This window comes from Pseudomonas sp. ES4, assembly GCF_050586665.1.
GTDB lineage: Bacteria > Pseudomonadota > Gammaproteobacteria > Pseudomonadales > Pseudomonadaceae > Aquipseudomonas > Aquipseudomonas frederiksbergensis.
In genome coordinates, this window is sequence record NZ_JBOBDO010000001.1 from 230687 (window position 1) to 287221 (window position 56535).

General features: G+C 59.8%; 53 protein-coding genes and 3 pseudogenes (2 of these 56 only partly in view). 20 read left to right on the forward strand and 36 right to left on the reverse strand.

The genetic code is table 11. From position 1 onward, the window contains the following. A protein-coding gene (locus ACQ4OB_RS00980; protein ID WP_074879783.1) for a DUF4398 domain-containing protein crosses the window boundary here: on the forward strand, positions 1-61 show its 3' portion. The gene continues 353 nt to the left of window position 1, outside the view; the window shows 61 of its 414 coding nt (coding positions 354-414); its start codon lies off the left edge, out of view; it ends in the stop codon at positions 59-61. 48 nt (positions 62-109) lie between these two features. Then, positions 110-898 carry an OmpA family protein gene (locus ACQ4OB_RS00985; protein WP_074879786.1) on the forward strand — a complete coding sequence of 263 codons (789 nt, stop codon included), beginning with the start codon at positions 110-112 and terminating at the stop codon, positions 896-898. Positions 899-974: 76 nt separating this feature from the next. On the opposite strand, the gene ACQ4OB_RS00990 is transcribed toward ACQ4OB_RS00985, so the two are convergent. From ACQ4OB_RS00990 to ACQ4OB_RS01065, 16 genes and pseudogenes are all read right to left on the reverse strand, one after another. Continuing rightward, the gene (locus tag ACQ4OB_RS00990) at positions 975-1304 is read right to left on the reverse strand and encodes a hypothetical protein (RefSeq protein WP_074879789.1); all 330 of its coding nucleotides are present in this window, start codon (positions 1302-1304) and stop codon (positions 975-977) included. Beyond that, entirely contained in the window at positions 1301-2215 is a 915-nt protein-coding gene (locus tag ACQ4OB_RS00995) for an alpha/beta hydrolase (protein ID WP_430954974.1), read from the reverse strand. The genes ACQ4OB_RS00990 and ACQ4OB_RS00995 overlap by 4 nt, the downstream gene beginning before the upstream one ends. A 146-nt stretch (positions 2216-2361) precedes the next feature. Next, entirely contained in the window at positions 2362-3639 is a 1278-nt protein-coding gene (locus ACQ4OB_RS01000) for a flavohemoglobin expression-modulating QEGLA motif protein (protein WP_129441557.1), read from the reverse strand. A gap of 37 nt (positions 3640-3676) precedes the next feature. Continuing rightward, the gene (locus ACQ4OB_RS01005) at positions 3677-4231 is read right to left on the reverse strand and encodes a hypothetical protein (RefSeq protein ID WP_430954975.1); all 555 of its coding nucleotides are present in this window, start codon (positions 4229-4231) and stop codon (positions 3677-3679) included. A 163-nt stretch (positions 4232-4394) separates the two neighbouring features. After that, positions 4395-5111 (reverse strand): TetR/AcrR family transcriptional regulator, encoded by a 717-nt coding sequence (locus ACQ4OB_RS01010; RefSeq protein ID WP_074879802.1) that lies wholly within the window; start codon positions 5109-5111, stop codon positions 4395-4397. A 102-nt stretch (positions 5112-5213) separates the two neighbouring features. Next, positions 5214-6716 (reverse strand): lysine--tRNA ligase, encoded by a 1503-nt coding sequence (gene lysS / locus ACQ4OB_RS01015; RefSeq protein WP_430954976.1) that lies wholly within the window; start codon positions 6714-6716, stop codon positions 5214-5216. A 71-nt stretch (positions 6717-6787) separates the two neighbouring features. Continuing rightward, a protein-coding gene (prfB, locus tag ACQ4OB_RS01020) for a peptide chain release factor 2 (RefSeq protein WP_102615600.1) occupies positions 6788-7883 on the reverse strand; the annotation gives its coding sequence in 2 pieces (ribosomal slippage) (positions 6788-7810 and positions 7812-7883; 1095 coding nt in all). 308 nt (positions 7884-8191) lie between these two features. Beyond that, entirely contained in the window at positions 8192-9193 is a 1002-nt protein-coding gene (locus tag ACQ4OB_RS01025) for a response regulator (RefSeq protein ID WP_074879808.1), read from the reverse strand. Positions 9194-9241: 48 nt separating this feature from the next. Continuing rightward, on the reverse strand, positions 9242-10252 hold the full coding sequence (locus ACQ4OB_RS01030; RefSeq protein WP_074879811.1) for a chemotaxis response regulator protein-glutamate methylesterase: 1011 nt from the start codon (positions 10250-10252) through the stop codon (positions 9242-9244). Further along, positions 10249-12537, reverse strand: a complete 2289-nt coding sequence (locus ACQ4OB_RS01035) for a hybrid sensor histidine kinase/response regulator (RefSeq protein ID WP_430954977.1) — start codon at positions 12535-12537, stop codon at positions 10249-10251. The genes ACQ4OB_RS01030 and ACQ4OB_RS01035 overlap by 4 nt, the downstream gene beginning before the upstream one ends. Then, entirely contained in the window at positions 12534-13217 is a 684-nt protein-coding gene (locus tag ACQ4OB_RS01040; protein WP_102615602.1) for a chemotaxis protein CheW, read from the reverse strand. The genes ACQ4OB_RS01035 and ACQ4OB_RS01040 overlap by 4 nt, the downstream gene beginning before the upstream one ends. Next, positions 13214-14488, reverse strand: a complete 1275-nt coding sequence (locus ACQ4OB_RS01045) for a CheR family methyltransferase (RefSeq protein WP_430954978.1) — start codon at positions 14486-14488, stop codon at positions 13214-13216. The genes ACQ4OB_RS01040 and ACQ4OB_RS01045 overlap by 4 nt, the downstream gene beginning before the upstream one ends. Then, positions 14485-15021: a chemotaxis protein CheW gene (locus ACQ4OB_RS01050; RefSeq protein ID WP_074879823.1), complete on the reverse strand. Its 537-nt coding sequence runs from the start codon at positions 15019-15021 to the stop codon at positions 14485-14487. Before ACQ4OB_RS01050 ends, ACQ4OB_RS01045 begins: the two co-directional genes overlap by 4 nt. Next, positions 15021-16094: pseudogene (locus ACQ4OB_RS01055) on the reverse strand (methyl-accepting chemotaxis protein); the annotation flags it as partial. The gene ACQ4OB_RS01050 and the pseudogene ACQ4OB_RS01055, both read right to left, overlap by 1 nt. Before the next feature lie 69 nt (positions 16095-16163). After that, positions 16164-16583: pseudogene (locus ACQ4OB_RS01060) on the reverse strand (MCP four helix bundle domain-containing protein); the annotation flags it as partial. A gap of 306 nt (positions 16584-16889) precedes the next feature. Beyond that, a complete protein-coding gene (locus ACQ4OB_RS01065; RefSeq protein ID WP_074879828.1) occupies positions 16890-17612 on the reverse strand; it encodes a tellurite resistance TerB family protein in 723 nt (240 codons plus the stop codon). Positions 17613-17799: 187 nt separating this feature from the next. Here ACQ4OB_RS01065 and ACQ4OB_RS01070 point away from each other — a divergent pair, with 187 nt between their 5' ends. From ACQ4OB_RS01070 to ACQ4OB_RS01110, 9 genes and pseudogenes are all read left to right on the forward strand, one after another. Beyond that, a complete protein-coding gene (locus tag ACQ4OB_RS01070) occupies positions 17800-18714 on the forward strand; it encodes a LysR family transcriptional regulator (RefSeq protein WP_074879830.1) in 915 nt (304 codons plus the stop codon). Between the two features lie 100 nt (positions 18715-18814). Then, positions 18815-20302 (forward strand): gamma-aminobutyraldehyde dehydrogenase, encoded by a 1488-nt coding sequence (locus ACQ4OB_RS01075; protein WP_074879833.1) that lies wholly within the window; start codon positions 18815-18817, stop codon positions 20300-20302. Between the two features lie 82 nt (positions 20303-20384). Next, positions 20385-21536, forward strand: coding sequence for a putative ABC transporter substrate-binding protein YdcS (ydcS, locus tag ACQ4OB_RS01080; RefSeq protein ID WP_074879836.1), 1152 nt, complete (start codon positions 20385-20387; stop codon positions 21534-21536). Positions 21537-21696: 160 nt separating this feature from the next. Continuing rightward, the gene (locus tag ACQ4OB_RS01085) at positions 21697-22734 is read left to right on the forward strand and encodes an ABC transporter ATP-binding protein (RefSeq protein ID WP_430954979.1); all 1038 of its coding nucleotides are present in this window, start codon (positions 21697-21699) and stop codon (positions 22732-22734) included. A 1-nt stretch (position 22735) separates the two neighbouring features. Further along, positions 22736-23683, forward strand: a complete 948-nt coding sequence (locus ACQ4OB_RS01090) for an ABC transporter permease (protein WP_076029887.1) — start codon at positions 22736-22738, stop codon at positions 23681-23683. Continuing rightward, complete coding sequence (locus tag ACQ4OB_RS01095; protein ID WP_074879845.1) at positions 23673-24515, forward strand: ABC transporter permease; 843 nt, start codon at positions 23673-23675, stop codon at positions 24513-24515. The genes ACQ4OB_RS01090 and ACQ4OB_RS01095 overlap by 11 nt, the downstream gene beginning before the upstream one ends. Positions 24516-24678: 163 nt before the next feature. Next, positions 24679-26103 carry a gamma-aminobutyraldehyde dehydrogenase gene (locus tag ACQ4OB_RS01100; RefSeq protein WP_430954980.1) on the forward strand — a complete coding sequence of 475 codons (1425 nt, stop codon included), beginning with the start codon at positions 24679-24681 and terminating at the stop codon, positions 26101-26103. A gap of 175 nt (positions 26104-26278) precedes the next feature. Then, positions 26279-27763: an APC family permease gene (locus ACQ4OB_RS01105; RefSeq protein WP_430954981.1), complete on the forward strand. Its 1485-nt coding sequence runs from the start codon at positions 26279-26281 to the stop codon at positions 27761-27763. Positions 27764-27797: 34 nt separating this feature from the next. Beyond that, positions 27798-28181, forward strand: a pseudogene (locus ACQ4OB_RS01110) (phage antirepressor protein); the annotation flags it as partial. A gap of 377 nt (positions 28182-28558) precedes the next feature. Here the strand turns inward: ACQ4OB_RS01110 and ACQ4OB_RS01115 are convergent. Next, positions 28559-28744 (reverse strand): hypothetical protein, encoded by a 186-nt coding sequence (locus ACQ4OB_RS01115; protein ID WP_430954982.1) that lies wholly within the window; start codon positions 28742-28744, stop codon positions 28559-28561. Between the two features lie 390 nt (positions 28745-29134). Here ACQ4OB_RS01115 and ACQ4OB_RS01120 point away from each other — a divergent pair, with 390 nt between their 5' ends. Continuing rightward, positions 29135-30760 carry a glucan biosynthesis protein D gene (locus ACQ4OB_RS01120; RefSeq protein WP_430954983.1) on the forward strand — a complete coding sequence of 542 codons (1626 nt, stop codon included), beginning with the start codon at positions 29135-29137 and terminating at the stop codon, positions 30758-30760. A 208-nt stretch (positions 30761-30968) separates the two neighbouring features. Here ACQ4OB_RS01120 and ACQ4OB_RS01125 read toward each other — a convergent pair whose 3' ends face one another. The 3 genes from ACQ4OB_RS01125 to ACQ4OB_RS01135 all read right to left on the reverse strand — a co-directional run bounded on the left by ACQ4OB_RS01125 (position 30969) and on the right by ACQ4OB_RS01135 (position 34599). Beyond that, positions 30969-32075: an NADH:flavin oxidoreductase/NADH oxidase gene (locus tag ACQ4OB_RS01125; protein ID WP_074879864.1), complete on the reverse strand. Its 1107-nt coding sequence runs from the start codon at positions 32073-32075 to the stop codon at positions 30969-30971. A gap of 205 nt (positions 32076-32280) precedes the next feature. Beyond that, a complete protein-coding gene (gene recJ, locus ACQ4OB_RS01130; RefSeq protein WP_102615609.1) occupies positions 32281-33990 on the reverse strand; it encodes a single-stranded-DNA-specific exonuclease RecJ in 1710 nt (569 codons plus the stop codon). 66 nt (positions 33991-34056) lie between these two features. Beyond that, complete coding sequence (locus ACQ4OB_RS01135) at positions 34057-34599, reverse strand: YaeQ family protein (RefSeq protein ID WP_007897614.1); 543 nt, start codon at positions 34597-34599, stop codon at positions 34057-34059. 147 nt (positions 34600-34746) lie between these two features. On the opposite strand from ACQ4OB_RS01135, the gene ACQ4OB_RS01140 reads away from it, so the two are divergent. Then, positions 34747-35946 (forward strand): CaiB/BaiF CoA transferase family protein, encoded by a 1200-nt coding sequence (locus tag ACQ4OB_RS01140; RefSeq protein ID WP_074879869.1) that lies wholly within the window; start codon positions 34747-34749, stop codon positions 35944-35946. Beyond that, entirely contained in the window at positions 35900-36868 is a 969-nt protein-coding gene (locus tag ACQ4OB_RS01145) for a TIGR02285 family protein (protein ID WP_074879872.1), read from the forward strand. Before ACQ4OB_RS01140 ends, ACQ4OB_RS01145 begins: the two co-directional genes overlap by 47 nt. Positions 36869-37038: 170 nt before the next feature. Here ACQ4OB_RS01145 and ACQ4OB_RS01150 read toward each other — a convergent pair whose 3' ends face one another. The 11 genes from ACQ4OB_RS01150 to ffh all read right to left on the reverse strand — a co-directional run bounded on the left by ACQ4OB_RS01150 (position 37039) and on the right by ffh (position 47488). Continuing rightward, positions 37039-37326 (reverse strand): DUF3509 domain-containing protein, encoded by a 288-nt coding sequence (locus ACQ4OB_RS01150; protein WP_033056390.1) that lies wholly within the window; start codon positions 37324-37326, stop codon positions 37039-37041. A 162-nt stretch (positions 37327-37488) separates the two neighbouring features. Then, complete coding sequence (locus ACQ4OB_RS01155; RefSeq protein ID WP_074879875.1) at positions 37489-38847, reverse strand: transporter substrate-binding domain-containing protein; 1359 nt, start codon at positions 38845-38847, stop codon at positions 37489-37491. A gap of 121 nt (positions 38848-38968) precedes the next feature. Further along, the gene (gene thrC, locus ACQ4OB_RS01160; RefSeq protein WP_074879878.1) at positions 38969-40378 is read right to left on the reverse strand and encodes a threonine synthase; all 1410 of its coding nucleotides are present in this window, start codon (positions 40376-40378) and stop codon (positions 38969-38971) included. A gap of 66 nt (positions 40379-40444) precedes the next feature. Beyond that, positions 40445-41749, reverse strand: a complete 1305-nt coding sequence (locus tag ACQ4OB_RS01165) for a homoserine dehydrogenase (protein WP_074880855.1) — start codon at positions 41747-41749, stop codon at positions 40445-40447. A gap of 134 nt (positions 41750-41883) precedes the next feature. Further along, complete coding sequence (dsbC, locus tag ACQ4OB_RS01170) at positions 41884-42615, reverse strand: bifunctional protein-disulfide isomerase/oxidoreductase DsbC (protein ID WP_074879881.1); 732 nt, start codon at positions 42613-42615, stop codon at positions 41884-41886. A gap of 306 nt (positions 42616-42921) precedes the next feature. After that, positions 42922-43818 carry a site-specific tyrosine recombinase XerD gene (gene xerD, locus ACQ4OB_RS01175; protein WP_074879884.1) on the reverse strand — a complete coding sequence of 299 codons (897 nt, stop codon included), beginning with the start codon at positions 43816-43818 and terminating at the stop codon, positions 42922-42924. Positions 43819-43917: 99 nt separating this feature from the next. Further along, positions 43918-44268, reverse strand: coding sequence for a 50S ribosomal protein L19 (rplS, locus tag ACQ4OB_RS01180; protein WP_003175895.1), 351 nt, complete (start codon positions 44266-44268; stop codon positions 43918-43920). Between the two features lie 45 nt (positions 44269-44313). Next, entirely contained in the window at positions 44314-45087 is a 774-nt protein-coding gene (gene trmD / locus ACQ4OB_RS01185; protein ID WP_173860472.1) for a tRNA (guanosine(37)-N1)-methyltransferase TrmD, read from the reverse strand. Then, positions 45069-45605 (reverse strand): ribosome maturation factor RimM, encoded by a 537-nt coding sequence (gene rimM / locus ACQ4OB_RS01190; protein ID WP_008014731.1) that lies wholly within the window; start codon positions 45603-45605, stop codon positions 45069-45071. Before rimM ends, trmD begins: the two co-directional genes overlap by 19 nt. A gap of 5 nt (positions 45606-45610) precedes the next feature. Next, entirely contained in the window at positions 45611-45862 is a 252-nt protein-coding gene (gene rpsP, locus ACQ4OB_RS01195; RefSeq protein WP_007944872.1) for a 30S ribosomal protein S16, read from the reverse strand. A 249-nt stretch (positions 45863-46111) separates the two neighbouring features. Beyond that, positions 46112-47488 carry a signal recognition particle protein gene (ffh, locus tag ACQ4OB_RS01200; protein WP_074879887.1) on the reverse strand — a complete coding sequence of 459 codons (1377 nt, stop codon included), beginning with the start codon at positions 47486-47488 and terminating at the stop codon, positions 46112-46114. 210 nt (positions 47489-47698) lie between these two features. On the opposite strand from ffh, the gene ACQ4OB_RS01205 reads away from it, so the two are divergent. The 3 genes from ACQ4OB_RS01205 to ACQ4OB_RS01215 all read left to right on the forward strand — a co-directional run bounded on the left by ACQ4OB_RS01205 (position 47699) and on the right by ACQ4OB_RS01215 (position 51403). After that, a complete protein-coding gene (locus ACQ4OB_RS01205; RefSeq protein ID WP_074879890.1) occupies positions 47699-48511 on the forward strand; it encodes a cytochrome C assembly family protein in 813 nt (270 codons plus the stop codon). Positions 48512-48523: 12 nt separating this feature from the next. After that, positions 48524-49759 (forward strand): transporter associated domain-containing protein, encoded by a 1236-nt coding sequence (locus ACQ4OB_RS01210; protein WP_074879893.1) that lies wholly within the window; start codon positions 48524-48526, stop codon positions 49757-49759. Between the two features lie 327 nt (positions 49760-50086). After that, positions 50087-51403: an MFS transporter gene (locus tag ACQ4OB_RS01215; protein ID WP_074879896.1), complete on the forward strand. Its 1317-nt coding sequence runs from the start codon at positions 50087-50089 to the stop codon at positions 51401-51403. Between the two features lie 108 nt (positions 51404-51511). Here the strand turns inward: ACQ4OB_RS01215 and purT are convergent, their stop codons facing one another. From purT to ACQ4OB_RS01240, 5 genes are all read right to left on the reverse strand, one after another. Then, entirely contained in the window at positions 51512-52693 is a 1182-nt protein-coding gene (purT, locus tag ACQ4OB_RS01220; protein ID WP_074879900.1) for a formate-dependent phosphoribosylglycinamide formyltransferase, read from the reverse strand. A gap of 100 nt (positions 52694-52793) precedes the next feature. Continuing rightward, entirely contained in the window at positions 52794-53261 is a 468-nt protein-coding gene (locus ACQ4OB_RS01225; RefSeq protein WP_076029875.1) for a VUT family protein, read from the reverse strand. A 210-nt stretch (positions 53262-53471) separates the two neighbouring features. Next, positions 53472-53687: a DUF1289 domain-containing protein gene (locus ACQ4OB_RS01230; protein WP_074879906.1), complete on the reverse strand. Its 216-nt coding sequence runs from the start codon at positions 53685-53687 to the stop codon at positions 53472-53474. Further along, entirely contained in the window at positions 53684-54208 is a 525-nt protein-coding gene (locus ACQ4OB_RS01235) for a gamma carbonic anhydrase family protein (RefSeq protein ID WP_007936184.1), read from the reverse strand. Before ACQ4OB_RS01235 ends, ACQ4OB_RS01230 begins: the two co-directional genes overlap by 4 nt. 67 nt (positions 54209-54275) lie before the next feature. Next, the gene (locus ACQ4OB_RS01240) at positions 54276-54875 is read right to left on the reverse strand and encodes a CoA pyrophosphatase (protein ID WP_074879909.1); all 600 of its coding nucleotides are present in this window, start codon (positions 54873-54875) and stop codon (positions 54276-54278) included. Between the two features lie 146 nt (positions 54876-55021). Here ACQ4OB_RS01240 and ACQ4OB_RS01245 point away from each other — a divergent pair, with 146 nt between their 5' ends. From ACQ4OB_RS01245 to ACQ4OB_RS01255, 3 genes are all read left to right on the forward strand, one after another. Next, on the forward strand, positions 55022-55573 hold the full coding sequence (locus ACQ4OB_RS01245; protein ID WP_074879912.1) for an NUDIX hydrolase: 552 nt from the start codon (positions 55022-55024) through the stop codon (positions 55571-55573). A gap of 64 nt (positions 55574-55637) precedes the next feature. Further along, a complete protein-coding gene (locus ACQ4OB_RS01250) occupies positions 55638-56141 on the forward strand; it encodes a L,D-transpeptidase family protein (protein ID WP_074879915.1) in 504 nt (167 codons plus the stop codon). Between the two features lie 341 nt (positions 56142-56482). After that, positions 56483-56535, forward strand: the 5' portion of a protein-coding gene (locus ACQ4OB_RS01255) for a GntR family transcriptional regulator (protein WP_074879918.1). It continues 679 nt past the right edge of the window; 53 of the gene's 732 nt are visible here — the first part of the coding sequence; the start codon lies at positions 56483-56485; the stop codon falls past the right edge of the window.

Here is a 56535-nt window from a genome sequence, read left to right on the forward strand (position 1 = left end):
GAAGGACTCTCAGAAAGGTGTTCAAGAACTGCGTCAGGAAAGCCAGCGCACCGTTCAATAAACGGCCGGCACGACGCACTTCTTACTCGATTAAAAGGACGAAACCACCATGCGTACACAATTGATGATCCCTGCCCTGCTGGCTGCAAGTGTTGCACTGGCCGCCTGCTCCACGCCGCCGAACGCGAACCTGGAACAGGCCCGCAGCAACTACACCGGCCTGCAGACCAACCCGCAAGCCAGCAAAGTGGCGGCACTGGAAACCAAAGAAGCCAGCGATTACCTGGACAAGGCCGACAAGGCTTACCAGGACAAACAAGACCAGGCCAAGGTCGATCAACTGGCTTACCTGACCAATCAACGTGTGGAAGTGGCGAAGCAGACCATCGCCCTGCGCACCGCCGAAGCCAATCTGAAAAATGCTTCCGCGCAACGTGCCCAGGCTCGTCTGGATGCCCGCGATGCGCAAATCAAGCAATTGCAGGACAGCCTGAACGCCAAGCAGACCGATCGCGGCACCTTGGTAACGTTCGGTGATGTGTTGTTTGCCACTGACAGGGCTGACCTGAAGTCCAGCGGTCTGGTGAATATCAACAAACTGGCGCAGTTCCTCTCGGAAAACCCTGATCGCAAAGTGATCGTTGAGGGCTACACCGACAGCACGGGCGCCGCCAACCACAACCAGTCGCTGTCCGAGCGTCGTGCCGGTTCCGTGCGCATGGCGCTGGTGAAAATGGGCGTTGATCCGGCGCGTATCGTGGCGCAGGGTTACGGTAAGGAATACCCGGTGGCCGAGAACAGCAGCGTCTCGGGCCGTGCGATGAATCGTCGGGTGGAAGTGACCATTTCCAACGACAACCAGCCAGTGATCCCGCGTTCGGCTGTCAGCTCGAACTAAGCTTCGCCTGCTAAAACACAAAAGCCCCGCCTGATCTGATCAGGCGGGGCTTTTGTTTTTAAGATCAAAAGGAGCGTTACGGTTGCAGCTTCTGCGGGGTTTCCTCACCCATGCAGCGCACCGCTTTTTTCTTGTTGTTGATCAACACACCGCTCAGGCCTTTCTGTTCGGTGTCGAACATCACCAGCACGCCGTCGATGCACTGCGCGACTTGCGCGGCCGGTTCCAGGGAGACTTTGTAGTCTTCGCCCGGCACCGTCTTGAGCATGGTGAAATCGCTGAGCAGCAGTGCATCTTCGGGTTTGGCGAAGTGCAGGTAACCGTAGAACCACAGGGCTCCGACGGTGCCGAGGATGCTGCAGATACCGGTGATGATCAGCGGGATGGCGTTACGTTCTTCACTCATTGCGGACTCTCTGGTGGTTCATCTTCAGAATTGTTCGGCGCCGGGTAATTCGGCACTTCGCCCAGGCGGCGCAGACCGTTGAAATGCTGCGGGTCGTCGAGATAACGCAGCATGACTTTGCGCCAGACCGGGTCGGCGAACGTCTGCACATGACCGCCACGGGTCAGTTGCAGCACTCGCGGCGGCGGCGCAGCTTGATACAGACGGATGCCGTTGGAAAGGGGCACGATCGGATCGTCGATGCTGTGGTAGATCAGTTTCGGCACGCCATTGAGCTGCGCCATGGAGTTGATCGCGCTGTCGCCGTCCGGCACCAGCCAGGACAGCGGGACCTGGAACGTCCAGAAAACCCATGAATTGCTCAACGCAAAGCGACCGACACTGCGATAACTGGCGGGCACGCCGTCAAGCACGAAGGCCTTGAGTTGCTTCTGTCGCTCGGGGTGTTGAACGAGATAGTGAACGGCCATCGAACCACCCAGGCTCTGGCCCAGAAGGATCAGCGGCTTGCCTTTGACCTCCGGCGCCTGGTCGAGCCATTTGAACGCGGCGTCGATGTCCTGATAGATCGCCGGCAAACTCGGTTCGCCTTCAGACAGCCCGTAACCGCGATAGTCCACCAGCAGCACTTGATAACCTTCCGCCGGCAACCACCAACTGCCCCCAAGGTGCATGGGCAGGTTGCCGCCGTTACCGTGCAAATGCAGCACCGTGCCTTTGACCTCGACACCTTGTTTGGCCGGCAACCACCAGCCGTGCAGCTTGAGGCCATCGGCGGTGGTCAGGGTGACGTCGCGGTATTCGAGTTTGGCTTTTTCCGGGGTAAACAGCTGGCCGGGCTCAGGGTAGAACAACAGCGAACTGCAGCCGCTCAAGGTCAGGAGAAGGCAGAAGAAACCGAGGATTCTCATCCGATGAAACCTCGCAAAAATTGGAGACTGAACACAGTACCTGTGGGAGCCGAGCTTGCTCGCGATGGCGGCGTGTCAGACAACAGAAGTGTTGAATGTTAGACCGCTATCGCGAGCAAGCTCGGCTCCCACAGGGATCTCATTGTTCACAAAATGTTGGAGTAATCCGCTTCGATTCGGTCCAGGCTCAGGTGATTGAGGAAGTTGGAGAAGCACATCCACGCCGACAGCGCGTTCAGGTCACGGAACTGATCCGGCAAATACTTCGGTGGCACCACCAGCCCTTCGTCCACCAACTGGCGCAAGGTCCGCATGTCTTCCAGCGTGGTCTTGCCGCAAAACAGCAGCGGTATCTGCTCAAGCTTGCCTTTACGCACGGCCAACTGAATGTAGTTGTAAACCATGATGAAGCCCTTGAGGTAGGACAAGTCTTTGGTAAATGGCAGACCTGTCGGCACCGAGCCACGGAACACCCGACTGGCATTGCCGTAGCTTTCAGCCATCTCAAAGCCTTGCTCACGGAAGAACTCGAAGATCTGCAGGAAGTCCGCGCCCTCTTCCACCATGTGAATGGCGCGGGTGCGGTTGGTCAGTTTGCGCAGGCGACTCGGGTACGAGGCGAAGGTGATGATTTCCATCAGGATCGCCAGGCCTTCCTGAGTCACCGTCGACGACGGCGGGCCTTTGGAGAGGAAGGTGCAGATCGGCTGGTTCAGACCATTGAGCGTGGTTCCCACATGCACCAGCCCTTCGTGGACTTCCAGGGCGCGCACGTCACGGTCGTTGAACATCGCGTCGGCGCGGATCTTGATGTAGTCGGCGCCAGCCGCCGCATCGGCGACGATCCCGTCAGACTCGAATACGCGAATGGTTTCCTCGGCCTCGCCGAACACCTTGTTCAAGCGGGTTTGCAGCAGGTGGACAGCTTCCTTGGCGGTGAGGATTTTCGGTTCGTCCTTCAGGTCGCCACGGCCATCGATATTGTTCAGGTAATCCGAGAGCATCAGGCCCAGGTCGGAAAGGGTCGGATCGCCGGCGTGGAACGCGTCGGAAGCGGCACCGTAAAGCTCCTGTGAAATCAGCCCGAAATCCTCGGTGCCGCGCGCTTCGAGCATGCGCACCACCATGCGGTATTCCTTGCACATGCGGCGCATGATCTGGCCGACCGGGTTGAACTGACCAAGCTGTCGGGTGATGTCGCGTTCGATGTTCTGGAATTCCAGCTTCACCTTGCTGGAGTCGAACGCCAGCGGCCGGTTCAGGTAGTAATCGCGGTCCACCGCCGGCATTTCCTTGCCCTTGGCCTTGAGGAAACCCTTGCGGATGTTGTCGTCCCACTTCACCGCATCCAGGACGCGAATCGGCGTCTGCGCCAGCACAATGCGATCGGACAAAATGCGTATCGACTGCTGGTAATCGTCCACCCGAAACTCCTGTAGAAAAACCGTTTACGTGCTGGGTTTATTTGGCTTTGGCCAGGCGCTGATAGCGCACGGCCTCGACGAACACATCGGAATTGGCCGGGTCGTCGAGGTAGGCGAAGACCTGGTCCAGCGTGTTGTTGATCAATACGCCGTCGCCGTCGTCGGTCTGGAAGCCTTCGCCGCTGAGGATTTTTTGCCCCAGGGCCTGGTTGATCTGCTCGAGGTCGAGGTTGTAGACCACCAGCTCATGCTTATCGGTGAGTTCAAAACCGGCGATAGTGAAATGCCCACCGAACTGCGCCGGTACTTTGGCCGACAAGTACCAGCGACTGCCATGGCGGGTCACCGTGAAGGGATAGGCTTCGCGCTCCTTGGGTTTGGTCTTGAAGTAGCTGACGGCCTGATAGTGATTGTCGCCCAGGCGTGTCAGTTCCAGATTCATCGGCTCGCCCCAGGCGTTGGTGCTGGTCCATTTGCCGAGCAACCCTTCAGGCGCGGGCTCGCTCGAGGGCAGCGGCTCCTTGAAGGTCACCAGACAGCCGCTGAGCAGCAGGAACGACAAGGCGATCACAACGACACGCCAGGCTTTCATTCAACACTCCCTTTGAATACACGCGGACCTCAAGTGAACACCACCTCCCCCTGTGGGAGCGAGCCTGCTCGCGATAGCGGTAGGTCAGCCAACATCGATGTTGAATGTTAAACCGCTATCGCGAGCAGGCTCGCTCCCACAGGAGGTGTGGCGCCCACTGGGGTTACACCGACGCCAATACCAAATGCATGTAGCGGGTCAGGATGCCGAGCATTTCGGCTTCGGCGACAGGCTCGGCGTCGTTGAGCAGGCCCTGATATTCCATCCGTCCGATAATCGCCGTCAACACTTTGGCATCCTGTTGTGGTTCGCGGGAACCCAACACCTCGAAAAAATGGCAGGTGCCTTGCAGAAGAATTTGCTGATGCGAGCGCACCAACTCCGCCAGACGCGGGTTCAACAGGGCTTCCTGACGGAACGCCTGTTCGGCCATCAAGTGTTCGCGACGGGTGTGCAATTGGCGCTGCACATAATCGGCGGTCAGTCGCGCGATATCGTCGGCCAGCTGTGAACGCGACTCGGGGCTACCATCGCCATAAGCAACCATCTCGCGCAGCAGGCCTTCGTTGCTGGTCCACAACTTGGCCATGAACGCCGCGCTGCGTTCCACGTATTGGGCAAAGGTATCGGTGAGCAGGTCATCGATGTCCTTGAAATAGTAAGTGGTGGCCGACAGCGGCACACCGGCCTCGGCGGCCACCGCGCGGTGACGCACGGCCCGTACGCCATCGCGCACGACAATGCGCATCGCCGCATCGAGAATGTCCTGTCGACGCTGTTCACTGCCCTGTCGGCTGGCCTTGCGACCCTGGTACTGAACACTTTCAGCGACCGCAGTGGCGACGTCCGCTGCACCCTCTTGAGCAATTGCACGGTTCACGACAGGTATTCCTCTCTTACTTGAAAAGTAACCAATTGATACGTTTGTACCAGACAGGCAATAAAAAGCCGCCTGTTTTAGGCGGCTTTTTTATCGAAACACTTACGCTTGTGGCCGCATGTGCGGGAACAGGATCACGTCGCGGATCGACGGGGAGTTGGTCAGCAGCATCACCAGACGGTCGATGCCGATACCTTCACCGGCCGTTGGCGGCATGCCGTACTCCAGCGCGCGAACGAAGTCGGCGTCGTAGTGCATGGCCTCGTCGTCGCCAGCGTCCTTGTCAGCCACCTGCGCCATGAAGCGCTCGGCCTGGTCTTCCGCGTCGTTCAACTCGGAGTAGGCGTTGGCGATTTCACGGCCACCGATGAACAGTTCGAAACGGTCGGTGACGTTCGGGTTGTCGTCGTTACGACGGGCCAGCGGCGACACTTCGAACGGGTACTGAGTGATGAAGTGCGGCTGCTCCAGCTTGTGCTCGACCAGCTCTTCGAAAATCATCACCTGCAATTTGCCCAGACCTTCGAAGCCCAGCACCTTGGCGCCGGCCTTCTTGGCGATGGCGCGGGCCTTCTCGATATCCGTCAGGTCGTCAGCGGTCAGCTCAGGGTTGTACTTGAGGATCGAGTCGAACACCGACAGACGCACGAACGGTTCGCCGAAGTGGAACACTTTGTCGCCGTAAGGCACGTCGGTGCTGCCCAGAACCAGCTGCGCCAGCTCGCGGAACAGTTCCTCGGTCAGGTCCATGTTGTCTTCGTAGTCGGCGTAAGCCTGGTAGAACTCCAACATGGTGAATTCAGGGTTGTGACGAGTCGAAACGCCTTCGTTGCGGAAGTTGCGGTTGATCTCGAAGACCTTTTCAAAACCACCGACCACCAGACGCTTGAGGTACAGCTCAGGCGCGATACGCAGGAACATTTCCAGGTCCAGCGCGTTGTGGTGAGTCTCGAACGGCTTGGCTGCCGCGCCACCCGGAATGGTTTGCAGCATCGGCGTTTCCACTTCCAGGAAGTCGCGCTGCATCAGGAAACTGCGGATGTGCGCAATCACCTGCGAACGTACGCGGAAGGTCTGACGCACTTCTTCGTTGACGATCAGGTCAACGTAACGCTGGCGATAGCGCTGCTCGGTGTCGGTCAGACCGTGGTGCTTGTCCGGCAGCGGGCGCAGGGATTTGGTCAGCAGGCGTACTTCAGTCATTTCGACGTACAGGTCGCCCTTGCCGGAACGGGCCAGGGTGCCTTCAGCTGCGATGATGTCGCCCATGTCCCAGGTTTTCACCGAGGCCAGGGTTTCTTCGGACAGGGTTTTACGGTTGACGTAGACCTGAATGCGACCGGTCATGTCCTGGATCACCATGAACGAGCCACGGTTGAGCATGATGCGACCGGCAACCTTGACCGGGATCGCAGCCTCTGCCAGCTCTTCCTTGGTCTTGTCCGCGTACTGTTTCTGCAAGTCTTCGCAGTAGTTGTCGCGGCGGAAGTCGTTCGGGAAGGCATTGCCCTTGGCGCGCTCGGCAGCCAGCTTTTCCTTGCGCAGGGCGATCAGGGAGTTTTCTTCCTGTTGCAGGGCTTGCGGGTCGAGTTCTAGGTCGCTCATGTCTTTAAAAATTCCATCACAGGTTCGTTGCCCCCGCGGGTGGCAGGGGACTTAAGGTCTTGACTGGCGGTTTACAGGCCTTGCTTCAGGCTGGCCACCAGGTATTCGTCGATATCGCCGTCGAGCACCTTGTCGCAGTCGCTGCGTTCGATGTTAGTGCGCAAATCCTTGATTCGCGACGCATCGAGTACATACGAGCGGATCTGGTGACCCCAGCCGATGTCCGACTTGGTGTCTTCCAGGGCCTGGGAGGCGGCATTGCGTTTCTGTACTTCCTGCTCGTACAAGCGCGCCCGCAACATTTTCATCGCGGTGTCTTTGTTGGCGTGCTGGGAGCGTTCGTTCTGGCAGCTGACCACGGTGTTGGACGGTACGTGCGTAATACGCACGGCCGAGTCGGTGGTGTTTACGTGCTGACCACCGGCACCGGAGGAGCGATAGGTATCGATGCGCAGGTCCGACGGGTTGATGTCGATTTCGATGTTGTCATCGATTTCCGGCGACACGAACACGGCCGAGAACGAGGTGTGGCGACGGTTGCCGGAATCGTATGGGCTCTTGCGCACCAGGCGGTGCACGCCGATTTCGGTACGCAACCAGCCAAAGGCGTATTCGCCCTTGATGTGCACGGTAGCGCCTTTGATACCGGCGACTTCACCGGCCGACAGTTCCATGATGGTCGCGTCGAAACCGCGTTTGTCGGCCCAGCGCAGGTACATGCGCAGCAGGATGTTGGCCCAGTCCTGAGCCTCGGTACCGCCAGAGCCGGCCTGGATGTCCAGGTAAGCGTTGTTGGCGTCCATCTCACCGCTGAACATGCGACGGAATTCGAGTTTTTCCAGGGATTCGCGCAGGCGCTCGACTTCGGCAGCGACGTCATCGACGGCGGCCTGGTCTTCTTCTTCGGCGGACATCAGCAGCAGGTCTTTGGCATCGGCCAGGCCTGTGTGCATTTCGTCGAGGGTTTCGACGATCTGAGCCAGCAGGGACCGCTCGCGGCCCAGCTCCTGAGCGTACGTCGGGTTGTTCCAGACAGACGGATCTTCAAGCTCGCGATTGACTTCAGTCAGACGCTCATGCTTTTGATCGTAGTCAAAGATACCCCCGAATAGTTTCGGAGCGCTCGGACAGGTCCTTGATACTGTTAAGGATCGGGTTGATTTCCATGGCGGGCAGCACTCGTTGGCGAACTTTTGAAAGCCGGCGAGTATAACGTAATCAGGCTGTCACGGCAGCCCGCCTGGCGGCTTTAGGGGCGAATGGTTTTGGCTAAACGGCGAACACTTGTAGCAGCGGTCGAGCCCCGCGAGGCCGCGTTCGAGGACGAAGTCCTCGCCAGTCCTGCGCACGCGGTTTATCTGGAAGATCGCGTTGCCTGGTTTTACGACGGCTGCGTCCGAACGCGGCCCGCACCGAACGCAGCCTCGCGGGGCTCGACAGCAGCTACGGTGCTACGGCGTGAGGTGGTTTGTGGGTTATTCGATCCCAACCTGATTGCGCCCATTGTTCTTCGCCAGATACAGCCCCTTGTCCGCCGCCGAGATCAGTTGACGGCAATCGCCGCCCGGTTGCGGGGTCATGGTCGACAGGCCGATGCTGATGGTCAGGCTCGATCCTTCGATCGGGGAAATATGCGGAATCTTTAGCGACGCTACGGTCTGGCGCAGTTTTTCCGCCACCATCCGGGCACCGCCCTGCGACGTATTGGGCAGCACCAGGGCGAATTCTTCACCGCCGTAACGGGCCGGCAGGTCCGAAGGTCGGGCGCTGGCATCACGGATCGCCGTTGCCACTTTGCGCAAGGCTTCATCGCCTTCAAGGTGACCGAAACTGTCGTTGTAGGACTTGAAGTAATCCACATCGATCATCAGCAGCGACAGTTGACTCTGGTCACGCAGCGAACGGCGCCACTCAAGCTCCAGGTATTCGTCGAAATGCCGGCGGTTCGACAGCCCGGTCAGGCCATCCGAGTTCATCAAGCGTTGCAGCACCAGGTTGGTGTCCAGCAACTGCTGCTGGCTGACCCGCAGCGCGCGATACGCGGCGTCACGCTGCAGCAACGTCATGTAGGAGCGCGAGTGATAGCGGATGCGCGCCACCAGTTCGATGTTGTCCGGCAACTTGACCAGGTAATCATTGGCCCCGGCCGCAAACGCCGCGCTCTTGATCAGCGGGTCTTCCTTGGTCGACAGGACAATGATCGGGATGTCCTTGGTCGCCGGATGGTTGCGGTATTCGCGCACCAGGCTCAAGCCGTCAAGACCGGGCATCACCAGATCCTGGAGAATCACCGTCGGTTTTATTCGGATCGCCTGGGCGATGGCCTGGTGCGGGTCGGAGCAGAAGTGGAAGTCGATGTTTTCTTCGTTCGACAACCCGCGGCGCACCGCCTCGCCGATCATTGCCTGATCGTCTACCAACAACACCATGGCGGCGTTTTCGTCGGTTTTGAAGCCGTCGAGCTGTAAGTCATTCATAGGCAGTCACCTGAGTACTACTTGGTCCAGGATTGCTGTGAAAGTTCTTCATTTGGGGAATATCTCCAGCAATCGTGGCGCTATCTTGTCCAGTGGACGGATTTCCATCGCGGCATCGATGGCCGCTGCCGCCTTCGGCATTCCGTACACCGCACTGCTGTTCTGATCCTGAGCGATGGTCAGGTAGCCCTGTTGGCGCATGAGTTTAAGCCCCTGTGCGCCATCGCGTCCCATGCCGGTGAGCAAAACACCCACGGCATCGCCGTTCCAGTAACTGGCCACACTCTCGAAAAACACATCGATCGAGGGCCGGTAGATCTCGTTGACCGGTTCGGCGGTGTAGGCCAGCGTGCCGTTTTTCAACAAGCGAATATGGTGGTTGGTGCCCGCCAGCAACACCGAACCGGCTTGCGGAGGCTCACCTTCCTGGGCCAGACGCACATCCAGGCCGCTGGCGCTGCTGAGCCATTCGGCCATGCCGGCGGCGAACACCTGGTCGACATGCTGCACCAGCACGATGGCCGCCGAAAAATTTTGCGGCAGCCCCTTGAGCAATACTTCCAGCGCCGCCGGCCCACCTGCCGATGAGCCAATGGCGACCAGGCGCTGGCGCGAACCTGAACTGCGGTGCGGGCTCGGGGCGGCTCGCTCGCGATTGCCCCGGTCACCGATCAGCCAACCGATGTTCATGATCTTGCGCAGTAAAGGGGCCGCTGCCTCCTGGGCATTGCCGGCACCGATGGCCGGCGTATCGACCACATCCAGCGCTCCGTGGCCCATGGCTTCGAACACCCGATGCACGTTCTGCTCGCGGTCGACCGTAACGATGACAATCGCGCACGGCGTCTCGGCCATGATCCGCCGAGTCGCCTCCACGCCGTCCATCACGGGCATGATCAGGTCCATCAGAATCAGATCCGGCGTATTTTCAGCGCACCGCTGCACCGCCTCGGCCCCATTGCTGGCGACCCAGACCACTTCGTGCGCCGGATCGAAAGCCAAGGCGCGGCGCAGGGCCTCCACGGCCATGGGCATGTCGTTGACGATCGCTATTTTCATGCACGCGCTCCTCCAATGAGCTCAACCACCGCGTCAAGCAGGGCGTCGTCATGAAAACTGGCCTTGGCTAGATAATAGTCGGCTCCAGCGTCCAGTCCACGGCGACGGTCCTCTTCACGATCCTTGTAAGACACCACCATCACCGGCAGGGATTGCAGGCGATTGTCCCGACGCAGCAAAGACACCAGCTCGATGCCATCCATGCGCGGCATATCGATATCGGTGATCAGCAGATCGAAATCCTCCGATCGCAATGCGTTCCAGCCATCCATTCCGTCCACCGCCACCGCCACGTCGTAGCCGCGATTGAGTAGCAACTTGCGTTGCAGCTCACGCACCGTCAGCGAATCGTCGACCACCAGAATCCGTTTTCGAGCCGCTTCAACCGCCTGGTTGCCCTGTCGGGCGATGCGCTCAAGACGCCCGGTATTGAGCAGTTTGTCCACCGAACGCAGCATGTCTTCGACATCGACGATCAGCACCACGGAACCATCGTCGAGCAAGGCCCCGGCGGAAATGTCCTGCACCTTGCCCAGACGCTCGTCCAGCGGCAACACGACCAACGTTCGTTCGCCGATAAACCGCTCGACCGCCACGCCGTAAATCGCCTCGCGTTCGCGAATCACCACCACTTTTAGGGTTTGCTGACTGTTCTGGCCCGCTGGGCGCTGCAACAGCTGACTGGCGGCGACCAGCCCGACATGCCGGCCTTCGTGCCAGAAATGCTGACGACCTTCGACCTGGACAATGTCCGCCGGCTCCAGATCGCACATCCGTTCGATATGGGCCAGCGGGAAGGCATACGCCTCGTCACCGACTTCCACCACCAGGCTGCGCACCACCGACAGGGTCAGCGGCACTTCGAGGTGAAAACGACTGCCCTCGCCCGCCACCTGCTCCAGCACGACCGCGCCGCGCACCTGGCGGACCATGTGCTGGACCGCATCCAGCCCGACGCCGCGCCCGGAGACTTCGGTGACTGTGTTGCGCAGGCTGAAACCCGGCAAGAACAGGAAGGTCAGCAGCTCTTCCTCACTCAATTGCGCGGCGGTTTCGGCCGGGGACAATTGGCGTTCGATGATGCTGCGGCGGACCTTTTCCAGGTCGACGCCATTGCCGTCATCGCTCAACTCCAGCACCAGCAAACCGGCCTGATGGGAAGCGCGCAAACGGATCAGGCCTTCAGCGGGTTTGCCCGCCAATAGCCGTTGTTCCGGGGATTCGATGCCGTGATCCACGGCATTGCGCAGCAGGTGAGTCAGCGGCGCTTCCAGCTTTTCCAAGACGTCACGGTCGACCTGGGTTTTCTCGCCCTCGATCTCCAGCCGCACATGCTTGCCGAGGCTGCGACCGAGGTCGCGGACCATGCGCTCCTGCCCGGTCAACACATCGGCAAACGGCCGCATGCGGCAAGCCAACGCGGTGTCGTACAACACTTGCGCCCGTTGACTGGCCTGCCAGGCGAACTCATCCAGTTCGGCGTTCTTTTCCGCCAGCAATTGCTGAGACTCAGCCAATAGCCGACGAGCGACTTCGAGGGCTTCCTGTGCTTCCAGGCTCAAGGCATGTTCCTTGAGGTGGACGTTGAGATTTTCCAGGGCTCGCAGGCCATTGTTCTGCATGCGCTTGAGGCGTTGCATGGTGGCCAGGTGCGGTTTGAGCCGCAGGGTTTCCACCAATGATTTGCTCGACAGATCAAGCAGGCTGTTCAGGCGTTCGGCCGTGACGCGCAGCACCCGCTCGCCATTTTCGGTAGTGCGCTTGGCCTTGCGTGGCGGTTCTGCGGGTTGCGGTTCGGCGACCGGGATTGGCGCTTCGGCCTTGGGCGCAGGTGCTTCGAGCTGAAGTTCCGCCATCACCGGCGCGACTGGCGCAGTGACCGGAGCGGGCGCCGCCATCGGATCCAGCAACAGCGCCATCAACACCCCATAGGCCTCGATTTCCGCCGGCTCAGGGTTGTTGTCCGGCGTCGCAATGCGCATCAGCAAATCGGTGCCTTGCAGCAAGGCATCGATGTGCTCGGGCCGCAGGTACAGGCGCCCTTCCTGGGCACTGACCAGGCAATCCTCCATCACATGCGCGACGCTGACCCCGGCATCGACGCCGACAATCCGCGCCGCCCCCTTGAGCGAGTGCGCCGCGCGCATGCACGATTCGAGATGATCGGCCTGGGTCGGGTCGCGCTCCAGCGCCAGAAGACCTGCGCTCAGCACCAGCGTCTGGGCCTCGGCTTCCATACTGAACAGTTCCAGCAAAGAGGCGTCGCGCATTTGCTCGGGGGTCATGTAAGGCTCCGGGTCACGGCGGACAACAGCTGTTCTTCATCCAGCCAACGCAGGCTGCGACTTTTGAATTGCAACACGCCACGGGTGTATTTGGCGCTGGCCTGCGTACCAGAGCGGGACGCCGCCTCGAGGACGCGCTCGTCGATGGCGTGAATCCCGTCCACTTCATCCACCGGCACCACCACCGGCCCGCCGTGTGCGGCGATGATCAGCATGCGCGGCATGACCCGCGCACCGGACGCCGTGCTGCTGGCGCCATCGAGCCCGAGCAATTCCACCAGCGACAGGCACGCCACCAACGCGCCGCGCACATTCGCCACGCCGAGCAAAGCCCGGGAGCGTTGGTGCGGCAGGGAATGAATCGCTTGCAGCGGCGCCACTTCCACCAGACTGCGAGTGGCCAGGGCCAGCCATTCTTCACCCAGGCGGAACATCAGCAGCGAGCGGGTTTTCATCTCGCTTTCGACCACCGTGGAGACTTGCCCACGGTCTTCCTGCTGCAACGCGTAGCGGTCGAGTAAGCGCGTCGCCGCGGCCGAATACACCGCGCAATTGCGGCAGTGAATGTGATCGCTCAGAAGCGGGCAGGACTTGTCGCCGTGGATACCGATGCGGTTCCAGCAGTCGTCGATGGCCTGGGCATCTTCATGGGTGAGGCTAAAGGTGTCGGCGGCGTTCATCGTTTACGCTCACTGTCAGCGGCGCGCTCGCTGCGGGCGGCGCGGTCCTGCAATCGTCTGGCTCCCGCGGTGTCGCCCAAGGACTGCAGTAATGCCGCGAGGTGCATCAACGCGTCGGGATGTTGCGGGTCGAGGTACAACGCCTTGCGATAAAACCCCTGGGCTTCAAGGACTCTGCCGGCGACATCGCTGAGCAAGCCCAGCCAGTAGAAGACCTGGGCCACGGGTTCATGACTGCGCAAATAGCTATCGCACGCGGCGCGGGCCTCGGCACTTTTGCCTTCGTTGGCCAGCGCGGCGATGTTTGCCAGCAGTGTGGCGGTGTCCGGGTTGGCGACTTTCGTCACGGCAGGTAGCGGCGCCAGCGTTGCAAAGGGCCGGTTGCGAACGGGCGGCGGTGCCACGCTGGGCACCGGTTGGCGCACGGGCAGTGGCGTCGGCACGAACGTCGCAATGGGCGCAGGCTCCGGTGCGCTTTGACGACTGAACGCAAAGGACTGCGGGATGCCGATCGAACGCATGCCGAAACGGCCGAGCAAGCTGCCCTCGGCCGGGCCGATAAACAGCACGCCATCCACATGAGTCAGACGCTTGAGTACTTCGAACACTTGCTGCTGGGTCGGCTGATCGAAATAAATCAGCAGGTTTCGGCAAAACACAAAGTCATACGGCGGTTCGTTGGCCAGCAACGTCGGATCCAGCAGATTGCCGACCTGCAAACGCACTTGTTCGAGCACTCGCCCGCTGAGGCGATAGCCCTCCTCGCCTTCAGCGCTGAAATGCCGGTCGCGAAAGGCGATGTCCTGGCCCCGAAACGAATTCTTGCCATACAGCGCGCGCCGGGCTTTTTCCACCGACAACGGGCTGACGTCCATGCCTTCGACCTTGAACTGGTGCGGCTGTAACCCGGCATCGAGCAACGCCATGGCGATGGAATACGGTTCTTCACCGGTGGAACACGGCAGGCTGAGAACCCGCAGCGCGCGCATGTTGTTGATGTCGCTCAGGCGTTTGCTGGCCAGTTTCGCCAACGTGGCGAAGGATTCCGGGTAACGGAAAAACCAGGTCTCGGGGACAATCACCGCTTCGATCAGCGCCTGCTGCTCGTCCTGCGAACCCTGCAAGGTGTGCCAGTACTCATCGGCCGTCAGCGCTTTGGATGCCGTGCTGCGCTGGCGCACCGCACGCTCGATGATCGCCGGGCCCACCGAGGTCACATCGAGACCGATGCGCTCTTTGAGAAAATCGAAAAACCGTTGATCGTTGCTCATGGCCGCTCCTCAAGCAGCGCCAGGTCCAACGGCTGCGCTGGAAACAGCAGCGCGCGAACCTGATCGTCAAGCAAGTCGGCGACCCGCACCCATTGCAGCAAACCCTGGTCATCTTCACGCACTGGCCCGAGGTACGGCGCCTGACGATTGTCCAGGCCATAGGGCTGAAAATCCGCCGGGTTGCAGCGCAAGGTATCGGTGGCCTGCTCCAGAATCAGCCCGAGCAATTGCGCCTCAGCGAACTCATCCGGGCAGTAGTTGACCAGCACCAGGCGGGTACTGGTGCGGGCCTGGGCCGGTTGGCCGAACGTCAGCGCACTGAGGTCGATCACCGGCACCACCGCGCCGCGGTAGGCGAACACCCCGGCCACCCATTCCGGCGCGCGGGGAATCGGTTTCAACGGCAGACGCGGCAGCACTTCCGCCACCTCGATCGCCTGCAGGGCGTAACGCTCGCTGCCGATGCGGAACACCAGAAACAATGATTGCAGCGCCGGCTTCACGGCGGTGCGTTTGGCCGAGGGCTCGCTCATCAGACTTTGAATCGCGAAACGCCGCTGCGCAGCCCTACGGCCACCTGGCTCAGCTCATCGATGGCGAAACTGGCCTGGCGCAGGGACTCGACGGTCTGGCTGCTGGCATCGCCCAACTGCACCAGCGCGTGGTTGATCTGTTCAGCGCCCGTGGCCTGGGCCTGCATGCCTTCGTTGACCATCAACACCCGCGGCGCCAATGCCTGAACCTGATGAATGATCTGCGACAACTGCTCGCCGATTTGCTGCACTTCGGACATGCCACGACGCACTTCTTCAGAGAACTTGTCCATGCCCATCACCCCGGCCGACACCGCCGACTGGATCTCGCGCACCATCTGTTCGATGTCGTACGTGGCGACGGCGGTCTGGTCCGCCAGACGCCGCACTTCGGTGGCGACCACGGCAAAACCGCGGCCATATTCACCGGCCTTTTCGGCCTCGATCGCCGCGTTGAGCGACAGCAGATTGGTCTGGTCGGCGACCTTGACGATGGTCACCACCACCTGATTGATGTTGCCGGCCTTCTCATTGAGGATCGCCAGTTTGGCGTTGACCAGATCGGCCGCGCCCATCACCGAGTGCATGGTCTCTTCCATCCGCGCCAGGCCTTGCTGCCCGGAACCGGCGAGCACCGAGGCCTGATCGGCGGCGGTGGAGACTTCGATCATCGTGCGCACCAGATCCCGCGAAGTGGCCGCAATCTCACGGGACGTCGCGCCGATTTCGGTGGTGGTGGCGGCGGTTTCGGTCGCGGTCGCTTGTTGTTGTTTGGAGGTGGCGGCGATCTCGGTCACCGAGGTGGTGACCTGTACCGAGGAACGCTGGGCCTGGGACACCAGGGACGTCAGCTCGGCCATCATGTCGTTGAAACCGGTTTCCACAGCGCCGAATTCGTCCTTGCGCGCCAGGTTGAGGCGACCGCTGAGATCGCCGGTACGCATTATTTCGAGAATCTGCACAATGCGATTCATCGGCGCCATGATCGCGCGCATCAACAAAAGACCACACAACCCGGCACACAGGACTGCGACCAGCAACGAAATGCCCATGATCAGCTTCGCCACCGCGACCGATGAAATGATCGAGTCAGTGGCCGCTTCAGCCGCCAGCCTGTTGAATTCAATGAGTTCATCCAGCTGTTTGCGGCCGGCAGTCCAGGCTGGGGTCAACTGTTCGGCTAGTAGGCGACGGGCCTGTTCGAAGTCCTTTTTCTGGTAGACATCGAGTACCGCTTCGAGCTGCTCGTCATATTGGTCGTGCAGCTTTTCAAACTCGTCGAACCTTGCCTGATCATCTTTCTCGAAAATGGTGCCCTGGTAGCTGGCCATCGCGCGTCCCAGCCGTTCCTCAATACGCTGGTACATATCCTTGTCAGCCTGGGTCATGTCTCGACCGCCACCCAGCCCGATCAGTTGCTGGGTCAGCACGTAATCATCGACCCAGGCACCGCGAATCAGGGAGCTGTAGTGAATCCCGGGAACACTGTCCGAGCGCACAACGTTCTCGCTGGACTCAATCGACAGTAAACGGGAATACGACACCACGACCATCAGCAACATGATGGTGATAATCACCGCAAAGCTCGCCAAGATGCGTTGGCGCAACGTCCAGTTCTTCACAGTCAGTCCTCGGGTGCGGTTCAAATGTTGCGGAGTATAGCTGAGGGCTGTGTTTCATTTATAAGACTGTTGTCTGGGTTGAATCGCAAGAAACGGGTCGTGGATGACAAAAGAATCTGTGGTGCCGCTGAAAATGCCATCGCGAGCAGGCTCGCTCCCACACTCGACCGAGCGGTCCTTAAATACAAAACGCCCGATGCGGGGCATCGGGCGTTGGGGTAAACAGCTGTAAACCTATATGAGGGCTTAGATAGAAGCCTGACGCACCTGCTTCTCCAGCTCTGCCTTCAACCCCGGCTCAAGCTTCAGCTGACGTGCAAGCTCATCGAGGTAGGATTTCTCCATGAAGCTCTCCTCATCCACCAACATCACACTGGCGATGTACATCTCGGCAGCCATTTCCGGCGTGCTGGCGGCGCGGGCGACTTCTGTCGGGTCGAGCGGCTTGCTGAGTTCGGCATGCAGCCACTGCTGCAGTTCCTGATCGTTATCAAGCTTGCTGAATTCGCCTTCGATCAATGCACGCTCGCGTTCATCAACATGGCCATCGGCTTTGGCCGCTGCAACCAGCGCCTTGAGGATCGCCTGGCTGTGCAATTCGACTTGCGCTGGAGGCAGGCGGTCGAGGGTCTGCGGTTCAGTCTTTGACACGGTGCCCTGCTGGGCCTGCCAATTACCGTAGGCTTTGTAGGCAATGACGCCGAGCGCCGCGAGGCCGCCGTAGATGGCGACTTTGCCGCCGACGTTGCGTGCCTTCTTGCTGCCGAGCAACAGGCCCATGGCACCGGCTGCCAACGCACCGCCGCCTGCGCCCGAGAGCAAGCCGCCGAGGCCGCCCGAACCGCTGCTGCCGCCGAGCAATCCGCCCAAGCCACCGCCGGAGGATTTGTTCTGTGAGCCGCCGGCCTTGTTCTGCAACATGTCCTGACCGGACTTGAGTAGCTGATCGAGCAATCCACGCGTGTTCATTTTCCGCCTCCAAAAAAGGGGTTAACCGGATCAATAAGGCCACCAGCCTAGATCGAAAGTGCCCGGCATTCGGGAGCGAGAGTGCTTCGAGATGTTGCGTAGCGCCTTTGCGCTGATCACGGGCCCTTCAGAAAAATGGATATACACTCAAGCAAATCTATAAAAACCGCCCACCGGGTAATTCCACATGATGACCTTGCGTCAGATTCGTCACTTCATCGCCGTGGCCGAGACCGGCTCGATCTCCGCCGCCGCACAAACCGCGTTCATTTCCCAATCGACACTGACCCTGGCGATCCAGCAACTGGAGCAGGAAATCGGCGTCGGCCTGTTCAACCGCCACGCCAAGGGCATGACGCTGACCCACCAGGGTCACCAATTCCTACGCCAGGCGCACCTGATTCTGGCAACGGTCGACAACGCCAAACGCAGCCTGCAACAAAGCACCGATCAGGTCGCCGGGCAGTTGATCATCGGCGTGACCAGCCTGGTGGCCGGTTATTACCTCGCGGATCTACTCACTCGTTTCCAGCGCGCCTATCCCAATGTCGAGATCCGGGTGATGGAGGACGAGCGCCCTTACATCGAGCATTTGCTGGTCAGCGGTGAGATCGATGTCGGCGTGCTGATCCTCTCCAACCTCGAAGACCGCCACGCCTTGCAGACCGAAGTGCTGACTCACTCGCCCCATCGGCTGTGGTTGCCGGCCCAGCATCCGCTGCTGGAACACGACAGCATCAACCTCGCCGATGTGGCCCGTGAGCCGTTGATTCAGCTGAACGTCGATGAAATGGATCGCAACGCCCAGCGCATGTGGGCCGCGGCCTCCCTGCAACCGCGCATCACCTTGCGAACGGCATCGACGGAAGCGGTGCGAAGCCTGGTGGCAGCCGGATTGGGCGTGTCGATCCAGCCCGACATGACTTATCGCCCATGGTCACTGGAGGGCGACATCATCGAAGCGCGGCCGATTGCCGACTTGAGCCAGACCCTCGACGTCGGTCTGGCCTGGCGTCGCGGCACCGCGCGCCCAGCGCTGGTGGACCCGTTCCTGACCGTCGCCCGCGAGCAACCTCCCGGCGGGCGCAAGCCATCTATTTAATCGAACGCCACCTTCAGTATTTAGAATTTGTCGACCTCGGGTGCGGCGCCTAGTCTTGGTACATCTAAAAGACGGTCGCGCCCCGGTCACAGGGAGCAGCATGGCCACACAAGAAAAGAGAACCCGAAAAATGGCTGGCGCGCAGACCCCGTTGTTCACCGCGTTGTTGATCGATGGCGAATTGGTCGCGGGCCAGGGCTTTGTCGAACCGATCCTCAACCCGGCCACCGGGGAAGTGCTGACGCACATCGCCGAAGCGAGCACCGAGCAAGTCGAAGCCGCCATTCTCGCTGCCCACCGTGCCTTCGCCGGATGGTCGCGAACCACGCCGCAACAACGCTCGAACCTGTTGCTGGACATCGCCAACGCCATCGAAAAACAAGCCGACCTCCTCGCCCGCCTCGAATCCCTGAACTGTGGCAAGCCGTTGCACCTGGCGCGTCAAGATGACTTGAGCGCCACGGTCGATGTGTTCCGCTTCTTCGCTGGCGCCGTGCGTTGCCAGACCGGCCAGCTCAGCGGCGAATACCTGCCGGGCTACACCAGCATGGTTCGCCGCGATCCGATTGGCGTGGTGGCGTCGATTGCGCCGTGGAACTACCCGATCATGATGGCCGCGTGGAAAATCGCCCCGGCACTGGCCGCCGGCAATACGCTGGTGTTCAAGCCCTCCGAACACACGCCGCTGTCGATTCTGGCCCTGGCGCCCGCGCTGGCCGAGATTCTGCCGCGCGGTGTGATCAACATCATTTGCGGCGGCGGTGAAGGCGTCGGCAGCCACTTGGTCAGTCACCCTAAAGTGCGCATGGTGTCGCTGACCGGCGATATCGTCACCGGGCAAAAAATCCTCCAGGCCGCGGCGAAAACCCTGAAACGCACTCACCTCGAACTCGGTGGCAAGGCCCCGGTGATCGTTTGCAACGATGCGGACATACAAGCCGTGGTCGAAGGCGTGCGCACTTATGGCTATTACAACGCCGGCCAGGACTGCACCGCGGCCTGCCGGATTTATGCACAGGCCGGGATTCATGATCGCTTGGTGGCCGAACTCGGGGCGGCGGTCAGCAGTTTGCGCTTCGCCGGCAAGCGCGACGCCGACAACGAGATCGGCCCGCTGATCAGCACCCGCCAGCGTGACCGCGTGGCCAGTTTCGTCGAGCGCGCCCTCGGTCAGCCGCACATCGAACGAGTGACCGGCGCGGCGGTGCATTCCGGTGCCGGCTTCTATTACCAGCCAACCTTGCTGGCCGGTTGCAAACAGACTGATGAGATCGTCCAGCGCGAAGTGTTCGGGCCAGTGGTCACCGTGACCCGCTTCGATCAGCTCGAACAAGCCGTGGACTGGGCCAACGACTCGGAATACGGCCTCGCCTCCTCGGTCTGGACCCAGAACCTCGACAAGGCGATGCAGGTCGCGGCGCGCTTGCAGTACGGCTGCACCTGGATCAACAGCCATTTCATGCTGGTCAGCGAAATGCCCCACGGCGGCCTGAAACGTTCGGGCTACGGCAAAGACTTATCCAGCGATTCGCTCCAGGACTACAGCGTGGTGCGGCACATCATGGCCCGCCACGGCCAGCATCTCTGACTACGCTTATAAGAAGCCGCTAACGGCCTGCTTCACCACGTTCAAAACTGCCCCGACCATAATTAAAGAAGAGGGAAACCCCATGTTCGTGCACAAGACCGCACTGCTCAGTGCTATTACCACCGCGCTGCTGGCCAGTGCCAGTATCCAGGCCGCCGAACCGCTGAAAGCCGTCGGTGCCGGCGAAGGTCAGCTGGATATTGTGGCCTGGCCTGGCTACATCGAACGTGGCGAAAGCGACAAGGCCTACGACTGGGTCACCGGTTTCGAAAAGGAAACCGGTTGCAAGATCAACGTCAAGACTGCTGCAACCTCCGATGAGATGGTCAGCCTGATGTCCAAGGGTGGTTACGACCTGGTGACGGCATCCGGCGACGCCTCCCTGCGGTTGATCGCCGGCAAGCGTGTGCAGCCGATCAATACGGCGTTGATCCCGAACTGGAAGACCATTGACCCTCGGCTCAAGGATGGCCCGTGGTATGTCGTCAACCAGCAAACCTACGGCACCCCGTACCAATGGGGCCCGAACGTGTTGATGTACAACACCAATATCTTCAAAACGGCGCCGGACAGCTGGAGCGTGGTGTTCGAAGAACAGACCCTGCCGGACGGCAAGTCCAACAAGGGCCGGGTCCAGGCCTATGACGGCCCGATCTACATCGCCGATGCGGCGCTTTATCTCAAATCGAAACAGCCGGAACTGGGCATCAAGGACCCGTATCAGCTCAATGAAGCGCAATACAAAGCGGCGCTGGACCTGCTTCGCAAGCAACAGCCCTTGGTCCACCGCTACTGGCACGACGCAACGGTCCAGATGAGTGACGTCAAGAACGAAGGCGTGGCGGCGTCCAGCACCTGGGGCTACATGGTCAACGGCCTGGTGGCGGACAAGCAGCCGGTTGCCTCGGTCATTCCAAAAGAAGGTGCAACGGGCTGGGCCGACACCACCATGTTGCACGCCGAAGCCAAGCACCCGAACTGCGCCTACAAGTGGATGGACTGGTCGCTGCAACCGAAAGTGCAGGGTGACCTGGCGGCCTGGTTCGGTTCGTTGCCGGCGGTTCCTGCGGGCTGCAAAGAAAGCGAATTGCTCGGCGCCGAGGGCTGTAAAACCAACGGCTTCGACCAGTTCGAGAAGATCGCCTTCTGGAAAACCCCACAGGCTGAGGGCGGCAAATTCGTGCCATACAGCCGCTGGACCCAGGACTACATCTCGATCATGGGTGGTCGCTGACACACCCCGTACCGATCGTTCCCACGCTCTGCGTGGGAATGCATCACCGGACGCTCCGCGTCCATTCGCGCAAAAGTGACGCAGAGCGTCACGGGCTGCATTCCCACGCAGAGCGTGGGAACGATCATCACCAGCCCTCGATTTTTTGGAGCACCGCACCATGACGCTTGCAGTCCAGTTCACCAACGTTTCCCGTCAGTTCGGCGACGTGAAGGCCGTTGACCGGGTTTCCATCGACATTCAGGACGGCGAGTTCTTTTCCATGCTGGGCCCTTCCGGCTCGGGCAAAACCACCTGTCTGCGCCTGATCGCCGGTTTCGAACAACCGAGTGCAGGTTCTATCCGGATTCACGGCTTCGAGGCCGCCGGGCTGCCGCCGTATCAGCGTGACGTGAACACCGTGTTCCAGGATTACGCGTTGTTCCCGCACATGAACGTACTCGACAACGTCGCCTACGGTTTGAAAGTCAAAGGCGTCGGTAAAACCGAACGCAAGAAACGCGCTGAAGAAGCCCTCGACATGGTCGCCCTCGGCGGCTACGGCGCGCGTAAACCGGTGCAACTGTCCGGCGGTCAGCGCCAGCGTGTGGCCCTGGCCCGCGCCCTGGTCAATCGTCCGCGCGTGCTGCTGCTCGATGAACCGTTGGGCGCGCTCGATTTAAAACTGCGCGAGCAAATGCAGAGTGAATTGAAGAAGCTGCAACGCCAGCTCGGTATCACTTTCATCTTCGTCACCCACGACCAGACCGAAGCGCTGTCAATGTCGGATCGGGTGGCGGTGTTCAACAAGGGGCGCATCGAGCAGGTCGATACCCCGCGCAACCTCTATATGAAACCGGCCACAACCTTTGTCGCCGAATTCGTCGGCACCTCCAACGTGATTCGCGGCGACCTGGCGAAACAATTGAGTGGCAATCCACAGCCGTTTTCGATTCGCCCGGAACACGTGCGTTTCGCCGAAGGACCGTTGGCCAGTCATGAAATCGAAGTCAGCGGCTTGCTCCACGACATTCAGTACCAGGGCAGCGCCACGCGCTATGAACTGAAACTGGAAAACGGCCAGACCCTGAACATCAGCCAGGCCAACGTCCAGTGGCTGGACGTCAGCGCGCAACATCAGACCGGCCAACGCATCAGCGCACGCTGGGCGCGGGAAGCGATGATCCCGCTGCACGACAATGCTGTTGGCGGGGTGTGAGATGAACAGCGTGGCTCTCCCTCAAACCCCGGCCGGCGGCTCGCCGTTGCGCAGGTTTTCCAACCTGCTGTATCGCCGGCCCAATTTTTATCTGTCGCTGCTGCTGGTGCCGCCGCTGCTGTGGTTCGGCGCGATCTACCTCGGATCGCTGCTGGTTCTGCTGTGGCAAGGCTTCTACACCTTCGATGACTTCACCATGGCGGTCACGCCCGACCTGACCCTGGCGAACTTCGCTGCGCTGTTCCAGCCGTCGAACTTCGACATCATCCTGCGCACCTTGAGCATGGCCGTCGTCGTGTCGATCGCCAGCGCCATCGTCGCGTTCCCGATCGCCTACTACATGGCGCGCTACACCACCGGCAAAACCAAGGCGTTTTTCTACATCGCGGTGATGATGCCGATGTGGGCCAGCTACATCGTCAAGGCGTATGCCTGGACGTTGCTGCTGGCCAAGGGCGGCGTGGCACAGTGGTTCGTTCAGCACCTGGGGCTTGAGCCTGTGTTGCAATTCGTTTTGGGCATTCCAGGTGTCGGCGGCAGCACCTTGTCGACCTCGCACCTGGGCCGCTTCATGGTGTTCGTCTACATCTGGCTGCCGTTCATGATCCTGCCGATCCAGGCCTCGCTGGAACGTCTGCCGCCGTCCTTGCTGCAAGCCTCGGCCGACCTCGGTGCCAAGCCCCGCCAGACGTTCATGCAAGTGATTCTGCCGTTGTCGATTCCGGGCATCGCGGCCGGTTCGATCTTCACTTTTTCGCTGACCCTGGGCGACTTCATCGTGCCGCAACTGGTGGGCCCGCCGGGCTACTTCGTCGGCAGCATGGTGTACGCCCAGCAAGGCGCGATCGGCAACATGCCGATGGCCGCGGCCTTCACGTTGGTGCCGATTGTTTTGATCGCCATTTACCTGACTATCGTGAAACGACTGGGGGCCTTCGATGCGCTCTGATGCAAAAAAACCAGTGCCGCAAACCCACGGGGAGAAAGCCTCGCTTGGCCTGCGCATCGCCGCCTGGGGCGGGTTGCTGTTTCTGCACTTTCCGATCCTGATCATCTTCCTGTACGCCTTCAACACCGAAGACGCGGCGTTCAGTTTTCCGCCTAAAGGCTTCACGTTGAAGTGGATCGGCGTGGCGTTCTCCCGGCCGGATGTACTGGAAGCGATCAAGCTGTCACTGCAAATCGCTTCCGTCGCGACGTTGATTGCGCTGATCCTCGGCACGCTAGCGTCGGCGGCCTTGTACCGGCGGGATTTCTTCGGCAAGCAAGGCATTTCGCTGATGCTGATCCTGCCGATTGCCTTGCCGGGGATCATCACCGGCATCGCCTTGCTGGCGACCTTCAAGACGCTGGGGATCGAGCCGGGAATGTTCACCATCATTGTCGGCCACGCGACCTTCTGTGTGGTGATCGTCTACAACAACGTCATCGCCCGCTTGCGTCGCACGTCTCACAGTTTGATCGAGGCTTCGATGGACCTCGGTGCCGACGGCTGGCAGACCTTCCGCTACATCGTCCTGCCGAACCTCGGCTCGGCGTTGCTGGCCGGCGGCATGTTGGCGTTTGCCCTGTCGTTCGACGAAATCATCGTTACCACCTTCACCGCCGGCCATGAACGCACCCTGCCGCTGTGGCTGCTCAACCAACTCAGCCGCCCACGGGACGTGCCGGTGACCAACGTCGTCGCGATGCTGGTGATGATGGTGACCATGCTGCCGATCCTCGGCGCCTATTACCTGACCCGTGGCGGCGAAAGCGTTGCGGGCAGTGGCGGGAAATAACCGAATGACCACTGAAGGAATCGAATCTCTGTAGGAGTGAGCCTGCTCGCGATGAGGACATCACATTCAACATTGATGTCAGCTGATACACCGCTATCGCGAGCGGGCTCACTCCTACATCGGGTTCCGACAGAAAAATAAAAGCTGCAATGAGGACAACACCATGCAAACCAAACTCTTGATCAATGGCCAACTGATCGACGGCGAAGGCCCCGCCCAACCGGTGTTCAACCCGGCCCTCGGTCGTGTGTTGGTGGAAATCAACGAAGCCAGTGAAGCCCAGGTCGATGCCGCCGTGCGTGCCGCCGACAGCGCCTTCGAAGGCTGGTCGCAAACCACGCCGAAAGAACGCTCATTGCTGCTACTCAAACTCGCCGACGCCATCGAAGCCCATGGCGAAGAGCTGGCCAAACTGGAGTCGGACAACTGCGGCAAACCCTACAGCGCCGCATTGAACGACGAGATCCCGGCGATTGCCGACGTGTTCCGTTTCTTCGCTGGCGCCAGCCGTTGCATGAGCGGTTCGGCGGGCGGTGAATACCTCCCCGGTCACACCTCGATGATCCGTCGCGACCCGGTCGGCGTGATCGCGTCCATCGCACCATGGAACTACCCGCTGATGATGGTCGCCTGGAAAATCGCCCCGGCCCTCGCCGCAGGTAATACCGTGGTGCTCAAACCGTCGGAACAAACCCCGCTGACCGCGCTGCGCCTGGCGGAACTGGCGTCGGATATTTTCCCGGCCGGCGTGCTTAACCTGGTGTTCGGTCGTGGTCCTACGGTGGGTCATCCACTGGTCACACACCCGAAAGTGCGCATGGTCTCGTTGACCGGTTCGATCGCCACCGGTTCCAACATCATTTCCAGCACCGCCGACAGCGTCAAACGCATGCACATGGAACTGGGCGGCAAGGCCCCGGTGATCATCTTCGACGACGCCGACATCGACGCCGCCGTGGAAGGTATTCGCACCTTCGGTTTCTACAACGCCGGCCAGGACTGCACCGCCGCCTGCCGCATCTACGCGCAGGAAGGCATCTACGACACGTTCGTCGAAAAGCTCGGCGAGGCGGTCAGCAGCATCAAGTACGGCTTACAGGATGATCCCTCGACCGAACTGGGTCCGCTGATCACCGCGCAACATCGCGACCGCGTGGCCGGGTTCGTCGAGCGTGCGGTGGCGCAGCCGCATATCCGATTGATCACCGGCGGCAAGGCTGTGGAAGGCAATGGTTTCTTCTTCGAACCCACCGTGTTGGCCGACGCGCAACAGGACGACGAAATCGTCCGTCGTGAAGTGTTCGGGCCGGTGGTGTCGGTGACCAAATTCGCCGATGAAGCGCAGGTGCTGGGCTGGGCCAACGATTCGAACTACGGCCTGGCGTCGTCGGTCTGGACCTCGGACGTCGGTCGTGCGCATCGCCTGTCTGCGCGTTTGCAGTACGGCTGCACCTGGGTGAATACGCACTTCATGCTGGTCAGCGAAATGCCCCACGGCGGTCAGAAACTGTCCGGTTATGGCAAGGACATGTCCATGTACGGGCTGGAGGACTACACCGTCGTTCGGCATGTGATGTTCAAGCACTAAAAGCATCGCGAGCAGGCTCGCGCCCACAGGTTCAGCGCAATCCGTGTGGGAGCGGGCCTGCTCGCGATGGCCTCACCGCAACACAAAACAATAACCACCGATCCGGGCAGCGCCGTGATGGCCCTGTCACGGTTTCGGACATCCGAAATCTGCCGATTTTCCGGAGCTAACACACATGAGTGCATCACCCGATCTCTCTGCAGCCGTGGCCGACAGCGACGCCGAGCAACTGCGCAAGCTGGGTTACACCTCGAACTTCAATCGCAGCATGAGCCTGTGGGAAAACTTCGCCCTGGGCTTCACTTATCTCTCTCCGGTCGTAGGGGTTTATACCCTGTTCGGCCTGTGCCTCGCCGCCGGTGGGCCACCGATGTTCTGGGCTTATTTACTGGTCGGATGCGGCCAGTTGCTGGTGTGCCTGATCTTCGGCGAAGTGGTCTCGCAGTTCCCGATTTCCGGCGGCGTGTACCCGTGGGCTCGTCGCTTGGTGGGCAAGCGCTGGGCGTGGATGGTCGGCTGGATCTACTCCATCGCCCTGTGCGTCACCATCGCCGCCGTTGCGGTCGGCGCCGGTCCGTACCTGGCCGCCATGATGGGCTTTGAACCGAGCAACACCACCAACATCGTCATCGCGCTGTTCCTGACGTTGTTCGCCACCCTGGTCAACCTCAGCGGCACCAAAGTGCTGGCGCGGATCGCCATGTTCGGCTTCCTGTGCGAGCTTGTCGGTGCGGTGATCGTCGGCGTTTACCTGCTGGTTTTCGAACGTCATCAATCGATCAGTGTGTTGTTCAACACCTTCGATATCAGCGTCGATGGCTCGTATCTGCCGGCGTTCCTCACCGCCTCGCTGGCGGGGATGTTCCTGTACTACGGCTTCGAGGCCTGCGGCGACGTGGCCGAAGAAACCCCGAACCCGAGCAAGCAAATCCCGGTGGCCATGCGCATGACCATCTACATCGGCGGCATCGCGGCGATGTTCGCCTGCCTGGCGCTGATCCTCGCCGTGCCAGACATGCAAGCGGTCATCAATGGCACCGACAAGGACCCGGTCACCACCATCCTCAACAACGCCTTCGGCCCGGTCGGTTCGAAAGTGGTGATGGGCGTGGTGATGATTTCCTTCATCTCCTGCGTCATCAGCCTGCAAGCCGCGGCGAGTCGTCTGCTGTATTCCTACGCTCGGGATGAAATGGTCATCGGCAGCTCACTGCTGAAGAAGATTTCCCCTACGACTCAAGTGCCGGTTGCGGCGCTGTTCGTGTCCGGCGTCCTGCCAGCGCTGATCATTGTGCTGGGCTTCTTCTTGCAGGATGCGGTGGCAACCATCGTCAGCTTCGCGGCCATCGGTATCTACCTGGCATTCCAGATGATCGTGCTCGCGGCGCTTTACGCACGCATGAAAGGCTGGAAACCGAGCGGCAAATTCACCCTCGGCGCCTGGGGCTGGGCCGTGAACATCGGCGCGTTGGTGTATGGCGTCGGCGCGATCATCAACATGGCCTGGCCACGCACGCCGGATGCGGCTTGGTATATCAACTATGCAATGGTGTTGAGTACTGCGATCGTGATTGGGTTGGGGCTGGTTTACATGTGGCTGGCCAAGCCGTATGACCATGGGACTGCGCCTGCGGGGGATGCTTGGAAGGTTAGTCGGTAAGGTTTTTTGCTCTCTCGGTACCGCTAGTGGTGCCGGTCGCTTGATGGGCCGCCCGATGGACCAACGCCTCACCCTGAAACTTGATCCTGACCAGCGTCGATACGTCTGGCTGCCCAAGAACGGCAAAACAGTCGAATCACTGATGGTCAGCGAATCAGGGATGTACGCCCTTCTGGTGCACCATTTCGTCCCGGAAAACCGAAACCTGCGCCAGTGGTTGAGCAACGTAGTCATCCCAATGCTGCGTGAATCGAAAGCAGCATCTGTGGATAACTTTCCAAGCCTGAGTTCGTTGCAGTGGGCCGGGATCTCGGTGCCGCTGCTGCATTGGCAGCATCAGGCCTGGATCAAATGGCGGGATATGCCTGATCTGATGCAGGTACAACGACCTTTCCCGATCATGGGCACTTGCAGTTGAAGGCGGGATGAAAAAATGAAAAAGGGGCAGACTTCACAGTCCGCCCCTTTGGTTAGTCAGCTCTCCAAATCTCCCGGTCTCACCCCAAAGCATCAATCCTCACCTCGCAACATCAGTTGCCTGCCTAATGTCAGTCGATTAAGAAAATCTCAGCAGATACACGCTCCTTGTAGCAGCTGGCGAAGCCTGCGTCCGGCTGCGCAGCAGACGTGAAATCAGCTTGCGCGGTGCTTCAGGAAGACCGTGTGCTCAGGTGTTACGACTGCTGCGCAGCCGGACGCAGGCTTCGCCAGCTGCTACAGACCGCGTTGGTATCAGGTCTCCTACCGCGCTTAGGATTGGCCACGACAACACGTCATAGCCAAATCCCCTCCTCCTCAAAACCGCGAAACACTCCTCATCGCCTCCACCAGATACCGCATCGCAATCTGGTCGCTTTCCGACAGCTCCCGATAGCGTTCCAACAACTTCATCTCGTCCGAGCTGACCCGACGCCTTCGGCGCGCAGTGTTCAGGCAAGGTAGGATTCCCAGCAACTGAGTGATGCCTTGTACTTTCGCCATGGACGATGTCCTTCTATAAGCCCGAGAAAACTTCAAAAACCGCATCGCCCTCTCCTTTTTGTAGTCGCCGGCCTGAAGGGCAGGGTCGGTCATGAACACAGAATAGGAACTATCACGGCGGTGAAAAGCGATTTTTAGAGTAATTAGTCGAAAAAAGCAGAAATGCCCTATAAATCAGAAAGCACTGTCAGAAAACTTAACCGACATTTCTTGTTTCATTGCCGCGAAGCCAAAGTGCTACCAATCATTTTTTCTACACAACCGAACGGTTTAAGCTATTTGTTATCTGTTTAATGTCCGTTGCGTTTGGCCGAAGGCATGTCCGAACCTTTATTTTTGATCCAGCACGTGCCAGGAACGGCGCGGGATTGTTCACGACAGGTTGAACTTATGCACCGCAGGAATTTGCTCAAAGCATCCATGGCCATCGCCGCCTACACCGGTTTATCAGCCACCGGCCTGCTGGCTTCGCGGGCCTGGGCCGGTACCGGCGCGGCAGATGGCGAGGCTCAGGCATTCGATTTCGAAGCGCTGAAGATCCAGGCCAAGCAGCTCGCCGGCAATCGCTATCAGGACACCAAGCAGGTGTTGCCGCCGACCCTGGCGACCATGACGCCGCAGAACTTCAACGCGATCCGCTACGACGGCAACCACTCGCTCTGGCATGACCTCAAGGGTCAGCTGGATGTGCAGTTCTTCCATGTGGGCATGGGGTTCAAGCAGCCGGTGCGCATGTACAGCGTCGACCCCAAGACGCGTCAGGCGCGGGAAGTGCATTTCCGCCCTTCCCTGTTCAATTATGAAAAAACCACGGTCGACACCAAACAGCTCACGGGCGACCTGGGGTTTTCCGGATTCAAGCTGTTCAAGGCACCGGAGCTGGACCGGCACGACGTACTGTCCTTCCTCGGCGCCAGCTATTTCCGCGCGGTCGATGCCTCAGGCCAGTACGGTCTGTCGGCACGCGGGCTGGCGATCGATACCTATGCCAAGAAGCGTGAAGAGTTCCCGGACTTCACCAAGTTCTGGTTCGAGACCCCGGACAAAAACAGCACCCGCTTCGTGGTCTATGCCCTGCTGGATTCGCCGAGCGCCACCGGTGCCTACCGTTTCGACATCGACTGCCAGGCCAGCCAGGTTGTCATGGCCATCGATGCCCACATCAATGCCCGCACTGCCATCGAACAACTGGGCATCGCGCCGATGACCAGCATGTTCAGCTGCGGCACCCATGAACGGCGCATGTGCGACACGATTCACCCGCAAATCCACGACTCTGATCGCCTGGCCATGTGGCGCGGCAACGGCGAGTGGATCTGCCGCCCGCTGAACAACCCGGCCACCCTGCAATTCAACGCTTTCGCCGACACCGACCCGAAAGGTTTCGGTCTGGTGCAGACCGATCATGAGTTCGACAGCTATCAAGACACCGTCGACTGGTACAGCAAGCGTCCGAGCCTGTGGGTAGAACCTACGACCGCGTGGGGCGAAGGCTCTATCGATCTGTTGGAAATTCCTACGACGGGCGAAACCCTGGATAACATCGTCGCGTTCTGGACACCGAAGAAAGCGGTCGCGGCCGGCGACTCCCTGAACTACGGCTACAAGCTGTACTGGAGCGCACTGCCACCGGTCGGCACACCGTTGGCGCGGGTCAACGCCACTCGTTCGGGCATGGGCGGCTTCATCGAAGGCTGGGCACCTGGCGAGCATTACCCGGAAGTCTGGGCTCGACGGTTTGCCGTGGACTTCACCGGAGGCGGCCTGGATCGCTTGCCTGAAGGCACGGGGATCGAGCCGGTGGTCACGTGCTCGAACGGGCAGGTCAAGGATTTCAACGTGCTGGTGCTCGATGACATCAAGGGCTACCGGATTACCTTTGACTGGTACCCGACCAATGACAGCGTGGAGCCGGTGGAGCTGCGGCTGTTCATTCGCACCAATGACCGGACGTTGAGTGAAACCTGGTTGTACCAGTATTTCCCGCCGGCGCCTGAGAAGCGCAAGTACACCTGAGGGTAATTGGTTGTCTGGGCGGGCCTCTTCGCGGGCAAGCCCGCTCCCACAAGGATCGGCGGTGTCGCACAAAATGAGTGAACTCCACTACACCCCTGTGGGAGCGGGCTTGCCCGCGAAGACGGCCGAACAGGCAACAAACACTCCTGCACAGAAACGCAAAAGCCCCGATCACAACGACCGGGGCTTTTTGGTTTTACCGCCTCAATCAGTCGCGCAAATCCGACTCATGAATCGGCTGCTCACGATGGGTAGCCCGATGATACTGCGCCGGCCAGATGGCCTTGCGTCCACCCAGGTCATCATCGGCATGCAGCGGCCAGTACGGATCACGCAGCAGCTCGCGGGCCAGAAAGATGATGTCAGCCTGACAGGTGCGCAGAATGTGCTCAGCCTGCGCCGGCTCGGTAATCATTCCTACCGTGCCGGTGGCAATGCCTGACTCTTTGCGTACACGTTCAGCGAAGCGGGTCTGATAACCGGGACCTGTAGGAATCTCGGCGTTGACCGCCGTACCGCCCGACGAGACGTCAATCAGATCTACGCCCAACGCGTGGAGGCGTCGCGCCAGCTCTACGGTTTCATCCGGGTTCCAGCCGTCTTCCACCCAATCGGTGGCCGACACCCGCACGAACAGCGGTAGCTCTTCAGGCCATACCGCACGCACCGCTTCGGTGACTTGCAGCACCAGCCGGATGCGATTCTCGAACGAGCCACCATATTGATCGCGCCGCTGATTGCTCAGGGGCGAAAGAAACTGATGCAACAGGTAGCCGTGGGCGGCGTGTATTTCCACCACTTTGAAACCGGCGGTCAGCGCTCGCTTGGCCGAAGCGACAAAGGCCTGAATGACCTCGGCAATCTCGCTTTCATCGAGCTGCTTGGGATGGGTGTGCTGCGGGTCAAAAGCTATCGGCGACGGCCCCACCGGCATCCAGCCACCGTCTTCGGGTTTGACGCTGCCATGTTTTCCGATCCACGGCCGATGGGTGCTGGCCTTGCGCCCGGCGTGAGCCAACTGAATGCCGGCCACAGCGCCTTGCGCCGCAATGAAGCGCGTGATGCGTTGCAACGGTTCGATCTGTTCATCGTTCCACAGGCCGAGGTCCTCGGCGGTGATGCGCCCGTCGGCCGTGACCGCCGTGGCTTCGGTAAATACCAGGCCGGCGCCGCCGACAGCACGGCTGCCGAGGTGGACGAGGTGCCAGTCATTGGCCAGTCCATCGACGCTGGAGTACTGGCACATCGGCGATACCGCAATGCGGTTGAGCAGGGTCAATTGACGAAGGGTATAGGGTTCAAGCAGCAGACTCATGGGGCACCTCTCGAATCAGTGGGCAGGCTCCAGGGTTCTGTTTGAAAGTCGACGAGTGACAGGAAAAAGGTGCAGCACCCGCCCCCGCGGGCAAAAAATTCGACAAGACGTCACAAGGAGAATCAAGCAGTGCTTAGAGACTAGTCGACATCGGGGGATGAGGGAGGGTTCCGAGGGATTCGGTGTCAGAAAGACCGCGAAGGGCTTAACGCGGTTCGATGTGGGCAATCATCAACTGCACCGTTTCGTTGCCACGAAACTCGTTGAGGTCGAGTTTGTAGGCCAATTCCACCCACTTGATGGTCGGATTCGGCCAGATGTCGCGGTCGATTCCGAAGGCAATGCCATCCAGTTTTACCGAACCGCATTCACTCTTCAGTACCACTTTGAGGTGCCGCTCGCCGACCACTCGCTGCTCGACCAGCTGGAACACGCCGTGGAACAACGGCTCCGGGAAGTGCTGCCCCCAAGGTCCGGCATGGCGCAGGGCGCGGGCCAGTTCCAGGTGGAATTCCTCGACCGCCAGCGTGCCGTCCGACAACAATCGCCCGGTCAGGTCTTCTTCGCGCAATTGCCTACGCACTTCCGCGTCAAAGGCTTCGGCGAACAACGGAAAATTCGCTTCCGGCAGCGTCAGGCCGGCGGCCATCGCATGGCCACCATATTTGCTGATCAAATTCGGATGCTGCGCCGCCACCACGCTCAATGCGTCGCGAATATGAAAACCCTGAACCGAACGTCCCGAGCCCTTGAGCAAACCATCGCCGGCATCGGCAAAGGCAATGGTCGGACGGAAATAGCGATCTTTCATACGCGATGCAAGGATTCCGATGACACCTTGGTGCCACTCGGGATCGAACAGGCACAGGCCGAACGGCATCGACTCGACCGGCAAATCCTTGAGTTGAGCCAGCGCTTCACGCTGCATGCCCTGCTCAATGGATTTGCGGTCCTGGTTCATGCCGTCGAGTTGTGCGGCCATTTCACGTGCCAGACCAGCGTCTTCGGTGAGCAGGCATTCGATGCCCAGGCTCATGTCATCCAGCCGCCCCGCCGCGTTCAGACGCGGACCAACAATGAAACCCAGGTCGGTAGAGGTGATGCGCGTGTGATCACGTTTGGCGACCTCGAGGATCGCCTTGATCCCCGGCCGCGCACGCCCGGCGCGAATCCGCTCCAGGCCTTGGTGCACCAGAATCCGGTTGTTGGCATCCAGCGGTACCACGTCGGCGACGCTGCCCAGGGCCACAAGGTCCAGCAACTCGCCGATGTTCGGCTGCGGCTTGCTCTCGTACCAGCCGAGGCTACGCAAACGCGCGCGCAGGGCCATCAGTACATAGAAAATCACCCCGACGCCGGCCAGCGCCTTGCTCGCAAACTCGCAACCCGGCTGATTCGGATTGACGATGGCATCGGCCAGCGGCAACGCGTCACCGGGCAAGTGGTGGTCGGTGACCAGCACTTGGAGCCCGGCCTTTTTCGCCGCCGCCACGCCTTCAACGCTGGAGATCCCGTTGTCCACAGTGATCAGCAACTGGGGTGTACGGGTCAGCGCCACTTCGACGATTTCCGGCGTCAGGCCGTAGCCATACTCAAACCGGTTCGGCACCAAATAGTCGACGTGCGCCGCGCCCAGCAGGCGCAAGCCCAACATGCCCACGGTGCTGGCCGTCGCGCCATCGGCGTCGAAGTCACCGACGATCAGAATCCGCTGACGCTGCTCGAGCGCCGTCACCAGCAAATCCACCGCGGCATCGATGCCTTTGAGTTGCTGGAACGGAATCAGCCGCGCCAGGCTCTTGTCCAGTTCAGCCTCGGACAGCACGCCCCGCGCCGCGTACAGACGGGTCAGCAGTGGCGGCAGATCACCGAGGAATGGCAGGGTATCGGGCAACAGGCGAGGTTCGATGCGCATGGGGTGACAGGTGCTTCTCTTGGAGACGTAGGACAAAACCGGATAACGCGGACCAGCAGCGAATAATCAGCCGCGTTCGCCGCTCAGCCACTGCAACTGGACTTCGTGCTGACCACGGTCGTCGGTGACGAAAATCGTTCCTTCGCTGATCATCACGTCCCACTTGATAACCCGGGGCATGTCTTTGGCCAGGGTTTCCAGCACTTCCTGCGGAACTGCAGCGATGTGCACGTTTTTCAGGTTTTTGATCGCCGGGATCACTTTGGTCTCCCAGACGCGCAGGCTGCCGTAGGCCAGCAGGCTGGTGCGCTCGGTGCGACGCGAGCACCAGGTCAGGCGATCGGCGTCTGGCTGGCCGACTTCGATCCAGTGCAGGACGCGGTCGTCCAGGCTCTTTTCCCACAGGGCAGGTTCGTCCACGTCTGACAGACCGCGACCGAACGACAACTGCTCGTTGTACCAAAAGGCGTAGGCCAGCAGCCGCACGGTCATACGCTCTTCGGTCTCCGAAGGGTGACGGGCGATGGTCTGCTTCACGCTCTCGTACACGCTGCGGTCGAGGTCGGTAAGGTTCAGTTCAAACTTGTAGGTCGTGGACGGCTGGGCCATGAACGGGCTTCTTGATACGGGGAAAGGCGGCAAGTCTAACCGATGCGGTAGGCAATCCACGAATTGAAGGCGATCAACCTTGGTCGTCTGACGTTCGGCTATGTTAAAACCCTGTCTTCGCTCAACCTTTGTCCTACAGGATCCAGCATGCCGCTCACCGGAAAACCGCTCTCAGGGCTGAAAGTCATTGAATTGGGTACGTTGATCGCCGGGCCGTTTGCCTCGCGCATTTGCGGCGAGTTCGGTGCCGAGGTGATCAAAATCGAGTCCCCCGATGGCGGCGATCCGTTGCGCAAATGGCGAAAACTGTATGAAGGCACCTCGCTGTGGTGGTTCGTCCAGGCGCGCAACAAAAAATCCCTGACCCTGAACCTCAAACACCCCGACGGGCTGGCGATTCTGAAAAAACTGCTCAGCGAGGCGGACATCCTGATCGAGAACTTTCGCCCTGGCGTGCTGGAAAAGCTCGGCCTGGGCTGGGAAGTCTTGCACGCACTGAACCCGAAACTGGTGATGGTGCGTCTCTCGGGTTTCGGTCAGACCGGGCCGATGAAGGATCAGCCAGGCTTTGGCGCCGTCGGTGAATCCATGGGCGGCTTGCGCTACATCACCGGGTTCGAAGACCGACCACCGGTGCGCACCGGGATTTCCATCGGCGACTCTATTGCCGCGCTCTGGGGTGTGATCGGCGCATTGATGGCCCTGCGTCATCGCGAGGTCAACGGTGGCCTTGGCCAAGTGGTGGATGTGGCGCTGTATGAAGCGATATTCGCCATGATGGAAAGCATGGTCCCGGAATTCGACGTGTTCGGTTTCATCCGCGAACGCACCGGCAACATCATGCCGGGCATCACGCCCTCGTCGATCCACACCAGTGCCGACGGCAAACATGTGCAGATCGGCGCCAATGGCGACGCGATCTTCAAGCGTTTCATGCTGGTCATTGGACGCGAGGATCTGGCCAACGACCCTGCGCTGGCCAGCAACGACGGACGCGATAACCGTCGCGACGAGATTTATGGGGTGATTGATCGCTGGGCCAACTCGCTGCCGCTGGACACCCTCATCGAGCAGTTGAATCAGGCCGACGTACCGGCCAGCCGGATCTTCAGTGCCGAGGACATGTTCAGTGATCCGCAGTACCTGGCCAGGGAAATGTTCCTCAAGGCCAAGTTGCCGGACGGCAAAGATTTCAAGATGCCGGGAATCGTGCCGAAACTCTCAGAGACACCCGGAACATCGGAATGGGTCGGGCCGCAGTTGGGCGAACACAATGCGCAGGTACTCAACGATCTTGGTTATGACAAGGAACAGATCGCAAAGCTGCGTGAAGACGGGGCCATCTAAGCTGGGCTGCCTGCTGGCGCGCCCCATCAACCACTGCCTGTTGCGCGGCGGGCGAGCATTGTGCGCGTTTGCGTTTTTCTTGCTGCTCGCTGGCCAGGCTCAGCCAACGTTGGCGCAACCGAAAGAAACCCTGGTCTGGTTACTGCGCGACCTTCCACCGCTGATGATTTTCGAGGGTTCGAAAAAGGGCCAGGGAGTCATCGATCAGCTATTACCCATGCTGATCGCCCGCATGCCGCAATACGAACACACCCTGATGCGAGTCAATCGCGCTCGCGGCTTGCAAATGCTCCACGAGCCCTCCCTCACGTGCGATGCGGCGCTGAACTGGAGCAAGGAGCGCGCTGGCTGGATCGCGTTTTCCATTCCGGTCTTTCGCGCCATGAGTAACGGCCTGGCAGTGCGGCGCATCGATCGGGAGGTGCTGACGCCCTTTATCAAGGACGGCGAAGTGGACCTGGCGGCCCTGTTGGCCAGTGGCCGAGAGAAACTGGGCATTATTGCCGAGCGCAATTACGGCGAATATCTCGACGCACTGCTCAAACAAGCGCCAGCCAATTCACTGACTCTCCATTACGGAAACGATGCGTTGGGCAGCCTGTTGCAAATGCAACGCCTGGGGCGCTTGCGGATGCTATTGGGATACCGCTCGGAGATCCGCTACCAGGCCCAGCAGCAAGGGATCGCGGAAGATGAATTGCAGTTTTACCCGATTCGCGGCACGGGCAAATACCTGTCCGGTTACATCGGCTGTACTGACACCCCTCAGGGCCGGCAGGCGATCATCGAAATCAACCAGCTGTTGCGCACCCTGCCCCACGATCACTTGAGCGAGGCATATGCCGCCTGGCTGGACCCCGAAAGCCGCAGCGACTACCTGGAAGCCAGCCGGGTATTTTTCCTGCAGCAGGCCGAGCAATGACAAATCGCAGACAAAAAGAAACCCCGAGAAGTGGGGAGACGACTCGGGGTTAAACGTGGCCTACATAAAGACCAGTGGCAGCAAGCTACAAGCACCGGAGCACAATGCTCGATCCTGCTGTTACAAGGTCTGACTGACCTGAGCGCAGGAAGGTTCCCACAAAAAACAATTCAATTTCGGTTGGCCAGGATCTTGTCCTGGGCAGCATTGCGCAACGCCGCGATGACACAGGGCTCCAGCCTGCCTTCGGCGATCAGCACGTCGCGATGCAATCCGTCGACGACATCCGTCAGCAGACGCTTGCTGGTCAGCTGGGCCTGATTGAACGCCCGTTCGACCACGATCGCGCCGGTCGCATTTTTCAGTGTCACCAGGCATTCGCCATGGGTTCCCGACGGGGTCAACGTTACCTGATACGGGCTCAGAGCTTCACCGAGCAATAGACTGATACTTTCCATCTCGATCACCACTCAATAGTCCGAAAACAAAGTGCCAGAGGCGTTCCTACAGTAAATGACCACGGGCTCGAGAAGAAAGTTCTGGATACCGACTGCTGGTGAACCTGCGCTGCGGGTCAATAGAGCATGCACGGCCAAGATGACAGATAAAAAACAGCCGCGTCATGCCTGCTGCTTTCGCTTGCCGATATCGGTCCATCCACCCAGCAGGCCTCGCAATTGTCCGTCGGCACCGTAAAAAGGCACCGTCCACTGATAGATATGCCTGACGCCGTTGTTGAACTTCAATTGACGCTCACTGAAGCGCGTCTTGCGCGTACCGAGCTGGGCCATGAACTCTGCGTGCAGCAGTTCAGCGGTCTCTTTGGGCAAGACGTCCAGTTCAATCAACTGTCGTCCCTGAACCTGGTCGAAACGAGTCGACAAGCCCTCCTCATAACTTTTGTTGCACATGATCAATCGCCCTTCCAGATCACGAACAAACATCGGATCGGGCATGGCGTCCATCAACGCGTGCTGGAAGGCGAGTTGATCGCTCAGACTTTTTTCGGCATCCAGGCGCTGCTGGATCAATATCGTGAGCCGTCGGTTCCAGAGCAGGGACAACAAGCCGAACAGACTGACAATAAACATTCCCCAGCAGCCCCACTCGGCGAGTCGATGCCAGGTGCCGGGCACCTTGACGGGGACAATCCCATTGAGCCATTTCAGGCGCATGGCGCGCAGTTCGGCAGGATCAAGCGCCTCAAGCGCCTTGTTGAGGATGCTCGACAGCTGAGGTTGACCTTTGCGAACGGCCAGGTGGTCCGCCTCCCATTTGCCCTCCACCGTATACCCGACCTTGAGTTGCCCGGACGGATAGAGGTGGGCTCCGGTTTCGTTTTCGATGGTGGCATAGGCCTCGCCGCTCTCGACCAGCGCCCGGGCCTCCGCGTAGGTTTTGACCGAGCGCAGCTCGATGTCCGAATAGTCGCGGCGAATCGTAGCCTCCAGCGCATGCCGGGTCGGCAACACCAGAACCCTTCCCGACAGCTGCTTCAGGGATTGCACCTCTGGCGCTCCGGCCCGCCCGACGAACACCCAGCCAGCACCACCGAACGCATGACTGAAATCCAGAAACATCTTGCGTTCGTCATTCATCGCCAGCGTCGTACTCATGTCCGCCGCACCACTTTCCAGGCGCCCGAGCAACTGATCGGTGGAAAACGATTCTTCGTGAACAAACCGCAACCCCGTCATCGCGCTGATGCGGTTGAGCAGATCATTGTTCAAGCCATTCCATTGGCCGTGCTTATCCTTGAACAGGTACAACGGATATTGCACCGAGGCGACGACGACATTTGAATGCTCGGCAATCCATTTCAACTCCTGAGCATCCAGCTCGATCCTTGGGCCAGCAACCAATCCTTTAGTATCAGTTGCCGCCAATTGCGACGCGCTCCCCGATTGAGCAAAGCCCAGGGTGCCGAGTAAAAAAAACATCCAGCACGCGGCTGGTTTTAACCCTCTGAAAAACAGCATTGCCACTTCCTTCGTGATCAACTCGCCCGTCCTTCATAGGGCGAAAACCCAGCAAGTGTGACATGCAGAAATGAGAAAGCCCGTCAGGAGACGGGCTTCAAAATGTGACAGGTTTAATTGGTTACAGAGGCTTGCCGCGGTTGCCATGCTTGCTGACAAAGGCCTGCACGGCTTTCAAGTCATTTGGCAGCACGGTGCAGCGCTCATCTCGCTCAAACAAATCAGAAAGATGTGCAGGTAGTTCGAGTGCTTTTCCTACACCTGCTTTTTCCACTGCGTCGGGGAATTTGACCGGATGCGCCGTACCGAGGATCACCATCGGGATATCCAGGTTGCGACGGCACTCGCGCGCTGCCTTCACGCCGATGGCAGTGTGCGGATCCAGCAGTTCACCGGTTTGCTCGAAAACCTCGGCAATGGTTTCGCAAGTTTGAGCGTCGTCCACGGCCAGCGAATCGAACAGTTTGCGAGCCTCGGTCCAGCGTTCCTGTTCGACACTGAAACCGCCACCTTGCTTGAAGGTGTCCATCAACCCGGCGATCGCTGCGCCATTGCGACCGTGCAGGTCGAACAGCAGGCGTTCGAAGTTGGACGACACCATGATGTCCATCGACGGCGACAGCGTGGCGTGCAGGGTGTCCTTGACGTACTGATTGCCGCTCATGAAGCGGTGCAGGATGTCGTTGCGATTGGTAGCGACGATCAACTGGTTGATCGGCAGGCCCATGTTGCGCGCCAGGTAACCGGCGAAAATGTCGCCGAAGTTGCCGGTCGGCACCGAGAACGATACCGAACGTGCCGGGCCGCCCAACTGCAGGGCTGCATGGAAGTAGTAAACGATCTGGGCCATGATTCGCGCCCAGTTGATCGAGTTCACGGCCACCAGACGCGTGCCTTTGAGGAAACTCTGGTCGGCGAAGCTGGCCTTGACCATTTCCTGGCAGTCATCGAAGTTGCCTTCGATGGCGATGTTATGGATGTTCTCGCCGAAGATGGTGGTCATCTGGCGACGCTGCACTTCGGACACACGGTTGTGCGGGTGCAGGATGAAGATGTCGACGTTTTCGCAATGCTTGCAGCCTTCGATGGCGGCCGAACCGGTGTCGCCGGAGGTGGCGCCGACAATCACTACGCGCTCACCCCGTTTTTCCAGCACGTAGTCGAGCAGACGACCCAGCAGCTGCAAGGCGAAGTCTTTGAACGCGAGGGTCGGGCCGTGGAACAGCTCCAGCACCCATTCGTTACCGTTCAGCTGACGCAATGGTGCCACGGCGTTGTGGGAAAACACGCCGTAGGTTTCTTCGAGGATCTTTTTGAAATCGGCATCCGGGATGCTGCCGGTGACGAACGGGCGCATCACCCGGAAAGCCAGCTCGTGATACGGCAGGCCGGCCCACGAAGCGATTTCTTCCTGGGTGAAACGTGGCAGGTTTTCCGGGACGTACAGACCACCGTCCGTGGCCAGACCGGCCAGCAGGACGTCTTCGAAATTCAGGGCCGGTGCCTGGCCGCGGGTACTGATATAACGCATGACTGGCTCCAATAGACAGTGTTCGCAAATCCGGGCCCGCAGGCGAGCCCGGTGAACGATAACGGCTTAGTTCAGGTGCTCGACGCGGATCCGTACGACCGGACCGACTACGCCCGCCAAGGCTTCCAGGGCGGCGATCGCGTCGTTCATGTGCTGTTCCAGCACGCGGTGAGTCAGCAGGATCATCGGCACCAGGCCGTCGTGTTCTTCGACTTCCTTCTGCATGATCGATTCGATGTTGATGCCGCGCTCCGACAGGATGCTCGCCACCTGCGCCAACACGCCCGGATGATCCTTGGCCTGAATGCGCAGGTAATAGGAGCTTTCGCAGGCCTCGATCGGCAGGATCGGGTGGGCCGACAGCGAATCCGGCTGGAACGCCAGGTGCGGCACTCGGTTTTCCGGGTCGGACGTCATGGCGCGAACCACGTCCACCAGGTCGGCGATCACCGACGAAGCGGTCGGTTCCATGCCAGCGCCAGCGCCGTAGAACAGGGTCGAACCGGCAGCATCACCGTTGACCATCACTGCGTTCATCACGCCGTTGACATTGGCGATCAGGCGGTCGGCCGGGATCAGCGTCGGATGCACACGCAGTTCGATGCCGGCTGCGGTGCTGCGCGCCACGCCCAGGTGCTTGATGCGATAGCCCAGCGCTTCGGCGTAGTTCACGTCAGCGGTGGTCAGCTTGGTGATGCCTTCGGTGTAGGCCTTGTCGAATTGCAGCGGAATACCGAACGCAATGGACGCAAGGATCGTCAGCTTGTGGGCCGCGTCGATGCCTTCAACGTCGAAGGTCGGATCAGCCTCGGCGTAACCCAGGGCCTGTGCCTCGGCGAGTACGTCTTCGAAGGTGCGGCCCTTCTCACGCATTTCGGTGAGGATGAAGTTACCGGTACCGTTGATGATGCCGGCGACCCAGTTGATGCGGTTGGCCGACAGGCCTTCACGGATCGCCTTGATCACCGGGATGCCACCGGCCACGGCGGCTTCGAACGCCACAATCACGCCCTTCTCGCGGGCCTTGGCGAAAATTTCATTACCGTGAACGGCGATCAACGCCTTGTTCGCGGTCACCACATGTTTTCCGTTCTCGATCGCTTTGAGTACCAGCTCGCGGGCAACGGTGTAGCCGCCCATCAGCTCTATGACGATGTCGATCTCAGGGTTCGTGGCCACTTCGAAGACATCGTTGGTAATCGCAATACCGGTCGTCTGGAACTGAGGCTTTGGCGTGCGCATGGCAATTTGTGCCACTTCGATTCCACGCCCGGCACGACGAGAAATTTCCTCGGCGTTACGCTGAAGTACGTTGAAGGTACCGCCACCGACGGTCCCTAACCCACAGATGCCTACTTTGACCGGTTTCACTGTGAACTCCCCATAAAACGGCCGACTCAAGGCCGGCCGTGAAAACAACCGCATACTCGCGGCTCTCTATTAATGGCTCGGCGAACGCTGCCGTCGAACCATGATCGTCAATGGCTGACCGTGACGATGCGAATTTATTTCGCGTCCAGCGCCAGTTTGGCGACTTGTGGCGCTGGCTGGTAGCCCGGAATGACCTGGCCGTCGGCCAAAACGATGGCCGGTGTACCGTTCACGCCAATCGACTGGCCGAGGGCGAACTGCTTGGAAACCGGGTTATCGCACTTGGCGGCCTTGATTTCCTTGCCGTCGACCATCTTGTCCATCGCCGCTTTCTTGTCTTTGGAGCACCAGACCGCTTGCAGCTGCTCATCACCCGGCGAGCCCAGGCCCTGGCGCGGGAACGCAACATAACGCACTTCGATGCCGCGCTTGTTCAGCTCAGGCACTTCAGCGTGCAACTTGTGGCAGTACGGGCAGGTGGTGTCGGTGAACACGGTGATGTGCGATTTGGTTTCGCCGATCGCGGGGTAGACCACGGTTTCCGCGACTGGAATGGCGTTGACCAGTTTGGACACGCCCAGGCGTTCGGTCTTCTCGGTCAGGTTGACCGGTTTGCCGTCCTTGAGCTGGAACATATAACCCTGAACGACGTACTGGCCATCGGCGCTGGCATAGAGTACGCGGCTGCCCTTGAGCTTGACTTCGTACAGGCCCGGCAGCGGGCTGGCGGAAATGCTTTCTACCGGCACTTCGAGCTGGAGGTTTTCCAGGCTTTTACGAATGGCTTTGTCGGCCGCGTCATCGGCGACGGCAAAGGTGCTGACCAACGCAATGGCTGCGGCGGCGAAAATCTGGGTCAGACGCATGAGAACTCCTGAAGGCGGACAAATGGGACGATCAGAACGCCCGTGCCGAAACACCGGGTCATAAACGCCCATCGTGCAAACCGGCAAAGCCTACCACATAAGGCCCCTGTGGCCGAATGCGCCTGATGCAGGGCATCTCGCTCACGGTGCACGACGCCTTTATGTAGCAGCTGGCGAAGCCTGCGTTCGGCTGCGAAGCAGTCGTAAACCCTGAAGCTCGCGGTTTAACTGAAACACTGCGGTGTTTGATTTCACGACTGCTGCGCAGCCGAACGCAGGCTCCGCCAGCTGCTACAAGGGTTGTGTTCATCCGCGCGGGTGATGTTTGGCGTGCAGGTCCTGCAAGCGGGCGCGGGCGACGTGGGTGTAGATCTGCGTGGTCGACAGATCGCTGTGGCCGAGCAGCATTTGCACCACCCGCAGGTCGGCGCCGTGGTTGAGCAAGTGGGTGGCAAAGGCATGACGCAGGGTATGCGGCGACAGCGACTTGCCGATCCCGGCAACCTTGGCCTGGTGCTTGATGCGATGCCAGAAGGTTTGCCGCGTCATCTGCTCGCCGCGCTGGCTGGGGAACATGACATCGCTGGGACGCCCGCCAAGCAGCTCCTGGCGGCCATCGCGCAGGTAACGCTCGACCCAGACAATCGCCTCTTCGCCCATCGGCACCAGCCGCTCCTTGCTGCCCTTGCCCATCACTCGCAGCACGCCTTGGCGCAGGTTGACCTGCTCCAGCGTCAGGCTGATCAGTTCCGTCACGCGCAAGCCGCAGGCATAAAGCACTTCGAGCATGGCGCGGTCGCGTTGGCCGATGGCTTCGCTCAAATCCGGAGCCTTCAACAGCGCTTCTACGTCTGCTTCCGACAGGGATTTGGGCAATGGCCTACCGAGTTGAGGCATATCGACCCGCAACGTGGGGTCGACCGCGATCAACTTTTCCCGCAGCAGATAACGATAAAAGCCGCGCACCCCCGAGAGAAATCTCGCGGTGGAACGGGGCTTGTAATTTTGCTCCAGACGCCAGGCCAGGTGATCGAGGATCAACTCGCGTCCAGCGTTGATCAGCTCCAGGTTTTTTTCCTGCAGCCAGCCGTTGAACAGGGCCAGGTCGCTGCGATAGGCATCGCGAGTGTTATCGGAAAGACCTTTCTCCAGCCACAGCGCGTCGAGAAACTGGTCTATCAAAGGATGATCGATGGCGGGCATAAAGGCTCAGGCAAGACCGACAGTACGGTCAGGGAAGATAAATCGCAGGCAACAAAAAAGCAGCCCGTAGGCTGCTTTTTTCTGCATCGGAAGCTGGACTTAAGCCAGTTTTTCCTTGATGCGAGCTGCTTTACCGGACAGGTCACGCAGGTAGTACAGCTTGGCTTTACGTACGTCACCGCGACGTTTAACGGCCATGCTGTCGATTTGCGGGCTGTAGGTCTGGAAAGTACGCTCTACGCCAACACCGTTGGAGATTTTACGAACGGTGAAAGCACTGTTTACGCCGCGGTTACGCTTGGCGATAACAACACCTTCGAACGCTTGCAGACGCGAACGGTCGCCTTCCTTCACTTTCACCTGAACGACAATGGTGTCGCCCGGGGCAAAGGTAGGGATCTCTTTGGTCATCTGCTCTGCTTCGAGTGCAAGGATGATTTTGTTAGTCATGCTGTGCTCCTAAGGTAAATCGTCGGATCTACCATCGATACGTTGTTAACTATCGTCCCGCTCGCGGATGTATTCCTCGAGCAGCTTCTTCTCTTCTCCAGAAAGCGAGCGGCTTTCCAGAAGATCGGCGCGTCGTTCAAAGGTCCTACCAAGGGACTGCTGTAAACGCCAACGCCGGATATGCGCGTGATTGCCACTTAGCAATACGTCGGGAACACGCTGATCCGCATACACCTCCGGTCGGGTGTAGTGCGGGCAATCCAGCAAACCATCCGTAAAGGAATCTTCCTCGGCGGAGTCCGCATGCCCTAAAGCTCCAGGCAGCAGTCGTGTAACCGCATCGATCAGGACCATCGCCGGCAGCTCGCCGCCAGACAGTACATAGTCGCCAATCGACCACTCTTCATCGACATGAGCATCAATAAAACGCTCGTCAATGCCTTCATAGCGGCCGGCAATCAGGATCAATGCATCCAGATTCGCCAACTCGCGTACCGCCGACTGAGTCAGTTGACGGCCTTGGGGGGACAGGTAAATCACCTTCGCCGCCTCCCCGGCTGCTGCCTTGGCCTGAACCAACGCATCTTCCAGGGGCTTGATCTTCATCACCATGCCCGGACCACCGCCAAATGGGCGATCGTCCACAGTGTGATGTCGATCCGTCGTGTAGTCTCGCGGATTCCAACAGGTGAGCTGCAAGAGCCCCTGTTTCACCGCACGACTGGTGATGCCGTACTCGCTGATGGCGGAAAACATCTCGGGAAACAAACTGATCACTTCTACGCGCAAGTTAGCCACGCTTAGAAGTCCGCATCCCATTCCACCTTCATCTCGCCTGCGGCAAGGTCGACAGCCAACACGCATTGCTCCGTATAGGGCAACAGGCGTTCGCGATCATCCAGGCTGCCAGCGCAAGGCTTGACCACCATTACATCATTGGCGCCGGTTTCCAGAAGATGATCGATTTTCCCGAGCAATTGCCCGAGTTGATCAATGACCTTCAGACCTTCCAGCTGGTACCAGTAGTACTCGCCGTCGGTCAATTCAGGGAACAGGTTGCGCGGCACGCAGATCTCATAACCGGCCAGAAGACGCGCTTCTTCACGATCATCAAGACCCTTGAGCTTTGCGACCAGGAACTTGTCGTTCCCGCGTCCGCTGACCAGCTCGACCTGTTTCACATTGCCTTCGCGCTTGAGCGTCCAGGTTTTGTACTGCAACAGGTTTTCAGTCGGATCAGTAAAGGAATACACCTTCACTTCGCCGCGAACGCCATGAACCGAGTAAATTTTGCCGATAACGATCAAATCATCAGCAACAGCTGGCGTCGCGTTCATATTGCTCAGGCCGCAGCCTTAGCCGCGTCTTTCAGCAACTGAGCAACACGCTCGGAAGGCTGTGCACCAACGCTCAGCCAGTAGGCTACGCGCTCTTGGTTCACGGACAGACGGACTTCTTGACCACGAGCAACAGGGTTGAAGAAACCAACCTGTTCCTTGTGCGAACCGTCGCGCGGGTTGCGGCTGTCGGTTACGGTCAAGTGGTAAAACGGGCGCTTTTTGGAGCCGCCAAGGGCAAGACGGATTGTTAGCATGTGAACATCGTTCCTGTAGTCGGTGCTGCAAATCTAAAGGCACAGCGGGCATAGGTGCCCGAAAGGCCGCATATTCTAAGGAATATCCGGACTTTTGCAAATGTCTTTTTCCGGCGGTCTTTCGGCCGCCATCAAGATTTGCTATAGAGCCGTCGTTGAAAACGGCCAGTCAGCTCCCGCCAAGTGCGGGTTTGCTGGAGATCCCACTTCCGTGTGGGAGGTGCAAGGGCAAGCCCTTGCGTAAATTATTTACATTCTTGGCATGCCGCCGCCGGGCAACATACCGCCCATGCCGCGCATCATTTTGGCCATTCCGCCTTTTGCGGAGAACTTCTTCATCATCTTCTGCATCTGCTTGTGCTGCTTGATCAAGCGACCGATGTCCTGCACCTGAGTGCCGGAACCCATGGCGATCCGGCGTTTGCGCGAACCGCTGATCATCTCAGGGTCGCGGCGCTCGGCCGGGGTCATGGAATTGATGATGGCTTCCATCTGCTTGAATTGTTTCTCTGCCGCACCCTGGGCGTTACCCATCTGCGCCAGGTTCATACCGCCCATGTTTGGCAGTTTGTCCATGAGGCCGCCGAGGCCGCCCATGTTTTTCATCTGTTGCAGCTGATCGCGGAAGTCTTCGAGGTCGAAGCCCTTGCCCTTCTTCAGCTTCTTGGCCAGTTTGTCGGCCTTGTCCTTGTCGAGGGTCTGTTCGGCCTGCTCGATCAGGCTGAGCACATCGCCCATCCCGAGGATGCGCGAAGCGATACGCTCCGGGTGGAACGGCTCGAGCGCGTCGCTCTTCTCGCCCATACCGATGAACTTGATCGGCTTGCCGGTGATTGCGCGCACCGACAGTGCAGCACCGCCACGGGCATCACCGTCGACCTTGGTCAGGATCACACCGGTCAGCGGCAGCGCGTCGCCAAAGGCCTTGGCCGTGTTGGCGGCGTCCTGGCCGGTCATGGCGTCGACCACGAACAGCGTTTCGACCGGGTTGATCGCGGCATGCAACGCCTTGATCTCGCCCATCATCTCTTCATCGATGTGCAGGCGACCGGCGGTATCGACGATGACCACGTCGATGAATTTCAGTTTTGCTTCTTTAATAGCCGCTTGCGCGATGTCGACCGGCTTCTGGCTCAGGTCGGACGGGAAGAAGGTTACGCCGACTTCACCCGCGAGCATTTCCAGCTGCTTGATCGCCGCCGGACGGTAAACGTCCGCCGACACGACCATGACCGACTTCTTCTTGCGCTCTTTGAGGAAGCGCGCGAGTTTGCCGGCGGTGGTGGTTTTACCCGCGCCCTGCAAACCGGCCATCAGCACGACGGCCGGAGGAACGGCGCTCAGGTTCAAGTCTTCGTTGGCCGCGCCCATCAGGCTTTCGAGTTCGGCCTGGACGATCTTCACGAAGGCCTGGCCCGGCGTCAGGCTGCGCGACACCTCGGTGCCGACGGCGCGTTCCTTGACCGAATTGACGAAGTCCTTGACGACCGGCAGGGCGACGTCAGCTTCGAGCAACGCCATGCGCACTTCGCGCAGGGTGTCTTTGATGTTGTCTTCGGTCAGCTTGGCCTTGCCGGTGACATGGCGCAGCGTCTGCGAGAGACGGTCGGTTAAGTTTTCAAACATTGCGCGATCCTTTCAGGCCCTGTGTAGACCGGGATAATGGCGGCCCAGACCGGAATAAACATGTGCTCGGCGAGCCTGCGGCGTGGGCAGGTCGCGGATTATAGCGAAGACTGCGTCTGGCGGACACCTCGTCGTCAGCTTGCATGGTCTTTCGTGCTGTAGGGGTTCTATGCCAAACTCAGCGCCTTTCGGGCTTGCCTAACAGGATTTATGCTCCCCTTGTCACCCAGTTTGCTAGTTACCCTCGCCGCCGCCTGCTTATACGCCGCTGCGACCCTCTATCAGGGCACTCGCCTGGCCACCGGTGCCAAGGCGAACAAACGCCTGCTGGTCACGCTCGGCGTGCTCGCCGTGCTGGCTCATAGCGCCAGCCTGTTCACCCACCTGCTGACACCGATTGGCCTGGGCCTGGATTTTTTCAGCGCCGCCAGCCTGATTGCCGCCGCGGTGATTGCCCTGACGCTGTTGGCCTGCTCACGGATCCCGGTGGAAAACCTGCTTATATTGCTGTTCCCGCTCGGCGCCGCCACCGTACTGCTCGCACAGCTCGCCCCCGCCGGCACCGTGCAGATCATCGACGAAGAGCCGGGCATCCTCGCCCATATCCTGCTGTCGATCCTCGCCTACGGCATGTTCACCATTGCGGTGTTCCAGGCGTTGCTGCTACTGGTTCAAGACCATCAGCTCAAGCACAAACACCCGTCCGGCCTGATCAAGAACTTCCCGCCGCTGCAAACCATGGAAAGCCTGCTGTTCGGTTTCCTCTGGGCCGGCTGGACCCTGCTGTCGCTGTCGCTGATTTCCGGCTGGCTGTTCGTGGACAATCTTTTCGCCCAGCACCTGGTGCACAAAACCTTGCTGGCCTGCCTGGCCTGGATCGTTTTCAGCGTGCTGCTATGGGGGCGCAATCGCCTCGGCTGGCGCGGACACAAGGCCATTCGCTGGACCCTCGCCGGTTTCTGCCTGCTGATGCTGGCCTATTTCGGCAGTAAACTGGTCCGTGAATACATCCTGCATATCTGACGGGCGGCATTAATGGACGACTTGCCCATAGGGCCGATGCTCGCGGTAATGGCCCTGCTGATTTTATGGTCGGGGCTGTTTACCGCCATCGAAGCGGCGCAACAGCACTTGCTCGCCCAGCGAACCGCTTCGCGTTCGAGCGACAAACCGGTGGCAAAGCTGAGCTTTTCGCTCAATAGCCTGATCCTCTGCAACACCTTGTGCCGCGCACTGGTGGTAGTCATCAGCACCTTGCTGGCGATTTTCACTTGGGCGGAAAACGGTCCATGGGTCGCCTGCCTGGGGGCTGGCACTGTGCTTCTGGTGTTCGCCGACTACCTGCCGCGCACCCTCGCCGCCCGTTATCCGGACGCCGTCCTGGCCCTGGGCAACACCTTGCTTGGCGCGCCACTGAAAATCATCTATCCCGCCGCCTGGCTGCTCAATGGCATCAGCCAGCTGCTGATGCGACCGTTCGCCCGCAAAGTCAAAGTGGTGCAGCAGAGCGAAGACGAGACCCCGAATGATCGGCACGACGATCACGAACACGCCGCCTGCCGCCCGCATCCGCTGTCAGGCATCCATGCGCTGGACAACATCACGGTCAACGACATTCTGGTGCCACGCAGTGACGTCGACGGGGTCAATCTGGATGACTCCCTCGAGGAGATCATCGAGCAGCTTCGCGCCAATAAACGCACGCGCCTGCCGGTTTTCCACAGCGACATCAATCAGGTCGAGGCGGTACTCAATACCCGGCAGATCCGTCATCTGCTGCCCGACGCCAGCCTGACCCGTGAAGCACTGCTGGCAGCGTGTCACGACCCCTACTTCGTGCCGGAAAGCACACCGTTGCAATTGCAGCTGCTGAATTTCCACAAACAACAGCGACGCCTGGGCATGGTGGTCGACGAGTACGGTGAAGTGCTTGGCATCGTGACCCTGGAAGACATTCTCGAAGAAATCGTCGGCGAGTTCGAAAGCCAGCACAGCCTGGATAACCCGCATATCCACCCACAGGCCGATGGCCGCCTGGTGATCGAAGGTGCAGCGTCGATTCGCGAACTGAACAAGAGCCTGGGCTGGCACTTGCCGAGCGACGGCCCGAAAACCCTCAACGGGTTGGTGACCGAGGCCCTGGAGACGATTCCGGACAGTGCGGTATGCCTGAAGATCGGGCGTTATCGGCTGGAGATTCTGGAGACTGAAGATAATCGGGTCACGCGGGTTTTGATCTGGCATACCAGCTCAGTTCCAGCAGTTATTTGAACCCTGGCCCCAACCTGTGGCGAGGGAGCTTGCTCCCGCCGGCCTGCGAAGCAGGCCAATCACAGACGCTGCATTTATCCTGACAGCACCCATCCAGCCTTTTTGCGGCCGCTGCGCGCCCGAGCGGGAGCAAGCTCCCTCGCCACAGAAGCCATCGGCAACCCTGGCCCCTTGTTCGATCGTTAGCCTCCTTCCTATAATCCCCCCAGCTTACCAAAGCCCCGCCATACCCCCGTGCTACCCGCACCCCGCATCAAACCCACATCCCTGGGTGTTCGACCATAATAATTCGCTCCACTGGGGCACATGACTGTCAGGGATAACCGCATGACGACCAGCACGACTTATAACGACACCGCGCCTGCACAACCGACGAACTCCGCCACCCGCGTGGCGACCGCGAGTTTCATCGGCACCGCCATCGAGTTCTACGACTTCTACGTCTATGCCACTGCCGCTGCGCTGGTGATCGGTCCGGTGTTTTTTCCGCAGACCTCCGGCACAGCCCAGATGCTGTCGGCATTCCTCACCTTCGGCATCGCCTTCCTGGCTCGACCGCTGGGCTCAGCGCTTTTCGGTCACTTCGGCGACCGTATCGGGCGCAAATCGACACTGGTTGCCTCGCTGCTGCTGATGGGCGTATGCACCACGCTGATCGGCGTGCTCCCGGGTTACGACAGCATTGGCGCCTGGGCGCCGATCCTGCTTTGCGTGCTGCGCTTCGGCCAAGGCCTGGGGCTCGGCGGCGAATGGGGCGGCGCGGCGTTGCTGGCGACGGAGAATGCACCGAAGGGCAAACGCGCCTGGTTTGGCATGTTCCCGCAACTCGGCCCCTCGATTGGTTTCCTCGCGGCCAACGGCCTGTTTCTTACACTGGCCATGACCCTGGACGACGAGCAGTTCCGCTCATGGGGCTGGCGGATTCCGTTCCTGCTCAGTGCCGCGCTGGTGATGGTTGGCCTGTACGTGCGCCTCAAGCTTCACGAAACCCCGGTATTTGCCAACGCAATGGCGCGCCAGGAACGGGTGAAAATCCCGCTGGTCGAGCTGTTCAGCCAATATTGGGCACCGATGCTGCTGGGTGCCGGATCGATGGTGGTGTGCTACGCGCTGTTCTATATCTCGACGGTGTTTTCGCTGAGCTATGGCGTGTCGACGCTCGGCTACACCCGCGAGACCTTCCTCGCGCTGCTGTGCTTCGCCGTGCTGTTCATGGCCGCCGCCACGCCGCTGTCGGCCTTGGCCAGTGATCGATACGGGCGCAAACCGGTGCTGATCATCGGCGGTGTGCTGGCGATTCTGTCCGGTTTCCTGATGGAGCCCCTGTTGACCCAAGGTTCGACCTGGGGCGTGGCGCTGTTTCTGTGCATCGAGCTGTTTCTGATGGGCGTGACGTTTGCGCCGATGGGCGCGCTGCTGCCGGAACTGTTTCCAACCCACGTGCGTTATACCGGTGCGTCGGCGGCCTACAACCTGGGCGGCATTGTCGGGGCCTCGGCGGCACCGTTCTTCGCCCAGAAGCTGGTGGCGATGGGTGGTTTGAGTTATGTCGGCGGGTATGTGTCGGGGGCGGCGGTGCTCAGCTTGATTGCTGTGCTGTGCCTGAAGGAAACGCGCGATAACGATCTGAATCGGGTGGCTTAAAAAGCCAGAGCATCGCGAGCAGGCTCACTCCCACAGGGGGACCGCGTTCTGTCAAAAGAACGCGCCCCCCCTGTGGGAGTGAGCCTGCTCGCGATGGGCGCGACTCGGTTACAGCTCTACAACAACAGCTTGGGACGCGCGGGTCGCTTTAGCCCGTGCAGCCTCGATCGACTCATCCCGCGCCAACGCCACACCCATCCGGCGCTGACCATTGACCTCAGGCTTGCCAAACAGACGCAACGCCGTATCCGGCTCGCTCAACGCAGCACCGAGATTGGCGAAAGCCGTCTGAGTCGACTGCCCTTCCACCAGAATCACCGCCGAAGCCGATGGCCCGAACTGACGGATCAATGGAATCGGCAGGCCCAGAATCGCCCGTGCGTGCAGTGCGAATTGCGACAGGTCCTGGGAAATCAACGTCACCAGACCGGTGTCATGTGGACGCGGCGAGACTTCGCTGAACCAGACTTGATCGCCTTTGATGAACAGCTCGACACCAAACAGACCACGGCCACCCAAGGCTTCAGTGACGGCTTTGGCAACGCGCTCGGATTCGGCCAGGGCAATCGGGCTCATGGCTTGTGGCTGCCAGGATTCCTGATAGTCGCCCTTCTCCTGACGGTGGCCGACTGGCGCGCAAAACGTCGTGCCGCCAACGTGGCGCACGGTCAACAGGGTGATTTCGTAGTCAAAGTCGATAAAGCCTTCGACGATCACGCGGCCTTTACCGGCACGACCGCCTTCTTGCGCGTAATCCCAAGCGGTTTTCACGTCATCGGCACTGCGCAGCAGGCTCTGGCCTTTACCTGACGAGCTCATCACCGGTTTGACCACACAGGGGAAACCGAGGTCTTCGACAGCCTTGCTGTAATCCTCGAAGGTGTCGGCAAAGTGGTACGGCGAGGTCGGCAAGTCCAGTTCTTCAGCGGCCAGGCGACGGATGCCTTCGCGGTTCATGGTCAGCTGCGCGGCGCGAGCAGTCGGGATCACGGTGAAGCCTTCGGCTTCCAGCTCCACGAGGGTCGCGGTGGCAATGGCTTCGATTTCCGGCACGATGAAATGCGGCTTTTCGGCTTCGATCACCGCACGCAGGGCGGCGCCGTCGAGCATGTTGATCACATGGCTGCGATGCGCGACCTGCATGGCCGGCGCGTTGGCGTAGCGATCCACGGCAATCACTTCAACGCCCAGGCGTTGCAGCTCGATCACCACTTCCTTGCCCAACTCACCACAGCCACACAGCAGTACGCGGGTCGCGGTTGGCGACAATGGAGTTCCGATACGGGTCATCTCAGGTCCTCAAAGGAGCGGATCATCGAGGGACGCGACGCCTGGCGCGCTTCCCATGGGGAGAAAGCGCGGCATTTTACATGAACCGGCGGGTTTGGCTTCAGCTGACGACTGCCTGCTTGCGCAAGCGCCAGGCCATCACGATCCACACCACGGTCACACCCGCGAACTTCGAGCCCATGGCCGTGAGGATCACGCCTGGAGTAAAAGCATCGATCATGCCGAAGAAAATGAAGGTATCGAGGGGAATGCTCAGCGCCGAACTTATCCACAGGCGGTCGTGCAAGGGACGCTTGGTGATGCTGAACACCAGCCAGTCAATGCACTCCGAGACGGCGAACGCTGTGGCGCTGGCCAGCGCGATGGAGGGATCGGATGTCACGTAGGACAACACCAGCGCTGCCAGCATCGCCACGATTGCGCCATGGCCGAAACGGGTTTGCACCATGTCGCGCAAAACGAAGATCAAACCACCCCAGGCCGACCAGATGATGTCCAGGTGCGGGGCGGTGGAAAAGGCGTAGTTGGTCAGCACGACGCTGCTGATGTAGGCGATCAGGAAGAGCATGGGACGGCGGGATACCTGTCAATTTGGCGGACAGGGTACTTTGCACCAAACCCAAACGCGAATCCTGTAGCAGCTGTCGAGCCTGCGAGGCTGCGTTCGGCTGCGAAGCAGTCGTAAATCCTGTGCACGCTGCCTGGAAGACCGAGGTGCCTGATTTTGCGACCGCTTCGCCCGAACGCGGACCGAGCCGAACGCAGGCTCCGCCAGCTGCTACAAGTTAGGAGTTTTGCCGATCATCCAGAGAATCCCGCTGGATTTGGCCCGCTCATGACACAACCCCAACACCGTGCGCCGCTCTTCGTTGTCCATCCGACTCCAGCGGGTGATCTCTTCCACGGTGCGCTGACACCCGGTGCAAATATCGTCCTCGTCCAGCGCGCAGATATTCACGCAAGGCGATCGAACCGGGCGTTCGGGCGTGCTCATTGTTCCTGCTCAACCAGATCGCGGGCATAACGTTGTGAGTTATGCACATAGTGAGCAGCGCTGGCTTCCAGCATTTTTTTCTGCGGTTCGGTCAGCTCGCGCACCACTTTGCCGGGGGAACCCATGACCAGCGAACCGTCAGGAATCTCCTTGCCCTCACCGATCAATGAGTTGGCGCCGATGATGCAGTTCTTGCCGATTTTCGCGCCGTTGAGGATCACCGCGTTAATCCCGATCAAGCTGTAATCGCCCACCGTGCAGCCATGAAGCATGGCGTTATGGCCGATGGTCACGCCGGTGCCGATGGTCAGGGGATAACCCATGTCGGTGTGCATCACCGTGCCATCCTGGACGTTGCTGTTCTTGCCGATCAGGATCAGTTCGTTGTCGCCACGCAGCACCGCGTTGAACCAGACGTTGGCGCCCTCTTCCAGCTTGACCTTGCCCACCAGCACGGCATTGGGTGCGACCCAGCTCTGCGGATGGGTTTCGACACGGGCGTCGCCCAGGCGATATTTCATCTTGTTGTCCTCAAGGCCAGGCTGGCTCACTTGCAAAAATCGGCTTCACGCCATACGGGCGATGGCGTCAGGTATTGATAAATGTCTTGGGTGGCTGGTGCAGGCTGATTTTGGCGTCATAGAGCAGGTTGATCAACTCGACGATCATAATCGCCGTGAGGCCCCAGATTTTGTACTCGCCATAACGATAGCTCGGCACGTACCAACTGCGGCCCTGGTAATCGATTCGATGGGTGTGCTCGCGTGGGTCCTTGCGGAAGAACTCCAGCGGTACGCTGAAAACGGCGGCAATCTCGGCATCGTTGGCCCGGTACTCGACAAAGTCCGGAATCACACCGACATAGGGTGTGACCTTGATGCCGTGCAGGGAGATCAACGGGCTCAGCGGGCCGATCACTTCGACCAGCCCCGGCGGCAGGCCGATTTCTTCTTCAGCTTCGCGCAGGGCGGTGAAAACAAGGTCCGGGTCTTCAGGGTCGCGTCGCCCGCCGGGAAAGGCAACTTCGCCGCCATGGGTCGAGAGCCCGCTGGCGCGCAGGGTCAGAACCAGTTCCGGCTCGTCGCTGCGGGTGATGGGCACCAGCACGGCGGCTTCAGGGAAACGTTTATCGGTTTCCAGTGTGCTTGGGGTGTGATTGCTAACTCGGTGAAGTAGCTCGTCCAGCATGAGTCTTCTCGATTTGTTCTCTATCTCGCATCATGCACCAATCGAACCGGCCGCCCAACCCCATAAACACTGCATGTCGCTAAACGACAACTTGCCGACAGACACCGCCGCACGCCAAGATAGGCGCAGCATTCAGGAACCCAAGCATGAAATTTTGCAGTCAGTGCGGCAACCCGGTGACCCAGCGTATTCCAGAGGGCGATTCGCGCCTGCGTTTTGTCTGTGACAGCTGTCAGGCGATTCACTACCAGAACCCCAATATCGTCGCCGGTTGCGTCGCGACCTGGGGTTCCAAGGTCTTGCTGTGCCGACGTGCCATCGAGCCTCGGCTCGGTTATTGGACCCTGCCCGCCGGCTTCATGGAAAACGGTGAAACCATCGAGCAGGCGGCCATTCGCGAGACGGCCGAAGAAGCCTGCGCGCGGGTGCGCAACCTGACCCTCTATACGTTGATCGACGTGCCGCACATCAGCCAGGTGCATGTGTTCTTCCGTGCCGAACTGGTGGACCTGGACTTTGCCGCCGGCCCCGAAAGCCTGGAAGTGCAGCTTTTCGACGAAGCCGACATCCCGTGGTCCGAGTTGGCTTTCCGCACAGTGGGCCGTACCTTAGAATGCTTCTTCGCTGACCGGCGGACCGAGGTCTACCCCGTGCGGTCCGAGTCAATCCCGCCGCTCGCTCAGCCTGCCAACACATAAGCTCCTGGCTCTAAAATCACCTATAACTTATATAGTCGCGACACCTTTTAGGGATATCGTTTCAATGCGCTGGTTGCTTGCCCTGTTTTGCTTGGCGTTCGTCGCTGTTTCCCAGGCTTCCGTTGCGGAAACGCTGGACGGCAAAGTCATCGAAAAAGTCCTGGTGCTCAAGTCCGCCCATCAATTGCAATTGATCAATGACGGCAAGCCAATCAAGACCTATCGCATTTCCCTGGGCAAACGCCCCAAGGGGCCGAAGCTGATGGAAGGCGACAAACGCACGCCTGAAGGTTTCTATTGGCTGGACTGGCGCAAGGTCAGCGATAAATTCAACCTGGCGATGCACATCTCCTACCCGAACATCAGCGATTCCGCGCGTTCCCGGCGTGAAGGCGTGGACCCCGGCGGCATGATCATGATCCATGGCACCCCGGACACGGAAGAAAACCCCGAGGACCTGTTCCACACGCTGGACTGGACCGACGGCTGCATTGCCATGCGCAACATGGACATGCGCGAGGTTTGGGGTTTGGTGCCGGACGGCACGATGATCGAAATCCGCCCGTAATCCCCCTTCTATGATCGTTCCCACGCTCTGCGTGGGAACGATCAATTGGGCTACCTTTGGTCGCTCATCAAAAAAAAAATTCAAAAGATCGCAGCCTGCGGCAGCGCCTACCGGGTAGATACCAATTCACCGTGTAAGAGCTGCCGCAAGCTGCGATCTTTGCGCTCAAAACTCCCACCGCTAATACCACTTCAAACCATCAACCCTATTGCCCATCAATCCGGGCAGGCTTTCCAGCGCCAACCGCAAAGTGGTCTCATTGACATGGTATTTAAGTGGTATTAGGTTTCGCCTCACCACCGGGCGACAACAATCCTATATCCGCATCGGACCAAACCTACATGAATGACCTCCAGGCCCTACGCCCTGACGACACCCAGCCCACGCCGTTGTA

Coding starts and splice junctions, on each gene's coding strand:
- ACQ4OB_RS00985 (WP_074879786.1), top strand. CDS start 110: ATGCGTACACAATTGATGATCCCTGCCCTGCTGGCTGCAAGTGTTGCA.
- ACQ4OB_RS00990 (WP_074879789.1), bottom strand. CDS start 1,304: ATGAGTGAAGAACGTAACGCCATCCCGCTGATCATCACCGGTATCTGC.
- ACQ4OB_RS00995 (WP_430954974.1), bottom strand. CDS start 2,215: ATGAGAATCCTCGGTTTCTTCTGCCTTCTCCTGACCTTGAGCGGCTGC.
- ACQ4OB_RS01005 (WP_430954975.1), bottom strand. CDS start 4,231: ATGAAAGCCTGGCGTGTCGTTGTGATCGCCTTGTCGTTCCTGCTGCTC.
- lysS (WP_430954976.1), bottom strand. CDS start 6,716: ATGAGCGACCTAGAACTCGACCCGCAAGCCCTGCAACAGGAAGAAAAC.
- ACQ4OB_RS01025 (WP_074879808.1), bottom strand. CDS start 9,193: ATGAATGACTTACAGCTCGACGGCTTCAAAACCGACGAAAACGCCGCC.
- ACQ4OB_RS01030 (WP_074879811.1), bottom strand. CDS start 10,252: ATGAAAATAGCGATCGTCAACGACATGCCCATGGCCGTGGAGGCCCTG.
- ACQ4OB_RS01035 (WP_430954977.1), bottom strand. CDS start 12,537: ATGACCCCCGAGCAAATGCGCGACGCCTCTTTGCTGGAACTGTTCAGT.
- ACQ4OB_RS01040 (WP_102615602.1), bottom strand. CDS start 13,217: ATGAACGCCGCCGACACCTTTAGCCTCACCCATGAAGATGCCCAGGCC.
- ACQ4OB_RS01045 (WP_430954978.1), bottom strand. CDS start 14,488: ATGAGCAACGATCAACGGTTTTTCGATTTTCTCAAAGAGCGCATCGGT.
- ACQ4OB_RS01050 (WP_074879823.1), bottom strand. CDS start 15,021: ATGAGCGAGCCCTCGGCCAAACGCACCGCCGTGAAGCCGGCGCTGCAA.
- ACQ4OB_RS01065 (WP_074879828.1), bottom strand. CDS start 17,612: ATGAACACGCGTGGATTGCTCGATCAGCTACTCAAGTCCGGTCAGGAC.
- ACQ4OB_RS01070 (WP_074879830.1), top strand. CDS start 17,800: ATGATGACCTTGCGTCAGATTCGTCACTTCATCGCCGTGGCCGAGACC.
- ACQ4OB_RS01075 (WP_074879833.1), top strand. CDS start 18,815: ATGGCCACACAAGAAAAGAGAACCCGAAAAATGGCTGGCGCGCAGACC.
- ydcS (WP_074879836.1), top strand. CDS start 20,385: ATGTTCGTGCACAAGACCGCACTGCTCAGTGCTATTACCACCGCGCTG.
- ACQ4OB_RS01085 (WP_430954979.1), top strand. CDS start 21,697: ATGACGCTTGCAGTCCAGTTCACCAACGTTTCCCGTCAGTTCGGCGAC.
- ACQ4OB_RS01090 (WP_076029887.1), top strand. CDS start 22,736: ATGAACAGCGTGGCTCTCCCTCAAACCCCGGCCGGCGGCTCGCCGTTG.
- ACQ4OB_RS01095 (WP_074879845.1), top strand. CDS start 23,673: ATGCGCTCTGATGCAAAAAAACCAGTGCCGCAAACCCACGGGGAGAAA.
- ACQ4OB_RS01100 (WP_430954980.1), top strand. CDS start 24,679: ATGCAAACCAAACTCTTGATCAATGGCCAACTGATCGACGGCGAAGGC.
- ACQ4OB_RS01105 (WP_430954981.1), top strand. CDS start 26,279: ATGAGTGCATCACCCGATCTCTCTGCAGCCGTGGCCGACAGCGACGCC.
- ACQ4OB_RS01115 (WP_430954982.1), bottom strand. CDS start 28,744: ATGGCGAAAGTACAAGGCATCACTCAGTTGCTGGGAATCCTACCTTGC.
- ACQ4OB_RS01120 (WP_430954983.1), top strand. CDS start 29,135: ATGCACCGCAGGAATTTGCTCAAAGCATCCATGGCCATCGCCGCCTAC.
- ACQ4OB_RS01125 (WP_074879864.1), bottom strand. CDS start 32,075: ATGAGTCTGCTGCTTGAACCCTATACCCTTCGTCAATTGACCCTGCTC.
- recJ (WP_102615609.1), bottom strand. CDS start 33,990: ATGCGCATCGAACCTCGCCTGTTGCCCGATACCCTGCCATTCCTCGGT.
- ACQ4OB_RS01135 (WP_007897614.1), bottom strand. CDS start 34,599: ATGGCCCAGCCGTCCACGACCTACAAGTTTGAACTGAACCTTACCGAC.
- ACQ4OB_RS01140 (WP_074879869.1), top strand. CDS start 34,747: ATGCCGCTCACCGGAAAACCGCTCTCAGGGCTGAAAGTCATTGAATTG.
- ACQ4OB_RS01145 (WP_074879872.1), top strand. CDS start 35,900: ATGACAAGGAACAGATCGCAAAGCTGCGTGAAGACGGGGCCATCTAAG.
- ACQ4OB_RS01150 (WP_033056390.1), bottom strand. CDS start 37,326: ATGGAAAGTATCAGTCTATTGCTCGGTGAAGCTCTGAGCCCGTATCAG.
- ACQ4OB_RS01155 (WP_074879875.1), bottom strand. CDS start 38,847: ATGCTGTTTTTCAGAGGGTTAAAACCAGCCGCGTGCTGGATGTTTTTT.
- thrC (WP_074879878.1), bottom strand. CDS start 40,378: ATGCGTTATATCAGTACCCGCGGCCAGGCACCGGCCCTGAATTTCGAA.
- dsbC (WP_074879881.1), bottom strand. CDS start 42,615: ATGCGTCTGACCCAGATTTTCGCCGCCGCAGCCATTGCGTTGGTCAGC.
- xerD (WP_074879884.1), bottom strand. CDS start 43,818: ATGCCCGCCATCGATCATCCTTTGATAGACCAGTTTCTCGACGCGCTG.
- rplS (WP_003175895.1), bottom strand. CDS start 44,268: ATGACTAACAAAATCATCCTTGCACTCGAAGCAGAGCAGATGACCAAA.
- trmD (WP_173860472.1), bottom strand. CDS start 45,087: ATGGGATGCGGACTTCTAAGCGTGGCTAACTTGCGCGTAGAAGTGATC.
- rimM (WP_008014731.1), bottom strand. CDS start 45,605: ATGAACGCGACGCCAGCTGTTGCTGATGATTTGATCGTTATCGGCAAA.
- rpsP (WP_007944872.1), bottom strand. CDS start 45,862: ATGCTAACAATCCGTCTTGCCCTTGGCGGCTCCAAAAAGCGCCCGTTT.
- ffh (WP_074879887.1), bottom strand. CDS start 47,488: ATGTTTGAAAACTTAACCGACCGTCTCTCGCAGACGCTGCGCCATGTC.
- ACQ4OB_RS01205 (WP_074879890.1), top strand. CDS start 47,699: ATGCTCCCCTTGTCACCCAGTTTGCTAGTTACCCTCGCCGCCGCCTGC.
- ACQ4OB_RS01210 (WP_074879893.1), top strand. CDS start 48,524: ATGGACGACTTGCCCATAGGGCCGATGCTCGCGGTAATGGCCCTGCTG.
- ACQ4OB_RS01215 (WP_074879896.1), top strand. CDS start 50,087: ATGACGACCAGCACGACTTATAACGACACCGCGCCTGCACAACCGACG.
- purT (WP_074879900.1), bottom strand. CDS start 52,693: ATGACCCGTATCGGAACTCCATTGTCGCCAACCGCGACCCGCGTACTG.
- ACQ4OB_RS01225 (WP_076029875.1), bottom strand. CDS start 53,261: ATGCTCTTCCTGATCGCCTACATCAGCAGCGTCGTGCTGACCAACTAC.
- ACQ4OB_RS01230 (WP_074879906.1), bottom strand. CDS start 53,687: ATGAGCACGCCCGAACGCCCGGTTCGATCGCCTTGCGTGAATATCTGC.
- ACQ4OB_RS01235 (WP_007936184.1), bottom strand. CDS start 54,208: ATGAAATATCGCCTGGGCGACGCCCGTGTCGAAACCCATCCGCAGAGC.
- ACQ4OB_RS01240 (WP_074879909.1), bottom strand. CDS start 54,875: ATGCTGGACGAGCTACTTCACCGAGTTAGCAATCACACCCCAAGCACA.
- ACQ4OB_RS01245 (WP_074879912.1), top strand. CDS start 55,022: ATGAAATTTTGCAGTCAGTGCGGCAACCCGGTGACCCAGCGTATTCCA.
- ACQ4OB_RS01250 (WP_074879915.1), top strand. CDS start 55,638: ATGCGCTGGTTGCTTGCCCTGTTTTGCTTGGCGTTCGTCGCTGTTTCC.